This is a genomic window from Serratia sp. H1w (genome assembly GCF_000633355.1).
Taxonomy (GTDB): Bacteria; Pseudomonadota; Gammaproteobacteria; order Enterobacterales; family Enterobacteriaceae; genus Chania.
Map to the genome: position 1 here is coordinate 1 of NZ_AYMQ01000116.1, position 57172 is coordinate 57172.

57 protein-coding genes, 3 tRNA genes and 1 riboswitch (1 of these 61 cut by a window edge) are annotated in these 57172 nt (G+C 56.0%); of the genes, 9 read left to right on the forward strand and 51 right to left on the reverse strand.

The annotated features are described in order from the left end of the window. Window positions 1–639: 639 nt before the first annotated feature. From U869_RS0124520 to uvrY, 6 genes are all read right to left on the reverse strand, one after another. Window positions 640–725 (reverse strand) — tRNA-Leu (locus U869_RS0124520). Window positions 726–735: 10 nt separating this feature from the next. Beyond that, window positions 736–809 (reverse strand) — tRNA-Cys (locus tag U869_RS0124525). A gap of 55 nt (window positions 810–864) precedes the next feature. Beyond that, window positions 865–940, reverse strand: a tRNA-Gly gene (locus tag U869_RS0124530). A gap of 144 nt (window positions 941–1084) precedes the next feature. Then, a complete protein-coding gene (gene pgsA / locus U869_RS0124535; protein ID WP_024528495.1) occupies window positions 1085–1633 on the reverse strand; it encodes a CDP-diacylglycerol--glycerol-3-phosphate 3-phosphatidyltransferase in 549 nt (182 codons plus the stop codon). Window positions 1634–1689: 56 nt separating this feature from the next. Further along, window positions 1690–3522: an excinuclease ABC subunit UvrC gene (uvrC, locus tag U869_RS0124540; RefSeq protein ID WP_025121411.1), complete on the reverse strand. Its 1833-nt coding sequence runs from the start codon at window positions 3520–3522 to the stop codon at window positions 1690–1692. Further along, window positions 3515–4171 (reverse strand): UvrY/SirA/GacA family response regulator transcription factor, encoded by a 657-nt coding sequence (gene uvrY, locus U869_RS0124545; RefSeq protein ID WP_025121412.1) that lies wholly within the window; start codon window positions 4169–4171, stop codon window positions 3515–3517. The genes uvrC and uvrY overlap by 8 nt, the downstream gene beginning before the upstream one ends. Before the next feature lie 787 nt (window positions 4172–4958). Here uvrY and U869_RS0124550 point away from each other — a divergent pair. After that, window positions 4959–5183, forward strand: coding sequence for a DUF2594 family protein (locus tag U869_RS0124550; protein WP_025121413.1), 225 nt, complete (start codon window positions 4959–4961; stop codon window positions 5181–5183). A 370-nt stretch (window positions 5184–5553) separates the two neighbouring features. Here the strand turns inward: U869_RS0124550 and U869_RS0124555 are convergent, their stop codons facing one another. Then, the gene (locus U869_RS0124555; RefSeq protein WP_025121414.1) at window positions 5554–5982 is read right to left on the reverse strand and encodes a universal stress protein; all 429 of its coding nucleotides are present in this window, start codon (window positions 5980–5982) and stop codon (window positions 5554–5556) included. A 618-nt stretch (window positions 5983–6600) separates the two neighbouring features. On the opposite strand from U869_RS0124555, the gene cycA reads away from it, so the two are divergent. Continuing rightward, window positions 6601–8001: a D-serine/D-alanine/glycine transporter gene (cycA, locus tag U869_RS0124560; RefSeq protein WP_025121415.1), complete on the forward strand. Its 1401-nt coding sequence runs from the start codon at window positions 6601–6603 to the stop codon at window positions 7999–8001. Window positions 8002–8042: 41 nt separating this feature from the next. On the opposite strand, the gene U869_RS0124565 is transcribed toward cycA, so the two are convergent. Together U869_RS0124565 and U869_RS32440 are read right to left on the reverse strand one after the other, a co-directional pair. Continuing rightward, window positions 8043–8957 (reverse strand): DMT family transporter, encoded by a 915-nt coding sequence (locus tag U869_RS0124565; RefSeq protein WP_025121416.1) that lies wholly within the window; start codon window positions 8955–8957, stop codon window positions 8043–8045. 146 nt (window positions 8958–9103) lie between these two features. Next, complete coding sequence (locus U869_RS32440) at window positions 9104–9277, reverse strand: hypothetical protein (protein ID WP_198530689.1); 174 nt, start codon at window positions 9275–9277, stop codon at window positions 9104–9106. Window positions 9278–9654: 377 nt separating this feature from the next. On the opposite strand from U869_RS32440, the gene U869_RS0124575 reads away from it, so the two are divergent. Then, window positions 9655–9969, forward strand: a complete 315-nt coding sequence (locus U869_RS0124575) for a hypothetical protein (protein ID WP_025121417.1) — start codon at window positions 9655–9657, stop codon at window positions 9967–9969. 101 nt (window positions 9970–10070) lie between these two features. On the opposite strand, the gene U869_RS0124580 is transcribed toward U869_RS0124575, so the two are convergent. Further along, window positions 10071–10304 (reverse strand): hypothetical protein, encoded by a 234-nt coding sequence (locus tag U869_RS0124580; RefSeq protein ID WP_025121418.1) that lies wholly within the window; start codon window positions 10302–10304, stop codon window positions 10071–10073. Window positions 10305–10803: 499 nt separating this feature from the next. Here U869_RS0124580 and U869_RS0124585 point away from each other — a divergent pair, with 499 nt between their 5' ends. From U869_RS0124585 to U869_RS0124595, 3 genes are read left to right on the forward strand one after another with little or no spacing between them, the layout of a single operon-like run. Next, the gene (locus U869_RS0124585; RefSeq protein WP_025121419.1) at window positions 10804–11214 is read left to right on the forward strand and encodes a GNAT family N-acetyltransferase; all 411 of its coding nucleotides are present in this window, start codon (window positions 10804–10806) and stop codon (window positions 11212–11214) included. 24 nt (window positions 11215–11238) lie between these two features. Continuing rightward, on the forward strand, window positions 11239–11928 hold the full coding sequence (locus tag U869_RS0124590) for a PAS and helix-turn-helix domain-containing protein (protein WP_025121420.1): 690 nt from the start codon (window positions 11239–11241) through the stop codon (window positions 11926–11928). 19 nt (window positions 11929–11947) lie between these two features. Continuing rightward, window positions 11948–13237: a cytosine permease gene (locus tag U869_RS0124595; RefSeq protein ID WP_025121421.1), complete on the forward strand. Its 1290-nt coding sequence runs from the start codon at window positions 11948–11950 to the stop codon at window positions 13235–13237. Window positions 13238–13291: 54 nt separating this feature from the next. On the opposite strand, the gene cobT is transcribed toward U869_RS0124595, so the two are convergent. Genes cobT through U869_RS0124700 form a run of 21 tightly spaced genes read right to left on the reverse strand, consistent with a single transcriptional unit; the run spans window position 13292 to window position 30400 of the window. Further along, entirely contained in the window at window positions 13292–14350 is a 1059-nt protein-coding gene (gene cobT, locus U869_RS0124600) for a nicotinate-nucleotide--dimethylbenzimidazole phosphoribosyltransferase (protein ID WP_025121422.1), read from the reverse strand. A 4-nt stretch (window positions 14351–14354) separates the two neighbouring features. Further along, on the reverse strand, window positions 14355–14972 hold the full coding sequence (locus U869_RS0124605; RefSeq protein WP_025121423.1) for an adenosylcobalamin/alpha-ribazole phosphatase: 618 nt from the start codon (window positions 14970–14972) through the stop codon (window positions 14355–14357). A 9-nt stretch (window positions 14973–14981) separates the two neighbouring features. Next, the gene (gene cobS, locus U869_RS0124610; protein WP_025121424.1) at window positions 14982–15728 is read right to left on the reverse strand and encodes an adenosylcobinamide-GDP ribazoletransferase; all 747 of its coding nucleotides are present in this window, start codon (window positions 15726–15728) and stop codon (window positions 14982–14984) included. Continuing rightward, window positions 15725–16270: a bifunctional adenosylcobinamide kinase/adenosylcobinamide-phosphate guanylyltransferase gene (gene cobU, locus U869_RS0124615; RefSeq protein WP_025121425.1), complete on the reverse strand. Its 546-nt coding sequence runs from the start codon at window positions 16268–16270 to the stop codon at window positions 15725–15727. Before cobU ends, cobS begins: the two co-directional genes overlap by 4 nt. After that, a complete protein-coding gene (locus U869_RS0124620; protein ID WP_025121426.1) occupies window positions 16267–17808 on the reverse strand; it encodes a cobyric acid synthase in 1542 nt (513 codons plus the stop codon). Before U869_RS0124620 ends, cobU begins: the two co-directional genes overlap by 4 nt. Then, on the reverse strand, window positions 17808–18617 hold the full coding sequence (locus U869_RS0124625) for an ATP-binding cassette domain-containing protein (RefSeq protein WP_025121427.1): 810 nt from the start codon (window positions 18615–18617) through the stop codon (window positions 17808–17810). The genes U869_RS0124620 and U869_RS0124625 overlap by 1 nt, the downstream gene beginning before the upstream one ends. Next, on the reverse strand, window positions 18617–19294 hold the full coding sequence (locus U869_RS0124630) for an energy-coupling factor ABC transporter transmembrane protein (protein WP_025121428.1): 678 nt from the start codon (window positions 19292–19294) through the stop codon (window positions 18617–18619). Before U869_RS0124630 ends, U869_RS0124625 begins: the two co-directional genes overlap by 1 nt. Beyond that, window positions 19281–19562, reverse strand: coding sequence for an energy-coupling factor ABC transporter substrate-binding protein (locus tag U869_RS0124635; RefSeq protein WP_025121429.1), 282 nt, complete (start codon window positions 19560–19562; stop codon window positions 19281–19283). The genes U869_RS0124630 and U869_RS0124635 overlap by 14 nt, the downstream gene beginning before the upstream one ends. A gap of 1 nt (window position 19563) precedes the next feature. After that, window positions 19564–20295, reverse strand: coding sequence for a cobalt ECF transporter S component CbiM (cbiM, locus tag U869_RS0124640; protein WP_025121430.1), 732 nt, complete (start codon window positions 20293–20295; stop codon window positions 19564–19566). Window positions 20296–20298: 3 nt separating this feature from the next. Beyond that, window positions 20299–21012, reverse strand: coding sequence for a cobalt-factor II C(20)-methyltransferase (locus U869_RS0124645; RefSeq protein ID WP_025121431.1), 714 nt, complete (start codon window positions 21010–21012; stop codon window positions 20299–20301). Next, complete coding sequence (locus U869_RS0124650) at window positions 21009–21806, reverse strand: sirohydrochlorin cobaltochelatase (RefSeq protein ID WP_025121432.1); 798 nt, start codon at window positions 21804–21806, stop codon at window positions 21009–21011. The genes U869_RS0124645 and U869_RS0124650 overlap by 4 nt, the downstream gene beginning before the upstream one ends. Further along, window positions 21803–22594, reverse strand: a complete 792-nt coding sequence (locus U869_RS0124655) for a cobalt-precorrin-6A reductase (RefSeq protein ID WP_025121433.1) — start codon at window positions 22592–22594, stop codon at window positions 21803–21805. Before U869_RS0124655 ends, U869_RS0124650 begins: the two co-directional genes overlap by 4 nt. Continuing rightward, complete coding sequence (locus U869_RS0124660; RefSeq protein ID WP_025121434.1) at window positions 22591–23316, reverse strand: precorrin-3B C(17)-methyltransferase; 726 nt, start codon at window positions 23314–23316, stop codon at window positions 22591–22593. The genes U869_RS0124655 and U869_RS0124660 overlap by 4 nt, the downstream gene beginning before the upstream one ends. Beyond that, window positions 23316–24371: a cobalt-precorrin 5A hydrolase gene (cbiG, locus tag U869_RS0124665; protein WP_025121435.1), complete on the reverse strand. Its 1056-nt coding sequence runs from the start codon at window positions 24369–24371 to the stop codon at window positions 23316–23318. The genes U869_RS0124660 and cbiG overlap by 1 nt, the downstream gene beginning before the upstream one ends. After that, the gene (locus tag U869_RS0124670; protein ID WP_025121436.1) at window positions 24352–25131 is read right to left on the reverse strand and encodes a cobalt-precorrin-4 methyltransferase; all 780 of its coding nucleotides are present in this window, start codon (window positions 25129–25131) and stop codon (window positions 24352–24354) included. The genes cbiG and U869_RS0124670 overlap by 20 nt, the downstream gene beginning before the upstream one ends. Beyond that, window positions 25124–25693, reverse strand: a complete 570-nt coding sequence (locus tag U869_RS0124675) for a decarboxylating cobalt-precorrin-6B (C(15))-methyltransferase (protein ID WP_025121437.1) — start codon at window positions 25691–25693, stop codon at window positions 25124–25126. The genes U869_RS0124670 and U869_RS0124675 overlap by 8 nt, the downstream gene beginning before the upstream one ends. Beyond that, window positions 25683–26288: a cobalt-precorrin-7 (C(5))-methyltransferase gene (locus U869_RS0124680; RefSeq protein ID WP_025121438.1), complete on the reverse strand. Its 606-nt coding sequence runs from the start codon at window positions 26286–26288 to the stop codon at window positions 25683–25685. Before U869_RS0124680 ends, U869_RS0124675 begins: the two co-directional genes overlap by 11 nt. Continuing rightward, window positions 26285–27424 carry a cobalt-precorrin-5B (C(1))-methyltransferase CbiD gene (cbiD, locus tag U869_RS0124685; protein WP_025121439.1) on the reverse strand — a complete coding sequence of 380 codons (1140 nt, stop codon included), beginning with the start codon at window positions 27422–27424 and terminating at the stop codon, window positions 26285–26287. Before cbiD ends, U869_RS0124680 begins: the two co-directional genes overlap by 4 nt. Beyond that, window positions 27421–28053, reverse strand: a complete 633-nt coding sequence (locus tag U869_RS0124690) for a cobalt-precorrin-8 methylmutase (protein WP_025121440.1) — start codon at window positions 28051–28053, stop codon at window positions 27421–27423. Before U869_RS0124690 ends, cbiD begins: the two co-directional genes overlap by 4 nt. A gap of 11 nt (window positions 28054–28064) precedes the next feature. Beyond that, entirely contained in the window at window positions 28065–29021 is a 957-nt protein-coding gene (cbiB, locus tag U869_RS0124695; protein WP_025121441.1) for an adenosylcobinamide-phosphate synthase CbiB, read from the reverse strand. Continuing rightward, window positions 29018–30400, reverse strand: a complete 1383-nt coding sequence (locus U869_RS0124700) for a cobyrinate a,c-diamide synthase (protein WP_025121442.1) — start codon at window positions 30398–30400, stop codon at window positions 29018–29020. Before U869_RS0124700 ends, cbiB begins: the two co-directional genes overlap by 4 nt. 107 nt (window positions 30401–30507) lie before the next feature. Next, window positions 30508–30702, reverse strand: a riboswitch (cobalamin riboswitch). Between the two features lie 405 nt (window positions 30703–31107). On the opposite strand from U869_RS0124700, the gene cobD reads away from it, so the two are divergent. Further along, entirely contained in the window at window positions 31108–32181 is a 1074-nt protein-coding gene (gene cobD, locus U869_RS0124705) for a threonine-phosphate decarboxylase CobD (RefSeq protein WP_025121443.1), read from the forward strand. Continuing rightward, window positions 32174–33034 carry a GHMP kinase gene (locus tag U869_RS0124710; protein ID WP_025121444.1) on the forward strand — a complete coding sequence of 287 codons (861 nt, stop codon included), beginning with the start codon at window positions 32174–32176 and terminating at the stop codon, window positions 33032–33034. The genes cobD and U869_RS0124710 overlap by 8 nt, the downstream gene beginning before the upstream one ends. 9 nt (window positions 33035–33043) lie before the next feature. Here U869_RS0124710 and U869_RS0124715 read toward each other — a convergent pair whose 3' ends face one another. From U869_RS0124715 to hybO, 17 genes are all read right to left on the reverse strand, one after another. Continuing rightward, window positions 33044–34372 carry a hypothetical protein gene (locus tag U869_RS0124715; protein ID WP_025121445.1) on the reverse strand — a complete coding sequence of 443 codons (1329 nt, stop codon included), beginning with the start codon at window positions 34370–34372 and terminating at the stop codon, window positions 33044–33046. Then, window positions 34372–35631: a hypothetical protein gene (locus U869_RS0124720; protein WP_025121446.1), complete on the reverse strand. Its 1260-nt coding sequence runs from the start codon at window positions 35629–35631 to the stop codon at window positions 34372–34374. Before U869_RS0124720 ends, U869_RS0124715 begins: the two co-directional genes overlap by 1 nt. Before the next feature lie 12 nt (window positions 35632–35643). Beyond that, complete coding sequence (locus U869_RS0124725; RefSeq protein WP_157834763.1) at window positions 35644–36393, reverse strand: hypothetical protein; 750 nt, start codon at window positions 36391–36393, stop codon at window positions 35644–35646. Window positions 36394–36451: 58 nt separating this feature from the next. Beyond that, window positions 36452–37654, reverse strand: a complete 1203-nt coding sequence (locus U869_RS0124730; protein ID WP_157834764.1) for a hypothetical protein — start codon at window positions 37652–37654, stop codon at window positions 36452–36454. A gap of 199 nt (window positions 37655–37853) precedes the next feature. Continuing rightward, entirely contained in the window at window positions 37854–38444 is a 591-nt protein-coding gene (locus U869_RS0124735; RefSeq protein ID WP_025121449.1) for a HupE/UreJ family protein, read from the reverse strand. Window positions 38445–38502: 58 nt separating this feature from the next. Then, on the reverse strand, window positions 38503–40839 hold the full coding sequence (gene hypF / locus U869_RS0124740; RefSeq protein ID WP_025121450.1) for a carbamoyltransferase HypF: 2337 nt from the start codon (window positions 40837–40839) through the stop codon (window positions 38503–38505). A gap of 180 nt (window positions 40840–41019) precedes the next feature. Then, entirely contained in the window at window positions 41020–42048 is a 1029-nt protein-coding gene (hypE, locus tag U869_RS0124745; RefSeq protein WP_025121451.1) for a hydrogenase expression/formation protein HypE, read from the reverse strand. Beyond that, on the reverse strand, window positions 42048–43163 hold the full coding sequence (gene hypD / locus U869_RS0124750; protein ID WP_025121452.1) for a hydrogenase formation protein HypD: 1116 nt from the start codon (window positions 43161–43163) through the stop codon (window positions 42048–42050). The genes hypE and hypD overlap by 1 nt, the downstream gene beginning before the upstream one ends. Continuing rightward, window positions 43150–43425 (reverse strand): hydrogenase maturation factor HybG, encoded by a 276-nt coding sequence (gene hybG / locus U869_RS0124755; RefSeq protein ID WP_025121453.1) that lies wholly within the window; start codon window positions 43423–43425, stop codon window positions 43150–43152. Before hybG ends, hypD begins: the two co-directional genes overlap by 14 nt. Next, window positions 43425–44375 (reverse strand): hydrogenase nickel incorporation protein HypB, encoded by a 951-nt coding sequence (hypB, locus tag U869_RS0124760; RefSeq protein ID WP_029987705.1) that lies wholly within the window; start codon window positions 44373–44375, stop codon window positions 43425–43427. The genes hybG and hypB overlap by 1 nt, the downstream gene beginning before the upstream one ends. Before the next feature lie 19 nt (window positions 44376–44394). Next, window positions 44395–44736, reverse strand: coding sequence for a hydrogenase maturation nickel metallochaperone HypA (gene hypA / locus U869_RS0124765; RefSeq protein WP_025121454.1), 342 nt, complete (start codon window positions 44734–44736; stop codon window positions 44395–44397). Next, window positions 44737–45222 carry a hydrogenase-2 assembly chaperone gene (gene hybE / locus U869_RS0124770; protein ID WP_025121455.1) on the reverse strand — a complete coding sequence of 162 codons (486 nt, stop codon included), beginning with the start codon at window positions 45220–45222 and terminating at the stop codon, window positions 44737–44739. It abuts the gene before it with no gap. Beyond that, a complete protein-coding gene (locus tag U869_RS0124775) occupies window positions 45206–45706 on the reverse strand; it encodes a HyaD/HybD family hydrogenase maturation endopeptidase (protein WP_025121456.1) in 501 nt (166 codons plus the stop codon). The genes hybE and U869_RS0124775 overlap by 17 nt, the downstream gene beginning before the upstream one ends. Beyond that, window positions 45706–47400, reverse strand: coding sequence for a hydrogenase 2 large subunit (gene hybC / locus U869_RS0124780; protein WP_025121457.1), 1695 nt, complete (start codon window positions 47398–47400; stop codon window positions 45706–45708). The genes U869_RS0124775 and hybC overlap by 1 nt, the downstream gene beginning before the upstream one ends. Next, the gene (gene hybB, locus U869_RS0124785; RefSeq protein WP_025121458.1) at window positions 47378–48577 is read right to left on the reverse strand and encodes a Ni/Fe-hydrogenase cytochrome b subunit; all 1200 of its coding nucleotides are present in this window, start codon (window positions 48575–48577) and stop codon (window positions 47378–47380) included. The genes hybC and hybB overlap by 23 nt, the downstream gene beginning before the upstream one ends. Beyond that, window positions 48564–49574, reverse strand: coding sequence for a hydrogenase 2 operon protein HybA (gene hybA, locus U869_RS0124790; RefSeq protein ID WP_025121459.1), 1011 nt, complete (start codon window positions 49572–49574; stop codon window positions 48564–48566). Before hybA ends, hybB begins: the two co-directional genes overlap by 14 nt. Window positions 49575–49577: 3 nt before the next feature. After that, window positions 49578–50711 (reverse strand): hydrogenase 2 small subunit, encoded by a 1134-nt coding sequence (hybO, locus tag U869_RS0124795; protein WP_025121460.1) that lies wholly within the window; start codon window positions 50709–50711, stop codon window positions 49578–49580. Between the two features lie 1304 nt (window positions 50712–52015). Here hybO and ynfF point away from each other — a divergent pair. Beyond that, the gene (ynfF, locus tag U869_RS0124805) at window positions 52016–54454 is read left to right on the forward strand and encodes a selenate/tellurate reductase subunit YnfF (RefSeq protein WP_025121461.1); all 2439 of its coding nucleotides are present in this window, start codon (window positions 52016–52018) and stop codon (window positions 54452–54454) included. 208 nt (window positions 54455–54662) lie between these two features. Here the strand turns inward: ynfF and U869_RS0124810 are convergent, their stop codons facing one another. The 3 genes in view from U869_RS0124810 to U869_RS0124820 are tightly spaced (at most 12 nt apart) and all read right to left on the reverse strand, a layout consistent with a single transcriptional unit that may run on beyond the window. Beyond that, the gene (locus U869_RS0124810) at window positions 54663–55799 is read right to left on the reverse strand and encodes an alginate lyase family protein (RefSeq protein WP_025121462.1); all 1137 of its coding nucleotides are present in this window, start codon (window positions 55797–55799) and stop codon (window positions 54663–54665) included. Window positions 55800–55811: 12 nt separating this feature from the next. Further along, complete coding sequence (locus U869_RS0124815; RefSeq protein ID WP_025121463.1) at window positions 55812–56906, reverse strand: ABC transporter ATP-binding protein; 1095 nt, start codon at window positions 56904–56906, stop codon at window positions 55812–55814. 10 nt (window positions 56907–56916) lie between these two features. Next, window positions 56917–57172 carry the end of a carbohydrate ABC transporter permease gene (locus tag U869_RS0124820; protein WP_025121464.1) on the reverse strand. It continues 584 nt past the right edge of the window, so 256 of the gene's 840 nt are visible here — the last part of the coding sequence; its start codon lies beyond the right edge, outside the window; its stop codon occupies window positions 56917–56919.

Genomic DNA, 57172 nt, shown 5'->3' on the forward strand with positions numbered 1-57172 from the left:
TTGAGGTTTATTGGGTATATAACAATTAAAATTATTAATTTCACATTAAATCATAGTGTTACATTTTCACTCCATAACCAGGCTGGTTTTTCCCCACTTCTTTTTGTGTAAGTGAAAATGACTGCTTAATTCTTTATTCTGTGATCGGACAGGAGATATCATAGAACTTTTTGATTTTGGTCAGACCAAAACCATATAAAGGAGAGAGGATATTATTCACAACACCAAGGCCGAAAATGCCAAAGCCGGTTTTGGAGCCACAGACACCAGTGGCAGCCCATATGCCGGTCGATGGGCTGTCCCCCCTCCCACAGACGGATACAACGCTAGCTACAATCAGTATTGATAATAAGGGCCGTGTATAGCTCAACGATAAGCAGGTCAACGCAAAAAACCGATGGTGTACTGCTGGTATTCAGCAATTACCCTGTCATTTATACCATTGAAGGAGCCCGTATCCTCAGAGGGGAAGATGTGTGGACGAATAATGAAGCAGGCGCCAAAGGAGTGACTAACGTCAAATAAAGGGGAATGGCCGAACTATTTTCAGCCGACAAGCGGATTTCAGGCACAAAAAAACCGCCTCTCGGCGGTACGACATTACTACATATTGCTTTGATTATTCTTAGTTTATTTTCCTGGTACCCGGGGCGGGACTTGAACCCGCACAGCCATAAGCCGAGGGATTTTAAATCCCTTGTGTCTACCGATTTCACCACCCGGGCTCGGGAAAATTGGAGGCGCGTTCCGGAGTCGAACCGGACTAGACGGATTTGCAATCCGCTACATAACCGCTTTGTTAACGCGCCTTAATTTTGTTTGCCTTTGCAGGCTAAAGCTCGCAATCACCAGCTTTACTAAATTTGGAGCGGGAAACGAGACTCGAACTCGCGACCCCGACCTTGGCAAGGTCGTGCTCTACCAACTGAGCTATTCCCGCAGTAATCAGAACTTGCTGATTTTTTTCAATCTTTTTGCAACTCATCGCTGCCGTCCGATGCGATGCATTCTACTTATCTGGCGTGATGAGTCAATAAAATTGTTGTCTCATCGGGTTCGTTTGACGATTTTTACATCGCTTCGATCAAGGTTCCAGCAAATCGCGGCGTGCAGCGTTCAAATATTGGAACATTGACCAGAAAGTCAGCACGGCAGCGATGTACAGCAGACCGAACGACAGATACTCCACCGTACGCTCTGGACGCCACAGCAAGCCAACCAATGACATCATCTGTGCCATGGTTTTCACTTTACCAATCCATGATACGGCCACGCTGCTGCGCTTGCCGATTTCCGCCATCCATTCGCGCAGCGACGAGATGATGATCTCGCGAGCGATCATGGTGGCAGCAGGCAGAGTGATCCACCAGGTGTGATAATGCTCTGCCACCAGCACCAGGGCCACCGCCACCATCACCTTATCGGCAACCGGGTCGAGGAACGCACCAAAGCGGGTAGTCTGCTTCCAACGGCGGGCCAAAAAGCCGTCAAACCAATCGGTTACAGCAGCAAATACAAAAATGACCGCACAGAGCATCGGTGCCCAGACGAACGGCAGATAAAATGCCAGAACGAAGAATGGGATCAGAACTACGCGGAACAGGGTAAGCCAAGTCGGTATATTCAATTGCATAATGCTGGTAACTATCTGGCTGGAGTGGAAATTAAGAGTATGTTGCTACATTGCCCTCAGTGTTTCAATGCATTGTAGATCTTTTCTGCCAATGCTTGTGAAATACCCGGCACTTTTGCAATTTCCTCAACGCTGGCGTTCAATAATGGTTGAAGTCCACCCATATACTTCAACAGCACCTGACGCCGTTTTGGCCCAACGCCGTCGATCAGTTCCAAGGCGCTGGTGTTTTTGACTTTCGCCCGTTTCTGACGATGGCCGGTGATCGCATGGTTGTGGGAGTCATCACGAATATGCTGGATCACGTGTAATGCCGGTGAGTCCGAAGGCAGTGAAATCCCCTCCCCCTCTGGCACGAAGAACAGCGTCTCCAGGCCGGCTTTGCGATCGGTTCCTTTCGCGATGCCAATCAGCAACGGTTTATGCTTGTCCCAGGTGACGTTCAACGCATTGAACACGTCGATCGCCATACCCAGTTGCCCCTTTCCCCCATCAATAAAGATGACGTCCGGGATTTTGCTCTCTTCCAATGCTTTACCATAGCGCCGTTTCAGCACTTGCGCCATGGCGGCGTAGTCATCGCCCGGCGTGATACCGGTAATGTTGTAGCGCCGATACTCCGAACGCAACGGGCCGTTGCTGTCGAATACCACGCAGGAGGCGACGGTCTGCTCCCCCATCGTATGGCTGATATCGAAACACTCCATCCGGTTAATTTCGGTCAGATTCAGCGTTTTGGCCAGTTCTGCCAGCCGCTGATGGATGGTCGATTGCTGAGAAAGCTTAGTGACCAGCGCCGTAGAGGCATTGGTACGCGCCAGTTTTAAATAGCGGGCACGATCGCCACGCGGCTTGCTCTGGATTTGGATCTTGCGGCCAGCCAATTCGCTGAGCGAGCTAGCCAGCAGATCTTTTTCCGGTAGCGTAAAGTCCAGCAAGATCTCAGACGGCAAGGTGCGAGCCTGGCTACCTTGCAAGTAGAACTGACCCACGAAGGTTTGCACCACTTCACTCAGCTCGGTACCGCCCGGCACTTTCGGGAAGTAGCTGCGACTGCCCAATACCTTGCCCTGACGAATAAAGAGCACGTGTACGCAAGCCATGCCAGCATCGAAGGCTACGCCGATCACGTCGAGATCGTCGCTGTCTCCTGAGACAAACTGCTTCTCCGTTACCCGCCGTACCGCCTGGATCTGATCGCGGATACGCGCCGCCTCTTCAAAATTAAGCAGCTTGCTGGCGTTTTCCATCCGCGCAATCAACTGGTGCAGCACCTGCTGATCCTTACCGGATAAAAACAGACGTACATAATCCACTTGCTGGCGGTAATCTTCCTCACTCACCAAACCGGCAACGCATGGCCCCAGACAGCGGCCAATCTGATATTGCAGGCAAGGACGGGAGCGATTGCGGTAAACGCTGTTATCGCACTGACGCACGGGGAACAGCTTTTGCAACAGCGCTAGCGTTTCACGTACGGCGTAAGAATTGGGAAATGGGCCAAAGTATTCACCTTTGGCATGCTTGGCACCACGGTGCACCGTCAGCCGTGGATGGCTATCGGCACTTAAAAATATCAGCGGATAGGATTTATCATCGCGCAGCAGAACATTATATCGCGGCTGATACAGCTTGATATAATTATGCTCCAGTAATAACGCCTCAGTTTCCGTATGTGTAACGGTAACGTCAATTTGTGCAATATTTTTGACTAGCGTTTCCGTCTTGCTGCTACTGACCTGTGTGCGAAAATAGCTCGCGAGACGTTTTTTCAGATCCTTGGCTTTACCGACATAGATCACCGTTCCCGTCAGATCATACATACGGTAAACGCCAGGCTGGCTGGTTACGGTTTTAAGAAATGCTTGAGCATCAAAACGATCATTCACTGCTTAACAATGTCTCCGTGCTGAACAACCCATGTCTGATCGCCAAGTGGGTCAATTCAACATCCCCGCTAATATTCAGCTTGCTGAACATACGATAACGATAACTATTCACCGTTTTAGGGCTGAGATTCAGTTGCTCCGAGATCTCATTCACTTTCTTCCCTTTAGTGATCATCAACATAATTTGTAGCTCGCGCTCAGACAAGGTGCTGAACGGGTTTTCCGCCTGCGGTTCCAACTGGCTTAACGCCATTTGCTGCGCGATGTCCGAAGCGATGTAACGCTGGCCCGCATGCACCGAACGAATAGCGTTAATCACTTCTTGCGGTGCGGCGCCTTTGCTCAGATAGCCAGCCGCACCCGCCTGCATCACCTTGGCAGGCAACGGATTCTCAGTATGAATGGTCAACATGATGACCTTGATGTCGGGCGTATAACGGACAATCTTACGGGTGGCTTCCAGTCCACCGATACCCGGCATATTCATATCCATCAAAACGATATCGGCAGAGTTGCCGCGGCACCATTTGACGGCATCTTCGCCGCATTGTGCTTCGCCAACAACTTTAATGCCTTTGATGTCTTCCAGAATGCGTCGTATCCCTGCGCGCACCAGTTCGTGGTCATCAACAAGAAGAACGCTAATCAAGGAAAATTCTCCAAAATAGGGGAGTAACGCAATCAATCAGCCTCTGTCATCGAAACAGATATTACTTGGTTTTCAGCAAAGAATGAATACAGATTAATACTTACTCTCGGTTAACTCTGGCCAGCTTTGCAGAACCCTGCTCCACCCTGGTTACGATTAATCCACTGGTTGGCGGATAAAAAACCATCAAAACTATTAGACTCAATACAATAACACTATGATACGCCATTTTACGCCATCTGGCGGGAAAATTAATCGCTGTTTTCTCTAAGCCAGATAATAACCGCGCGACCAAATATCACTCGTAACCATATGAATTACAAAAAAATAACAAACTTACGTCATTTTTAATCACGTACAAACCGCTGTAGGGAAACCCATATTCAGAATACATAACCGGTGTTTGCACTGAAAAGGGTGCCATTTCCAACGAAAATAACCGACTTAAATGTCAATAGCTTGCAGATAAAATAGTTATTCATCGCGTCGAATAAAACCAGTAATAGTTTATAAAAGTCGTCATGCCCTGGAGCACATATCTCACCGCTAACTATAAATGAGTATACAAAGGAATTACACCTCTAGTCGCAAAAAATGCCTTCTCTTCCCCTTCTGACAGGCTTAACCCCTCTGCCACGGGGCCTCACGCGATACGAACCGCCAATGCTATGCTATACTCCGCGCCCTAAATGAGGCTCGGGAGTTGGTCTGGATAGGTCGGCAACCGCTAGTTGAGCATCAAACCACATTTCATTTCAGGCTTACGCCTTAAAAATCAGGAGATAAAATGAGCAACGTTGACTTCACTACGTCTGCAAACCCGGAAGCGCTGGCCACCGAAGTTGCCTGCCTTAAAGCAACTTTAACGCTGATCTTAAAGGCAATTGGCCAGGCCGATGCCGGTAAAGTGATCATTAATCTGGAGCGCTTTGCCGCGCAGGTGGATGACCCGGATCAGGCTGAAATTTTCAAAAACAGCATTCAGCAGATCAAACACGCCTACCGCCAATAGTCCGTGTGCTATTAGGCCGCCAGTCTGGGGCCTGATAGCAATTTGGCCGTCCCCCCTAACGGCTAAATGATAAGTTTTGTAAAAGAATATTCCAGTTATTGCCTAAATCAACATTCCTTCTGACTTGCCAAGCCACCAATAAATAAGCAGCAATAGGATTTGTCCCAATTTAACATTAAAAATATTGTGGGATTTTTATTACCCAATATTGTTCGCGTCGCGAATAAATAGCCCAGCAGACTAGGAGTTATCTGGCAAACGGCAGCTAATCGGCCGAGTATCGACGCCAGCATAAGCCACGCAGTGATTTTATTTGGGGTAATCGGCCCGCAGGACGCAGGCCGGGTTTGATGAAAACGCTAGCGAGCCATTATCTGACAACCATCACCGAGATTTTGGCGTGACGGACAATGGCGGCCGCATTCGAGCCAAGCAGGTAGGTTTTGACGCTAGGGCGGCGGGAACCAATCACGATCAGGTCGGCTTCGATTTCCTCGGCAAGTTGCAGCACCTCGTCACGTGGCGAACCGAAGCTGATGGTATAAGAAAGACGCTCCAACGGCAGGTCGATCTCCGCCATGATCTTCTTCAGCCCCTCGATGGCTTTCACTTCCGCCTGATTTTCAAACTCTTTGATGCCAAACGAATAGGCGGTCACAAACGCCGAAGCATCCGGCAGGGCATGGAAGAAATGCACCTTGGCCCCAGACATCTTGGCCAGATACACCACATGCTCGAGCGCATGTTCAGTCAATACGTCTTCGGCGATATCTACCGGTACTAAAATGGTCTTGTACATATTCCATCCCTTCTCTGGTTACCGTGATAAGCATAGCTTACCGCTTGCCACCGGGTGCGAGTACCAGTTTATGGTGCTTTTGTGATCGGCAGATGTTCCCGGCGGTTAACTCGCCATTTGCTCAACCAATGATTTTTACTTTTGTGATTTGAACCGCAAAACTAGCGAAATGTGCGCGACGCCCCCGGTGATCCACCGCCAAGCCACGCCAGCCGCTGCCATAAACTGATTAGAACTCAACTGCTCCACGCGCCCACGCCGATTATCTCTCCCTGACTCCCGTCTTACCGTCAGGATTAGTTAAATCGCCTTTTAGCATTAGTTTTTCTCATGCGAGTTTTATAACGCCCTGTTTAATCAATAAGATAACGACTGGCGGCACTGTTCATTTGCCCCGGTAAAGAGTAATCTTCCGCCCCCTGAACGTCCGATTTGCCTCCCCTGAGTAAAGAATAATCGGCTTTAATCCCACCGAATTATGTTGTAAATATGTTGCACAAAGGTGGTGATATTGAGTTACCTTAACTTTTGTCGGAAAAACCGGCCCATACAGATAAAACAGAGCCACATCAGAGCTCGCCATTCCACTCATGACAGGTAAAAACAGGACAGCATACGATGGTAGATCATTCTAAAATAGCAGTGGACGCCACGCCCGGATCAGAAGATCACCTAAGGCGAAACCTCTCAAACCGACATATCCAACTGATCGCTATCGGCGGTGCCATTGGTACAGGTTTGTTTATGGGTTCCGGTAAGACCATCAGCCTGGCCGGGCCTTCCATCATCTTCGTGTACATGATCATCGGATTTATGCTGTTCTTCGTGATGCGCGCGATGGGCGAGTTGTTGCTCTCAAATTTGCAGTACAAATCTTTCAGCGACTTTGCCGCCGATCTGCTCGGCCCCTGGGCAGGGTTCTTCACCGGTTGGACTTACTGGTTCTGTTGGGTGGTCACCGGCATTGCCGACGTGGTGGCCATTACCGCCTATGCGCAGTTCTGGTTCCCCGATCTGTCCCAATGGATTGCTTCACTGCTGTGCGTGCTGTTGTTACTCAGCCTGAACCTGGCAACGGTGAAAATGTTCGGTGAGATGGAGTTCTGGTTTGCGATGATCAAAATCGTCGCGATTGTCGGCCTGATCATCGCCGGTCTGGTGATGGTGGCGATGCACTTCGAATCCCCAACCGGCAGCGTAGCCTCCTTCTCCCATTTATGGAATGACGGCGGCATGTTCCCGAAAGGCATCAGCGGCTTCTTCGCTGGTTTCCAGATTGCGGTGTTCGCCTTTGTCGGCATCGAGCTGGTGGGAACCACCGCCGCCGAAACCAAAGATCCGGAAAAAGTGCTGCCGCGCGCGATCAACTCCATCCCAATCCGCATCATCATGTTCTATGTGTTTGCGCTGATCGTGATCATGTCGGTAACGCCGTGGAGTTCAGTGGTAGCCGATAAGAGCCCGTTCGTAGAACTGTTCGTGCTGATCGGTCTGCCAGCCGCAGCCAGCGTGATCAACTTCGTGGTACTGACCTCTGCCGCTTCTTCTGCCAACAGCGGCGTGTTCTCCACCAGCCGTATGCTGTTCGGGCTGGCGCAGGAAGGCGATGCGCCTAAATCCTTTGCCAACCTGTCCAAGCGCGCGGTACCGGCGAACGGCCTGACCTTCTCCTGCATCTGCCTGCTGGGCGGCGTGGTGCTGATCTACCTGATCCCGAACGTCATGACGGTATTCACGCTGGTAACCACCGTGTCGGCCATTCTGTTCATGTTCGTCTGGACCATCATTCTGTGCTCGTATCTGGTCTACCGTAAGCAACGCCCGGCGCTGCACCAGAAATCGATCTACAAGATGCCTGCCGGTAAGTTGATGTGCTGGGTATGTATGGCATTCTTCGCGTTCGTGCTGGTGTTATTGACGCTGCGCGAAGATACACGGCAGGCGCTGATCGTCACGCCACTGTGGTTTGTCATTCTGGGGATCGGTTATCAGTTTGTCCGCCGTAAAAAGGCAGCCTAACCAGATTATTGCAACGCCGCGTTTCTACGCGGCGTTTTTTTTCACGTCAATTCTGCTGGCTTTGGTTTACGCCGGATACGTATCTCACTGACAATCACCCCCAGCACAATCAATCCCGCACCAATCAGGGCCAACCCCGGCAGGCGCTCACCGGCAATACGGCCGACAATCCCGGCCCAGACCGGTTCACCGGCATAAATGACCGTTGCACGTGTCGGCGAAACGCTGCGCTGCGCCCAGTTCATCGTCAGTTGGATCACCGCACTGGCTATCCCCAACCCTATCGCGCTGTACAGCAGATAGCTGGAAAATGCCGGCACCGACTCCCCGGTGGGGACCATCATCACAAACGATAACAACGACGCCGTCGCCAGCTGTACGATGGTCACCCGCCGCACGTTGACCTTGCCCGCAAAAGCGCCGATCAAAATCACCTCGATGGCGATCGCCAACGCACTGATCAGGGTCAGGAACTCCCCGCCGCTGAATGCCAGGCTGGAACTGCTCGGCCCGCTCAACAGCATCAGCCCGATAAAGGCCAGCAAAATGCCAATCCAGGACATAATCCCCGGCATACGGCCCAGCACCAGCCACTGCAATAGCGGCACAATCGGCACGTACATGGCGGTAATAAACGCCGACTGGCTGCTGGTGATGGTTTGCAGCCCCATGGTTTGCAGGCCGTAGCCGACCATGATTGAGGTGCCGATAAACACCCCGGCCTTGATTTCGTACCAGGTCATCCCGCGTAGTGAACGCAGGGAAAACAGCACCAGCGCCAACGTTGCGGTACCAAAACGCAGCCCGACAAAAAAGAATGGCCCGCTGACCAGCATCGCCTGATGTACGGCCAGAAAGGTGCCGCCCCAGATCATGGTGATCAGGACCAGCACGGCTTCCTGGGGTTTGATTTTCAAAAACAGCGTGGGAATAGAGTTTTTCTTGACCGTTGACACTGACTTGCCCTTCCTGCTGGGTACAATAAAATGCACAATTTCTACCAGTATGGGGGAAAAGGTCAGCAGTCGGCAACAGTATGCCGAAGCGGCGGTAGGAAACGCCGCCCGATGCCAAGGGGGGCAGCCTACACCCCGGGGCCTTGCTAGTCTTCCTGCGCAGGCACTTCCGGCAGTTTTTCCAACGGTGGCTGGATCCCCTCAGAAATATAATCCCTGGCGGCCAGAGTTCGCTCGTTGCCCATAGCATCTTCCACCACCACATGTTTGATAGCGCCATCAGAAAGTATCACTCGCTTAATGCCACGTTCAGGTTCCATATCTCCTCCCTGTGTTGATATCTGCTCCTCAAGTTTAGCCTGTATGACGCCAGACAGGTTAAGGTCTGAGCGTTTATCTGGATGCCATTCGCATTATTTATCCCCTCCCCGGCCAGCAGAACTCCGTGCCCGTTTAGGTTCCTCACAACTCATCACAGCCAGTTATACATAGAAGCTAAATCATCCATCATCCCTATCTTGTTTGCGGCCCCCCGGCAGGGTTAAAATGCCGCTCAACCTACCGCACATCTGCTGAACGTCCGGTCGATTCATGCTGTGTCCGCCTGGCTGCCAACCAAAGCCAGGCGTTCTGTTTTTTGCGTATTGCAAAGGGAAATAAGTCAGTGTCTAAAGATTTTGATGAACTAATAAGAGACATGGATCTTATTATTGAAAATGTAGACAGTTTCAAGGCTATGGCCCCACGCATGCCGCCACCGGCGGTAGAAGCGGCGCCAGCAGCCCACTCCTACGATTCATTCTGCGAAAATATTGCGCTGAAAGTGGTGTTGAAGGTACTGCTGTCATCGGTAGACAAGATCGTCAAGGTGCAGATCGCAAATCGGGTTGAGCAAGAAATCGCTCAGATCGAGCAACAGGTGGTGTTAGCTGGCGGTGGTCCAGTGGCTCCCGAAGACTTGGCACAAATGACCCACTATGTACGCCGTACCGTTCACGACTTGCTCAACTGAGTGACTGTTCCGCAGCGGGTGCGGGTAGTTTGGCATCGAATGGGAAGGTTTGGTGGGGACGGCGCCAGGCACCGGATAATCAACGAGCAACTCTCCCCCTCTCAGGCGTACTCCAGGCGTTTCGGCAGCATACCCGGCGTTTGGAGTTTCGTCACCTTGACGGCTTTCGCCGGATCGCCCGCCACAAATTCCAGCGTGGGCGAGTAGTAAAAAGGCAACCACGCTTCGAAACTGTCTTCCCACTCCCATTTGACCGGGCAGGGCCACAGAATATCTTCGTGCAGAATGTAATAGATCCACCGTCCATGCGGGCGGCGCGGCTTAAGTGTTTTCATAATGCCATCAATACTTGCTCACCTGTTGCGAACTGGCCGCGAATTCGGTCGTTCAGCCATAATACCCCAGTGGAGCCACTTGAGGCGAGGAACAGCACCAAATGCGGTGATTAGCAGGTAATTATACAATATCGGCGCGGATTGTGCGGCAAAGCAGCGGAATTCAGTCCGCTACTTTGCGCAGGTGATAACTACGAGGTGATGATAAGACTTACTACATATTGATGAGGCATAATGCTGTTGGCAAGTTAGCTTGCTCTAGTCACTATCCTCTGCCCTAAAGGGCGTTCCCTGGTGAAGCACAATATTTTCTATTCGGTATACTGTTGAGAAAGGTCAATTATTCCCGTCTCTAGGCACAACATACCCATTTTTTGCCACCGGGGAAACAGGTGAGAAACACCCTTGTAATCATTATCAATAAATGTTAACTAAATCTAATCAATACCAACACCTTAATGACAGCTTGAATTATTAGCATGAAAAGGAACGATTAGCCATGAAGATTAACGTTACGGACACCCCTAATCCACAGGACGAAGAGTTCGTGATTGACAGCCTCTGGGCGCACAACCACCAGTATGATGCGGTCGATATTCATCCGCTATTTCTGACCGTCACCGATGATGACGGGCAGATTGTCGCCGGATTAGTCGCCAGAACCTGGTGGGGTGGATTAGAAGTGCAGTATCTCTGGGTGGGTGACGAATATCGCAAAAAAGGCTATGGTCGTGACCTGATGCTGCAAGCGGAACAGGAAGCCGTGAAGCGCGGCTGCCATATGGCCTATGTCGATACCTTCAGTTTCCAGGCACAGGCGTTTTACGAAAAACTGGGGTACCAACCCTACGGCAACTTGGCTGGCTATGCGCATCGTCATACCCGTATCTATTTAGCAAAAAACATCTGATAGCGCCGAGGCTAAGAGGTTCACATGGATTCATTTTGGCAGAGTAATGAATTATATTTAAAAGGTCTCATCACCATGATGGGGCATTTAAATGAGCCTTGGGGCATTAAAGATTTATCCTCGCGCCATATTTATATGAACAAGGCGGCCTACCTTTATACCAATACGCCTCTCAATTTCGATATTGCCGGCAAGCTGGATGCCGAGTTCCCCGCCGACTGGGCGGAGTTCTCTCCAGACTTCCAGGAGCACGATCGCAAAACCGAAGGGACGCGGGATCGCGTAGCGGTTATCGAAACCCATTTCTGGTATGGCAGCGACAGTCTGGTCCCTTATGTCAGCGAAAAACTGCCTATTTATAATGACAAGGAAGAACTGGTTGGCACCATGTGGAACGCCCGTCCGCTGGACAGTCTTTCACCGCTTAAATATATCAACCAGCAAAAACCCAGCGTCTTGACCACCGAAGTCAGCATCCAGACCTTTACCCAATCGGAGCTGGATATCATCTTTTTGATGTTGCAACGCTACACCAACAAAGAGATTGCCAGGTTATATAACGTCAGTAATAAAACCATAGAAAACCGCATCTACAACATCTACCAAAAAGCCGATGTGCATACGCTCCAACAGTTCGAAGAGTATTGCAAACTGGTGCATTTGGACAGCTACATTCCAGTACGCCTGATTGAAAAAGGCATCCAATTTATTTAAACGTCAACGAGAGATTATCGTGATTAAAATTGAAGACTACCCATTGAGCCGGGTACCACAGGATAAGCGGGTATCCTTTCTCAGCGTCGCCATTGTGCATATGGGTATGCTAACGGCCCTGGATCAGTTTATGTTGGGGGCCGTCCTGGGCAACTCAATGACCCTGACCGATGCCTTTATCGCCATCTTTATCGGCAGCCTGATCTTTGGGGTCGTCACCTTCGGGCTAGGCCTGGCGGGAATGAGAGAAGGGATTTCCGGCAGCCTGCTGGCTCGCTGGTGTGGTTTTGGCCGCATAGGTTCGGTGCTGATTGGCCTGGTGGTGGCCGTCAGCCTGTTGGGCTGGTTTGGCATTCAGAATGCCATCTTTGCCAAGTCGCTTAACTTTGCCCTCGGCGATCGCCTGGGCTTCCCATTGGCAGCGTCGCTGTCGGGCCTGTTTTTGACGGTGTTGGTCGCGTTCGGATTTAAAGCGCTGCGCATCACCGCACGTATCGCGGTGCCGCTGTTTATCCTGCTGGTGTTCTTTATCTCGTATAACGTTCTTTCCGGGCAGAAACTGCACGAAGCCATTCTGCTGGCCCCAATGGGCGATGCAATGACCATCAGCGCGGGTATTACTATCGTGGTCGGCGGTGCCATCGTTGCCAGCCTGATGACCCCAGACCTGACCCGCTATTCCAAAAACAAGCGTCACGTATTTGGCATTACGCTGCTGACCATCATTGCCGGTGAGTTCGTGGTTAACGGCCTGGCGATTTTTATCGCCAAAACGCTCGGCACCGCAGACGTGGTGACGATCATGGCCCAGAGCGCGGGCGGTATCGGTTTGCTGGTGGTGGTGTTCTCCACCCTGCGCGTTAACGACCTGAACCTCTATTCGTCGTCGTTGGGGGTGGTGAATGCGGTTGAAGGTATTACCGGCAAAAAACTGAAATATACCGCGACTACGGTGGTTATCGGTCTGTTGGGGACTCTGCTTTCGGTATTGGGGATTCTGGATCGGTTCGTGGATTTCCTGACCATTCTGGGTGTGGTCTTCCCGCCAATCCTCGGCGTGATGCTGGTGGATTATTTTGTGCTGCGCAGCCACCGGGATGCGCTGGATGCCAGCCGTCAGCTTGGGCAGCTACCGCAGCAGACGCCGCTGATCGGCTGGGCCGCGATTGTCGCCAGTATCGTCGGCAGCGTGATCGGTCTGGTGACCGAATGGGGCGTGCCGACCATTAACTCACTGCTGGCAGCCAGCGTGATTTACTGGCTGTTCAAACGCCTGTTCAACCGGGCAACCCGTTTGCAAACTGCGTAATTCATAACCTGAACGGGCGCTGCTAATCGGGCGCAGCATGCGGCGCCCGTTCGGTTAGTTCGCGCTGCCAGGAATAACGATATTACTGTCCGCCAACGATCCCATCTGGCTATACATCACGCAGGCCGCATCCACAATATGCATGGCGATGGCGGCACCGCTGCCCTCCCCCAGCCGCATATCCAAATGCAAATAAGGCGCTAATTGCAGATGCTCAAGTGCCGCCGCCGCGCCTTTCTCCGCAGAGAAATGAGATGGCAACAGATAGTCGCGAGCCAGCGGGGCAATGCCGCAGACCGCCAGCGCAGAGGCATAAGACAGGAAACCATCGAGGATCACCGGTAAACCGGCGGCCGCAGCCCCCAACATCACGCCAGCCATTCCCACCAGATCGTAGCCTCCGAGCTTAGCCAACACATCCAACGCATCTTCGGCATCCGGCTGGTTGACCTCAATGGCCCGGCGTACCACGTCCACCTTGTGGTGCAAACGATCGCTGGGGAAATTGGCACCGATGCCCACCACCTCTTGCGGGTCGCGGCCGGTAAACACGCTGACTAACGCTGCGGCCGGGGTGGTATTGGCCATTCCCAATTCCCCAACGCCAAACAGTTTCACCCCAAGCGCTGCCTGCTCCAGCGTCAGCTGAGCCGTGGCTACCAGCAATTCCTCCGCCTGCTGGCGTGTCATTGCCGCCCCGCGAGCAATGTTGCCGCTGCCGCGCGCGACTTTCATGTTGATCAGGCCCGGCAGTGGTTCGCTGTCGATCCCCACATCCACCAGCTTTACCTCGGCACCGGCATTGGCTGCCAATACGCAGACACCGGTATTGCCTTTCACCATATTCAGCGCCTGGATCACCGTCACTTCACGCGGTGACACAGCGACCCCTTCGTCATAAACACCGTGATCGGCCATCATGACGATAATCTGCTTGCGGCTGGCAGTCATGCCACTGAACCCGCGCATCCCGGCTAACTGCGTTGCCAACTGTTCCAGGCGGCCAAGGCTGCCCGGTGGCTTCAGCAAGCCATCGATCCTTGCCGCCGCCTGTTGCATGGCGGCCGCGTCCAACGGCTTGGTCAGGTCGATTAACGATGACAATGTTTGCATAACTTTATTCTCTGGTTGCAGGCTGCCAATGAGCCTGGCTGTTAAATACTTTTAGTGTGACAAAGCCCTGGTCGATATCCAGCACGCTGTAGGCCCCCTGAGTAAAAGGGAAGTGCCACATTCCGGCGGCGGGCAACTTTAGCAATCCGGCCAGCAGCAAGCTTAGGGAGCCTTGGTGCGCCACCAGCAGACGGTCGCCATCGCCCTGTTCACTCAACAGACGTTGGGCCTGTTGGCTAATTCGCTGTGAAAACAGCGGAAAAGACTCGCCCGCTGGCGGACAGGCCTGTTGCCAATCTGCCACCCAGTCTGCCCAGGCTGCCGTATCCTGCTGTTGCAAATCCTGATGATGGCGCATTTCCCAGTCGCCAAAATTCATTTCGTTAAAGCCGCCATCGGGCTGGATCGCCAGTTCCCGCTGCCCAAGCACCAACTCGGCGGTATGCCGGGCGCGCAGTAACTCACTGCTAATCGCCTGGGTAAAAGGCACCTCGGCCAACCAAAGTGCCACCTGCCGTGCCTGCTGCTCACCTTGTTCAGTCAACGGTAAGTCGGTCATGCCGCAAAATACGCCCTGCCGATTCGCCACCGTTTGCCCGTGTCTTACCAAAAATAGCCGCATCACGCTCACTCACAGCAGTGCCAATAAGAAGACCAGTTCAGCAATTTCTATCGCCGCCCCCAGAGTGTCACCGGTTTGCCCACCCAGGCGGCGGCGCAGATAGGTGCGCAGTATCAGTATGGCGATCAGCGCACAGCCAAGCGCAAACAGCCCCTGGCCATGCCCCAACAGGACGACCAACGCCGCCCCCAGCGCCAGGGTGAACAGCGTTTGCCCACCGCTAATTTTGCCGATATACAGATTGCCCAGCCCATTACCTTCACGGGCATAGGGCTGGCGGTACATCATGATAGCCACCAGGCTCCGGCATGCCACGCCAGCTGCCGCCAGCGTGGCCAACATCGGCACTCCGCGCAGCGCCAGTTCGCTGATCACCAACACCTTCGCCACCACGATAAAGATCAGCGCTAGCCCGCCATTGGTGCCAAGGCGGCTGTCGCGCATGATCTCCAGCATTTTTTCCCGGCTGCGGGCCGAGAATACGCCATCACAGGTATCGGCCAAGCCGTCCAGGTGAAAAGCTCCGGTCACCAGCGCCAACGCCAGCACATAACCCAACGCCGCTAGCGGCACCCCACACCAGGGAGCCAGCAGAGTAAACACCACGCCACCGATCGCACCGACAATCAGGCCAATCAAAGGAAAACCGACGATGCCGCGCTGGTAGTTATCCATCGCCAACCCCTGCGTCCAACTGGCGGGCAGCGGGATACGCGTCATCAATTGCAGGGTGGCCCAAAACAGTCGCAAACTCATTTAATCTTGACCTCAATACCCGAAACGACCAAAAACACCGACTCGGCGGCGGCGGCCAGACGCTGGTTGACTCGCCCGGCAATATCACGGAAGTGTCGTGCCAAGCGATTTTCCGGCACGATGCCCATTCCCAATTCGTTGGTGACCAGATAGATCGTTGCCGGGCTACGGGCGCAGGCGGCCAGCAGTTCATCGATTTGCCGTTGGATCGCCGTTTCTACCGTGGCGAAGTCGATGGTTTCCACCGGCGTTTCCCCGGTCAATGCAAACATCAGGTTGGCGATCAGCGTAGTGATACACTCCAGGATGACCGCCTCGCCCGCCACCGCCTGTTGGTCGATCACGCTAGCCAACTGCTGGCTTCCTTCCCAGGTACGCCAGTGCGCAGGCCGGGCCTGACGATGCAGCCTGACCCGCTCAGCCATTTCCTCATCGGTCACCTCCGAGGTGGCCATATACAACACCCGGTCGCTGACGCCAGACGCCAGCCTTTCGGCCAGCGAACTTTTGCCGCTGCGTGCCCCGCCGGTGATCAGGATCATGGGGCCACCGTCTGCTGGTGTTCGGTCATCAAGCGGTAAATTTTTTCCATATCAATATGTTCCCGCATTTTATCGGCCAGGATATCAAACTGTTGCTGCTTGTAATCGGCATAGTCGAAAGCCGGGCCGTCGTAAATCGGCAGCCCTTTACGCTGACGCAGTCCGTTCAGTAGCGCGCGGCAAAAGGGCGCACTATCGAATAAGCCATGAATATAGCTGCCCAGCACGTTACCGGCGGAGTTCACCGCCCCGTCAAAGGCGCTGTCCGGCTGGCCGTTGCGCAGGGAAAGACGGGCAAAAGGCGCGGCATCTGGGCCAAGCTGGGTGGTCCCCATATGGATTTCATAGCCAACCACGCCCTGCTCGCCACAACCAGACCACAGGCCGGGCAGCGTTGGCTGGCATTGCGCGGCCACCTGCGTAGTGACTTTTTGCGGCGCAAACCGGGTGGTGACATCCAGTAATCCCAGGCCCGCCATCTGATCCACGCCAGATTCCACACCATCAACAATGTGCTTGCCCAGCATCTGATAGCCACCGCAGATACCCACAATCGGCACCCCGGCCCGATGCTGATCCTGCAACGCCGCCGCCAGCCCGCTTTGTTGCAGCCATTGCAGATCGCTCAAGGTATTTTTGCTACCCGGCAGGATAATCAGATCGGCACCGGCCAGCGCCGCCGGATGCGTAACATAGCGCAGTCCTACGTCCGGTTGCGCGGCCAGAGCATTAAAATCGGTAAAGTTGGACATATAGGGCAGTTGCAACACCGCAATATCCAGCTCAAGGCGGGTACCTGCCGGGGCATATTTGCCATTTTGCAGCGCCACGCCGTCTTCATCTTCCAGATCGATATTCAGCCAGGGCATCACGCCCAGTATCGGTACGCCGGTCAGGGCTTCGATCTGCTCCAGCCCCGAATAGAGCAAGGCAATATCACCACGGAATTTGTTGATGATCACCCCTTTCACCCGCGCTTTCTCTTCAGGTTCTAACAGTGCCAGCGTGCCATAAATGGCGGCAAACACCCCGCCGCGATCGATATCGGCCACCAGCAATACCGGTGCATCGGCAATCGCTGCCATCCCCATATTGACGATGTCTCGATCGCGCAGGTTGATTTCCGCCGGGCTACCAGCCCCTTCCAGCACCATGATGTCGTAACCGCTAGCCAGGCTGTGGTACACCTCGCTGATCTGTTGCTGCAACTGCGGTTTGTACTCGTGATAGCTGACCGCGTCCATATTGCAGGCCACCTTACCCATCAATACCACCTGCGCCTTGCAGTCGCTGGTGGGTTTCAGCAGGATCGGATTCATCCGCACATCGGGGGCGATGCCTGCGGCCTCGGCCTGAAAAATCTGCGCCCGCCCCATCTCTTCACCACGGGCGGTGATGCCAGAGTTGAGCGCCATATTCTGCGACTTGAACGGCGCACAGCGATAACCATCCTGCATGAAGATCCGGCACAAACCGGCAACCAGCACGCTTTTACCAACATCGGATGCTGTTCCCTGCACCATGACACACCGTTTCATCACATCTTCTCCGCGTCGCGCTTGAGCCGCGCAAACAGCTGTTGTTCCGTCTTGCACAGCGGCAAACCGAGTTCGCCGTGTAATTTCACCAGCCAGGGTTGCACCAACCCGGCGGCCGCTATCTGTTCCTGTTGCATAAACACCTGAGCAGGCTCCCCTGAGCAGACCAGCCGCCCATGGGAAAGCACGTACAGGTGATCGCAGATCGAGTAAATCAAATCGATATCGTGGCTGGAGATAATCACCCGCTTCCCCTCGGCCACGATGCGCTCGATAATGGCGATCATCTGTTGCCTGCCAGACGGATCCAGCCCGGCGGTCGGTTCATCCAGCAGCAGATATTCCGCCTCCATCACCAGCGCACCGGCAATCGCCACCCGTTTTTTCTGGCCGTGGCTTAAATGCTGGATGGATTTATGCCGGAACCCCTGCGCATCCACCAGCGTTAATGCCCGATCGACCCGTTGAGCAATCAATTGCTTATCCAGGCCGAGATTATGCAGACTGAACGCGATATCGCTATCGATATCGGTATAAAATATTTGCTGCTCCGGATCCTGAAACACGGTGGCGACCCGCTGGCGCAGTGCCCGCAGGCTGCCTTTATCGTAGCGCAGCGGCTCCCCTTGCCATAATACCGCCCCCTGCTGCGGGCGCAGTATACCGGTCAGATTCATCAACAGCGTCGATTTACCGCAGCCGTTGGCCCCCAGCAGCCCGGTTACGGCATGCTGGCTAAAATCCAGGGTCAGATCCTGTAGCACCGCTTCATTCTGATAGCTGAAGCTCAATTGTCGGGTCGTCAGCATTACAGGTGGAATTCCCCTTGATAGAGTTTGCTGTCGAGCGCTATCACCATTTGCTGATAGCGGATCATCACGCGGGTAAACAGCATGCTCACCAGCAGCGCCGTAGAGCGGTAGCTGCTCGCCAGCGAAATATAGCCAAATCGCAGCGACTGGGCGCGATGGATCGCTGCCGCCTCTTCGGCAAAGATAAAAATAAACCGCCAGGTCAGCAGGATCTGTTCGGTCAACAGCCGTGGTACATGGCAGCGTTTCAGCAGTTGAATCAGCTGTGGGAACGGCGTGTTCATCATAAACCAGAAAGTGGCAGCCAAGGCGGCCAGGCTGCGCCACAGCGTCTGATTGGCGGTGTGCAGCCCAAGCCTGTCGATACCCAACCACCAGTTTCCCAACTGCACTCCCCACCACAGGCTATCCGGCTGACGGGAGAGCGAAACCATAATGGTCAGTATGCCAATCAGCAGAAACGACAGCGGGATCGCCAGCCAGCGCAGATAGCGCAGCGGGCCGATGCGCAGCAGGTAGCAGGTTGATGCCGCGATCAGTAGCAATAACAACGCCTGATAAAGCGGCGGCAACACCATGGCCAACAGTAACAACAGGCCGTAGAGCCGCAGTTTTACCATCGGATCGCGCTGCCGCCAGCGGCTTTGCTCGCTGAGCCGATCAATCCCCAGCAGGCTCACGGCGTTTGCCCCGGTAGTAACCCAAAATGTAGAAGATCACCGCCGTCCCCAACGAACCTTGCAGGGTGAACAACAGGCTTTCGATCTCACCGCTGGCCGGTTCATACAGCGGAGTAAACCACGGCGTATAGTCCGGGGCGGTTTGTTGGATCAGGGCTTCAGCCTCACCATCGGAGCCGCCATACTCACCACCGTGATTGATAAAGAACGGCAGAATAACCAGAGCGATCACCATCGCCAACAGGATCAGGGTCTTTTTCATCTTAATGCCCCTCAGCCGGAATGATCCGGCGTTTGGTTAACTGGTCATAGATCATGACCGTCAACAAGCCTTCCGCAATGGCGATCGGGATCTGCGTCAGGCAGAACACTCCCATAAATTTCACGCTGGAGCCGAAGACGCCAAACTGCGGGTCAGGGAAAGCCATCCCCAGTTGGATCGAGGTGACAAAGTAGGTCGCCAGATCGGCAACAGCCGCACACAGGAACACGGCCACGTCCCGCCGCACCCCGGATTTACACGCCAACTGCCAGACCAGATAGCCCACCACCGGCCCAATCACCGCCATCGACATGCCGTTAGCCCCCAGCGTGGTCAACCCACCATGGGCCAACAACAGCGCCTGAAACAGCAGCACAATCGCCCCCAGCACCGCCACCACGCCTGGACCGAACAGGATCACCGCCAGCCCGACGCCGGTTGGGTGTGAACAACTGCCGGTGACCGAGGGGATCTTTAGCGCCGAGAGCACAAAAATAAACGCCGCGCACAGCGCCAGTAGCACCTTCTGATTGCTATCGTCGCTGACGATCTGCTTGAGCCGCCGTATGCCGATATACAGGCAAGGCAAAAACAGCAGCCACCAGGCCATCGCCCAGAGCGGCGGTAAAAAACCTTCCATGATATGCATGGCAAACGCGTCTTGTGGCAACGCCATCATCAGCAGCGCACAGGCCAGGCCCAGCAGCGAAAGCTTCCCGGTTGGTGTTTCCATCAGTTACTCCTTGGTGAGCCAGTGTTTGTTCACCACAACGGTTGAGAAATAGGGTAAGATCTGGTCAGCAGGCACCTGATCCAGCCGCCGCCAGCACTGTTCCCCAGGCAAAGAGGCTTCTGCCATCAGCACCGCGTGCTCGAACAGATCCAGCCGAGCCAGCAGCGACTGCACCAGCGGCAGGCGGCCATACACTTTCATCAGCACCACGCTGTCGTGAGTCAGCAGCGCCTGCTCCAGCTCAGCCTCGGGGGCAGTACAGGACATCACGGCCAATGACTGTGATTCCATGGCTAATGGCAGCGCCGCACGGGCCGCAATCGCCGCAAATGAGGTGACGCCCGGCACTATCTCCAACCATTCCGGACGGCCAAGGCGCGCCAACAGAAATACCCAGGTGCTGAACAACATCGTGTCGCCCAGGCTGATAAATCCCACCTGTTTCCCTTGGCCCACCTCTGCTTGAAGCTGCTGGGCAACCTCATCCCATACCGCCAGCTTTTCGCCGTCATTGGCGCTCATCGGGAAATGGCAGGTGCGGATTTCGGTGTGTGGCAGCAGATATTCCCGTACGATCGACAACGCCAAACTGTCGCCCCCTTTCTTGCCTGCTGGCGCATACAACACGTCCAGCGTTCCCAGCAGCCGGGCGGCACGTACCGTGATCAGATCGCTGGCCCCTGGGCCGACACCCATGGCATACAGTTTTCCGCTCATGCCACCCCCTCCAACTCACTCTGGTTCAGCGCGGCGGCAAGATGATCGACAAACATCTGGCGGATCAGCGGGTTCTCCCCCAGTCCTTGCAGCCAACTTTGTGTCTCAATTCCGGCCGCCGTGATTTGTGAGCTCCAGGAGTCCGGTTCCTCCGAGGCCATATCATTAATCGCATGATCGCCAGCCACCAGCATCAGCGGCATCAGGTGAACCTTACGCACCCGCTGCTGCTGCAAACGTGCAATCACCCCGTCCACTTCCGGGTAGCTTTCAACTGCCCCCACCAGGGCCGGGAAGTTCTGTGACGTCATCAGGTGGTCAAGGCAGGCATAGGCGGCAAACGAGTGATGGCTGGCTCCGTGCCCCATAAATACCACGCGCTCATCGGCGGCCAACGGCGGCATCTGTCCGCGTAATGCCTGCAACAATTGCTGATAGTCTTCATAGCCGGTAAGCAACGGCTTACCCAGCACCAGGCGATGGAAAAGGTGGCCACAAGCCCGCACCTGGCTCGCCACTTTTTCATACTCATCGCCGTTAATGATGTGCAGCGACTGGACGGCAACGTCCTGATAGCCCGCCGCCGCCAGACGATGCAGCGCCTGTTGCGGGTTGTCGATCGACAAACCATCACGCTGGCGTAGCTTGCGAATAATCATTTCGGAGGTGAAGGCACGAAACAGCTGGCGATCGCCGTGGTCGGCGGCCAACTGCTGCTCACAGGCTTCGATGTTTTTTTGCCGGGTACCCGGATAACTGGTGCCAAAACTGATCACCAACAGCGCTTTGTTCATTCGGTTTCTCCTTGTGATAGTTGCCAGCCAGACAGCAACTGGGCAAAGGCTGGCAGTGAGTCCACCTGCTCATCCCAGGCTTCACTGGCTAACGGCTGCGGGCGGCGCACGACAATGCAGGGAATATTCAAGGCCAGGCTCGGCTCGACCTTCTGCAGATACCCCCCTTGATTGCCGGACTCTTTGGTGATCACCACGTCCGGTTGGCAAAACTCATACAGCGCACGATTAAATTCGGCGCTAAATGGGCCGCGCAGGGCAATAATGTTGTCTACCCCCAGACCCAATGCTTCGCATTGCGCCAATACCTCTGCGGTGGGCAACACCCGCACCAGCAACACTTTTTCTGGCAGCCCATGCCGATACTCTGCCAGCTGTTTGCTACCGGTGGTCAACAGCACCCGTGGCCCTAACGTCTGGGCCAAACGGCAGGCCTGGGCGACATCATCAACCTTGTGCAGCAGCGGATGGGATAGACGATCGATATCGCTGGGCCGCTGATAGCGGGTTAACCGCACACCTTGCCGTTGGCAGGCCGCCAGCACGTTGTCGCTCAGCGCCGTGGCGTAAGGGTGGGAGGCATCAATCACCCAACGGATAGCGTGCTGTTGCAGGTAGGTGGCGATCTCGTCGCAATCCATCCGCCCGACCACCACCTCGCCAAGAATGCTGCCCGCCAATTGCCGCCCCGCGTCGCTAGCTACCGACAGGCTGTAGCGTTCCCCTGCCTCATCGAGCAACTGGCAGATGACGCGCGCATCGCTGGTGCCGCCAAAAATATGGATCACAGGACATAGCCTCTGGGGGTGATCATCAGCCCGTTACGGCAATAGGTGGTATGGTTACCCACGATCACCAGGCTGGTCATATCCACCGGGGTGAAGTCCATCTCGCCCAACGTCGTTAGCCATTTCTCCTGCTTTTTGCGCCCCGCCGCCTTGACCACGCCAACCGGCGTCTCCAGGGATTTATGCGGCTTCATCAGTTCGAACGCGCGGGCCAGATGCCCTTCCCGGCCACGGCTGCGCGGGTTATAGAAGCAGATCACAAAGTCGGCCTGTGCCGCGGCAATGATGCGCTTTTCGATCACCGGCCACGGGGTCAGCAGATCGCTCAGGCTGATATGGCAGAAATCATGCATCAGCGGTGCGCCCAGCAAAGAGGCCGCAGCGATGCTCGCCGTGATCCCTGCCACCAGCTTGACCTCCAGATCCAGTTGCTGCTGACCGACCAGTTCCAGCACCAGCCCGGCCATGCCGTAGATACCGGCATCACCGCTGCTGATCAGGGCGACTTTATGGCCCGCCATGGCCAGATCGATCGCCGTCTGGCAGCGCTCAATCTCCTTGCACATGCCGGTTTTGATCACCTGTTTATCCCCGGTCAGGGACTTCACCAGATGGGTGTAGGTTTTGTAGCCAACGACAATTTCCGCTGCACGGATCGCCTCAATGGCGTCCTGAGTCATCATCGTTTCACTGCCCGGCCCAATCCCGATTACGCTTAACATCACTCTGACACTCCCAATGTCATGGTGATCCCTTGCTCACGCAGGGTGTCACCTACCAGTTTTCCTGCGCTCATCAGCCAGGCGACCGGCTGTGAAACGCTACCGACGCCAACCGTGGCACGCACAAACTCGGAGGCCGGAAAGCGCTGTTCGTGCTGGCGTAGCTCATCGCTACTGAACAGCTCGAACGGTACCCGCCACGCTTGCGCCAACTGCTGCAAGGCGGGTTCATCTTGTTTGAACGTGACGCTGCCGATGGCCCGCAGCGCCAAAGGATCGAAATGGTTGGCTGTCAGCTGCTGTTCTAGCAGCTGATTCAGCAGCGCAAATGACGTCCCCCGGCGGCAACCGATACCCACGACGATCCGACGCGGCACCAGCTTGTAGACCGGCAACGGCAGTTCAGGCAAGCAATTGCGCAGACTGACGCAGACCAACGCATCCAGCTCAGGCAACGTCCCAAGATCGGTAACGTCAACAAAACCCCGGGTATCGCAATGCGCCTGCTCATGGCGCAAAGGTTCGTCCCACCACAGCCCAACCCGTTGCCCACTGACCAACTGCTGATTAATGGTTTTCACCGCCAGGCGAAAATCCCGCATCCCGGCGTCCAACTGCGCCGCCAGCGTATCCAGCGCCGCCAGCTGATTCACATCGGTAGCGGTGGTGATCACTGGGTCGGCACCCAACAACCCGGCCAGCCGTAGCGTTAAGGCATTTGCCCCGCCTACGTGACCAGACAGCAGGCTGATCGCATGCTGCCCACGCTCGTCGATCACCACGACCGCCGGATCGGTCAGCTTGTCCTGGATCAGCGGCGCAATGACCCGCACCGTCAGGCCGGTCGAACCAATCACCACCAGCGCCGAATAGCGCTTGAACGCCTCACACAGCGTCTGTGCAAAGCTGCCGTTGAACGGGATAAAACCGGGGGCCAGCAGTTTTTCACTGGTAAAGCAACTGAGTTGCAGTTGCGCCTGTAAGCGTTGCGCCAAGCGCACGCCGTTCGGCGTCAAGCAAAACAGTGCAATGGATTCAGGCTTGGCGGTATTCATGGCTGAACCCTGCGTCGTAGAGGCGGGAATAGTGATATTCCTCCCCCAGAAAAGCCCCCACCAGGATCAACGCCGTTTTGCGGATGGCGGCATCCCGTACCTGCTGTGCAATATCCGTCAGCGTACCGCGCACCGTCTGGCTCTCTTGCCAGGTGGCCTTATAGACCACCGCAACCGGCGTCTGCGGGGGATAACCGCCCGCGAGCAGCTGTTCCACCACCCGATCCATTTCCTGCACGGAAAGGAAAATCGCCATCGAGGTCTGGTGCGCGGCAAAGGACGCCAACTGCTCAAGCGGCGGCATCGGCGTACGCCCCTCGATACGGGTGATGATCAGACTTTGCGCCACCTCGGGAACGGTATACTCCACCCCCAATTGGGCCGCCGCGCCCAGGAAGGCGCTCACACCAGGCACCGAGACAAAGCCGATGCCGTGCTCACCCAGCTTCTCGCCCTGCTCACGGATCGAGCCATATAGCGAAAGGTCACCGGTTTGCAGCCGCACCACCAGTTTGCCCGCACGCACGCCATCCACCATCAGCGTGATGATTTGCTCCAGCGTCAGCCCCGCGCTGTCGTGCAGTTCGCCCTGAGGCGGGCAATACTCCAACAGTTCGGGATTAATCAGCGATCCGGCGTAGATCACCACCTGGGCCTGTTGCAGCAGCCGGTAACCTTTGAGGGTGATCAATTCGCGATCCCCCGGCCCTGCGCCGACAAACCAGACTTTCCGCGTGTCCCACAGAGGTTGCTCAGACATCGTTATCTTCCTTGTAGCAAGAGATGAGATAAGTCGGATTGTTGGGCTTGAAGAAGTGACCGCTGCCCAACGGCGTCAGGGCCGAATATTGGATCTGCTCCCCGGCAAGCGCGGTCACACCACGCGTTTGCAGGCAGGCCAACGCTTCACTGAGGTTGTTGAGCAAGATGAACGTCAGCACCAGACGGCCGCCCGGATGTAACCGCGCCAACGCCCAATCGATCAGCTCCGTCAATTGCCCACCGCTGCCCCCGATAAACACGGCGTCGGCCTTGGCCTCCAAAGGCATCGGCGCCGTACCGGCCACCACGGTGACGTTTTCAACGCCCAGCCGCTGGCAGTTTTCTGCAATCAGTTCCAACGCAGCCGGATTGCGTTCAATCGCGGTGACCTGCAAGCCGGGGAAACGCAGCGCCGCCTCCAAAGCGACACTGCCAGTACCGGCACCAACGTCGATCAAGTGCTGCGCCGTGCTCAGTTCCAACCGTTCTAATGCCAGGATCCGTACCGCCTCTTTGGTCATCGGCACCCGCTGGCCACGTAAAAAAACGTCATCTTTCATTGAGGATCACCACTACGTTGATGTCATAGCGCTGCGCTACTGCTTCCGGTGGCAGGCGATAAATGCGTTCGGCAGGCAACGAGAGGTTTTCACCGATAATCAGTTGGCGTAGCAAGCCGCGCTGCAAGATGGCATCGGCGATAGCTCGTGGCCCGGTGATGGCATCGGTCACCATCGCCACCTTGTCGTGCTGCAACAACCAGTCAAAATCCGGCGTGCGGCCGTGGCTGCTGGTGAGATAGATATCGTTCATGTCCAAAGGGATTTGCGCGCACAGATACTGGATGGCGCTGATGCCGGGAATAATGCGCAGCTCGGCAGGAGGGAAATGCGCCGCCAACCACTTGCCAATGCCGTACAGCAGCGGATCGCCCGAAGCCAGCACAACAACGCGCCGCTGTGCCATTGAGTGGCGGAGCCAAACTGACAAACCATCCAGGTCAGCATCCAGGCGCCGGGTGCTGTGCTGTGCAGTCGCAAAGGTGTCCAGATGACGAGCGCCCCCGACCAGCACTTCGGCGGCAGCAATAGCCGTCTGCGCCTCTAAGGTCAGGAAGTGGCTCTCGCCGGGGCCAACGCCCACTACGGTGATCATCGCATCGCCTCCACGATGTCCTGCAATGGCCGGTTGCAACCCAGGATCTGTTGGTCAAACGAGAACAGGATGGCGTCGCTGCCGGGAGGGGTGGTGCTAAAACGCAACATCTCCTGCACCCGCTGGCAGATACGTTGGGCAATACGCGGGAACACGTCCTGCCACCCCTGTTCACAAATCAATTCCAGAGCCGCCTCGGTGGTTGTGCATTGTTCCACCTGCCGCAGCAGTTCAACCGGCGCACCCATTAACGCCAAATGAGCGATCAGGGTTTCCATCCGCCCATCGGCAATATGGCTGTGAGTGTGAAAGATCCCTGCCGCGACCTTAATCAGCTTGCCTGGGTGGCCAACCAGCAATACCTGGCGGAATCCCAGCCGCACCGTTTCCTGCAACATGTAGCCGACAAAATTACTCATGGTCACCACCAGTTGCCCGTCCAACCCCAGTTGCTCACGCACGAAGCGTTCACCGTGGTTGCCTGGCACCAGGATCACCCGGTCTTGCCCCGCCGCCCGTTTCATCTCCAGTTCAAGCGCCAGCGAACGCTTCCAGCTCTCTTCCGACATCGGGGTGACTATCCCGGTAGTGCCGATGATTGAAATGCCCCCCAGAATACCTAAGCGCCCGTTATAGGTTTTAGCTGCGCGCTCGACACCCTCCGGAGCAAATATTTCAACCACTGCGCCCCGCTGCGGGCCGATGGCTTCCCGCACGGCTGCCTCAATGGTTTGGCGCGGAGTGCGGTTGATGGCCGCGCTGCCTATCGGCAGGCCAATGCCTTTACGGGTGACAGTGCCAACGCCTTCCCCTCCCTGTAGCAGGATCTGTTGATGCTCTTCAGTCAGGCTGACGCGGGCGCAGATCAACATGCCGTGCGTCGCATCCACGTCGTCACCGCCGTCTTTGCGGATCGCCGCCGTGGCTTGCTGCCCTTCAATCAATGGCTGCTCCACGTTCAGATTGAGCGTCACGCCGGAGGGCGTCACGATCGACACCTGGTGGATAACCTGTTGGCGTAGCACCATCAGCGCCGCAACCTTCGCTGCCGCCGTGGCGCAAGAGCCGGTGGTATAACCTTTGCGATAGCGCTTGCCGTGATGCCAAACGCTGTCTTGCAGACCTACCTCGCTCATATCCCCCCCCGCAGGTGATACAGCGTGGCATTGATAATCGCAGCGGCCACGTTACTGCCGCCCTTGCGCCCACAGGCCACAATGCTGGGCAGGCCGCTACTTTTCAGCGCCGCTTTGGATTCTGCCGCGCCAACAAACCCCACCGGCACGCCGATCACCGCCGTCGGATTGGCCTGTTGTTCCAGTAGCTGGAACAGCGCGGTTGGCGCATTGCCAAACACAAACAGTTTCTCGCCGCTTTCCGCCAGCGCGATATCCACGGCAGCCATGGAACGCGTAATGCCCTGAGCTTTGGCCGCCGCAACCACTCGCGGATCGCTGATATAGCAACGGCACTCGCATCCCAACTGTTGCAGCAGAGTTTTATTGATGCCGGATAGCGCCATCGTGGTGTCGGTATAGAGCGTGCAGCCACGGCGCAGCCCATCGATCAGCGCGCGCATCACCCCTGGCGAAAACCAGAGAATATCCAGCCAGTCAAAATCGGCGGTGGTGTGGATCACCCGCTTGATCACCGCTTCCTGCCAGGCGTCGCTAAAGCGGTAGTCTGGCCGTTCGTTGGCAATGATCTCAGCGATGATCTGGAAACTTTGTTGCTCGATACGTTGGGGTTGTTTGAGGTAGTCCATGATTATCCCTTTCAAGCGCCAAGCCACAGCAGGCGCAACGCTGCAAACAGCAGCAGTGCCAACAGCGAAGCCGTCATCATCAGGTGCGTGCTGCGGGGAATATCAGCCAAAGCGATCTCCCGGCGCGCCTCACCGATCCACGGTTTTTCGACCCGCTGCCCAAAGTAGTCGTTGGGCCCGCCCAGCCGCACTCCCAACGCTCCGGCCACCGTGGCTTCTGACCACGCACAGTTGGGGCTGGTATGCTGATAGCGATCGCGCCAGCCAATGCGCAACGCCTGGCGATAGTCCAGCCCATGCAGCCACGCCGCACAACTCAGCAGTAGCCAACTGAGCCTGGCCGGTATCCAGTTGGCGAAGTCATCCATCCGCGCCGAGACATAGCCGATAGCGCGGTACTTCGGCGTTTTGTAGCCCACCATCGAGTCGAGGGTATTGACCGCCTTATACGCCATTGCTAACGGTGCACCGCCAATCAGCAAAAAGAACAGCGGTGCAATCACGCCATCCACGCTGTTTTCCGCCACCGTTTCCACCACTGCCCGGGTAATTTGCGGCTCGGTCAGTTGCGAGGTATCTCGCCCGACAATCCACGACAGTTTGCGGCGGCTCTCCGCCAAATCGGCACTTTGCAACGCTCGATGCACCTCCATCGCCGCCTGTTGCAAACAGCGTCCGGCGAGCAAGGTGTAAATCAGCCAGACTTCCGCCAGCCAACCCAACCACGGATGGATATGTCCCATCAGCGTTAACAAGCCCCAACTGGCCAACCAGACCAGCCCCACCACGGCCAGCCACAGCACTCCGCCGCCAAGCTTGAGCGCTCCCTCGCTATGGCATACCCGGCGGATAGCCCGTTGCAACACCGTGATCAGGTTGCCGATCCAGCGCACCGGATGGGGCCAATGCGGCGGATCGCCGAGCAGTTTGTCGAGCAGAAAAGCGATGAACCAGGCCAGCAGCGTCATAGCACACGCCTCGCGGCTGCCAACCAGCCATCGAGCAGGCCGGGGCGCTGGGCGAAGTGAACGTGTAAATAGCTGGCCTGAGTCTGCTCAAGCTGGTATCCCCCTTGCCAACGCTGAACGGCCACCCCATCGCGCCATTTGGCACAGTCGAACGCCGGAGTCAGTGCGGTGGTAAAGCCGGAATAGTGAAACTCATGGCCGAGCAGCATTTCGCCACGGGCCGCCAGCAGGGTGTCGGTGCGCGCTTGCCATTGGCAATAGCCGAAACGGGTCAGGCGAGTGCCCATATGGCTTTCCCCTGGCAGGACACCGCTCATCCGGTGGCGTACTCCGGCGCGGTCGGTCAAGCCGTTGCCGAGGTACATCAGGCCGCCGCACTCGGCATACAGTGGGATTTTCTGACGGTGGGCACGTTGCAACGCGCTGTGCATGGCAACGTTCGCCGCCAGCCGGGCCGCATGGACTTCGGGATAGCCGCCGCCCAGATAAATCATCTGGCAATCTGGCAAACGCTGGTCGTGCAGAGGACTGAAACGTTGGATGCGCACGCCCGCCTGCTCCAGCAGGTCGAGATTATCCGGGTAGTAGAAATTGAAGGCTTCATCTTCGGCCAGTGCCAGGGTGAGTCCCTGCGCTAATGCGGGATCGGGTAACTGCGGTGGCTCGCCGACCGGTGGCGATGCACAGGCGCTCAGCGCCAACAGGCGATCGATATCGATAAACGCCTCAACCTGCTGTGCCAACCGTTGCCAACGCAGATCGTCCAGCCGATTTTCCTGGGCAGGTACCAATCCCAGATGCCGGGATGGCAAGACGACCTCGTCCAGCACCGGCAAGCGGCCCAATACCGGCACCCCGCAATAGCGCTCAATGGCTTGGCGGATCAGTTGATAATGCGTCTCTGAGTTGACCCGGTTGACGACAACGCCAGCCAGTTTCAAGGCGGGATCAAATTGACGGAAACCTAGCACGGTAGCGGCCAGTGAGGTCGAGACGGCCTTGCCATCCACCAGCAGGATCACCGGGCAATCCAGCTGCTTGGCCATCGCCGCACTACTGCAGTAGTTCGGATCGCTGCCGTAGCCGTCGTACAGCCCCATCACGCCCTCAATGACCGCCACATCGGCGTGACGCCGATGCTGGTTATACAGACCGTTGAGCGTAGCGGTCGGCAGCATAAAGGCATCCAGATTGCGGGAGGTCACGCCGCAAACCGCGCTATGCCAGCCAGTATCCAGATAATCGGGGCCGACCTTGAAGGGTTGCACCCGCAGGCCACGTTGCTGTAACGCACGCAGCAGGCCCAGCGTCAGCGTGGTCTTGCCACAGCCGCTACCGGTGCCCGCGATAAGAAATGCCTTGTTGCCCGTCGGTTGCATAAAAAAATCCCGGCCTGTCGGTCGGGATTTTGGGCGTCAAAAAGATACGGCCGTGCAGCGCCAATGGCCGCACGTATCCTATGACAACCTCTTCCCACCGAAGGAGTTGAATGTTCCAACCAACTGGCCGGTCTTCTGGCTTAGCGTCATCCTCATTCACGCCTTCCCAATCCGTAGATCAGTGGTCACAGTGAACTCGTCGGCATCACAGCAGCGGGGGCTGCGGGGGAGTTACACCCCCTTCCCAACCACAACCCGAAACTGTTCGGGTGATGGTGTTATCCAGTTGGCAATAATCGTTTTAATGAGGCTGCTGACAAACCTGCGCCGGTCTCACCGCGTAGGGGCGCTGCATGCTGCGCCCGTCTGAATAGACCGAACATGTTCGGCCCCTACGAATTCAGCAACAGTGCCACTTTGTCATCAATCTGAATGCTTTTAGCAATATGCCGAATATACGCCAGTTGATTGATAAAAAAAGGCCCAGTTTATTCATCCCCGGGAAAAGCGTGCCATTCCAGAGAGTTCATTGATCTCAGACAATTAGCCTGGCCTTTATTACACGGTTCGCTTGCGTAGGTTCATATTTCTGACAAAAAAGGGTTCTCAGAATCCGGCCGGAAAATTGACACGAATAGACTGGGTAACCGCCATTCCCTCGGCAATGTTATCCTGTGCGCAGACTTGTCAGGGGGAAGAGTAAAAGCGTGAGTGAACATGGTGGTAACGTACTGGAAATGGCGTTGAAAACCGGCTTGGATCCGGCCGAGATTATTGATTTCAGCGCCAATATCAATCCATTGGGCATGCCCGCCAGCCTGAAGGCGGCAATTATTGAGCAACTGACCAGCGCCGAATGCTATCCCGATGTCGAATACCGGCGTCTGCATGCGGCGTTGGCACGGGCTCATCATTGCCCAGCGGAAAATATCATGGCGGGTAACGGGGCCACCGAACTGATTTACGCTATCGTCCATCGGCTACACCCCCGCACGGCGTTGCTGCTGACACCGGGGTTCGCCGAGTATCGCCGGGCCTTGCAGCGAATTGACTGCCAGATTGATGACTATCCGTTGGATGAAGCCGATGGCTTTCAACCCGATGAGCGGCTGTTGCAGGTGTTGGCCGAACGCCAGCCAGACTGCCTGTTCCTGGCCACCCCCAACAATCCCACCGGGCTGATGCCAGACCCTGCGCTGTTGCAGGCCATTTTAACCTGCTGCCGCCAGCACGATATTGCGTTGATTATTGATGAGGCCTTTATCGATTTTCTGCCGGATACGCCGGGGCTGATCCCGCAAATGGCGGAGTATTCCCGGCTGTATATCCTGCGTTCATTGACCAAGTTCTTCGCCATTCCCGGACTACGGCTCGGCTATCTGGTCAGCAGCGACCGCGAGTCTTTACAGCAGATGAAACAGCTGCGCGAACCCTGGACCATCAATGCCTACGCAGCACTGGCGGGTGAAGTGATCCTCGAGGACCACGGTTACATCCAGCAGACCCATCAATGGTTGGCGGCACAGCGCTCATGGCTGTTTGACGCACTGAACGCTCTGCCGCATTTACGCGTCTGGCCCGGGGCAGCGAACTATATTTTGCTACGCTGCCTGCGGCCCGGCGTCGATCTGCAACAGGCGTTATTGCAGCACCGCATCCTGATCCGCCACTGTGCCAACTACCCAGGCCTTTCCGCCGACTACTACCGGGTGGCGATCAAGAGCGAAGAAGCCAACCGCAAACTGATCGCCGCGCTGCAACAGGTGTTGGTGGATGGCTGAGGCGAAATGCCCCGCGTCCTGCGGTGAATTGATCCAGGGGTGGATCCTGGGTGGCGAAAAGCTGGTGTCCTGCCCGGTCAACTGGTTTAGCCACGTCAGCGTGGGCGACGGAGTGCCGGGCAAGCATGAGCGTCCGCTGATGCGCCAGATGCTGATCAATGTGCTGCAACAGCTTGGCATTGCCGCCGAGGCAGCCAAGGGGCTGCGCATCGATTTTGACTCCAGCATTCCGCTGGCGAAAGGCATGGCCAGCAGCACCGCCGATATTGCTGCCACCGCCCAGGCCACGGCGCGCCATTTCGGCCGCAATCTGGACGAAAGCACGTTAGCCACGCTCTGCGTAAAGCTGGAACCCACCGACAGCACGCTGTTTCGCCAATTGACGTTATTCGATCATCAGACGGCGGCCACCCAAGTCCCTAATGAATGGTTACCCAACATGGATATCCTGCTGTTGGAAAGCCCGCAACGTCTGAATACCGCCGATTACCACCGCCGCGATCGCCGTCATAGCCTGTTAGAGCAGGCTGCCACCCTGTCCCAATCCTGGGCGCTATTTTCTCAGGCAATGCAGGAACACGACCATCACCAGTTGGGCGCAGCCACCACGCTCAGCGCCTGCGCCAGCCAGCAGTTGCTGCCTAAACCCAGGTTCGACGAGCTACTGACGATCGTCAAACACAGCGGGATTTATGGCCTTAACGTGGCGCACAGCGGCAGCGTGGTCGGGCTGCTGTTTGACGCCGCTCGGCACGATGTCGAGCAACTTTGCTGGCTGCTGCAACAGCGGCGTATAGCCGACGATTACCCGCAACAGCATCGCCTGCGGTTGATCCACGGCGGCGTACGCTAAAACTGGCGATTATGGCGGCGTGGCTGTTTCATACACCAGACCGTCGCCATTACCCAATTTCGGGTAATTATAATCGTGGGTGGGGAAGCGGAACAGGCGGTTACGCCAGCGGTCAAACTGCACGCGATAGTCATAGCTATCAGGCAGTTTTTTCATTCTGAACCAATGCTGGCCGTCATCGGTAGACACGGTCATATGCAGCGGGTCGTTGAACTCTTTATTCATCATCAGCAGATGATTGCCCGCATAGAGCGTACCCAAGGTTTTTTTGCCGGTTTCCAACAGCGGTTGCAGCGTACCGTTTTCCTGCCAGCGATTCAGGCTATACAACTGCCGTGGGAGCTGGCGCAAAATTAAGTCAACCTCCCCCTGCGGGCTGATGTCGGCCGCAATAATCTCACCGTTGACCCACTGGCTGGCCTGAACTCGCGCAGACCTCAGATTGAAATCGAGCAGTAGTGAACCGGTTAACGATTCCTCTCCCCCAGTATTTTGGGGTTGGTTACTGACAATCACCCGATCGCCGCCGTTATAATACCAATTGGCCGCATAGAGGGCAGGATCGATCCCGCGCTCTGTTAACAACCTTGGCAGATCGAATAGCGGTTGCCAATGCTGGCCGAGATCGTCTGATCGGTAGAGTTTTCCCTGTTGCACCAACAGCACGCTCTGCGCCCCAACAAGGCCCAGGAGTTGAGATGTTTGATAATCCTCGGGTTCTCGCCATTGTGATAACCAGCGCCAGTGGCGTCCACCATCGGCCGAATAAAATACGGCATCTTTGCTATATGAGCGGGTGCCGAACACAATCAGGCAATGCCCTTGCGCATCACACTGCTGCTCTGCCACGTACCCCAAAAAACGGGCGCTAACGCGCAGTTGGCCATTCTCTTCGATAATGACCTGGCTGACTGGGATCGTGGCACGCTCATCATAGCTCCGATTGCGGATGGTTCCACGGCCAACCTTGGCCTCCAGTATCAAGCGAAGCAGGGTGGTATCAGGAGAGATCTGCAGGTTTAACAAGGGAGGCCCATGCTCAGCCAGCAAATCGATCTGCACCGTATTGTCGTAGTGATAGATCAACGCATTCTGATCGCGCTCAATTTTGGTGTACTCGGTATGGATCGCATCGCTAGCGCCCGTGATAAGCACTCCCTGCTGAAAACTGCTCAGGCGCTGATTGTTCACCACCACCGCCGGAACCTCCGCCTGATAGGCTTGCCGCCACTGCCAATCGGGGGCAAGCCCGGCGAAGCCGTCGAAATAAAACAGCATCCAGGAAGCAATGACTCCCAAGGTCAGCAGAGTAATGCGCGTTTGGCTTTTACTGAACATTAGGGCACTTCCTGAATATAGGGCTTTACACCGGTGCGTTGTTTAAACAGCACCAGCAACTGGCGGGCAAAGACAAACCGTGCCGCGCCAAGCGAGTTCCTGCGCGTAACCCAACAGCTGATTTCCATCACCAGCATCAGCACACAGAAGATCATGATGCTCATCAAACCAAAGTCATAGAACATACCTGCGACATACTGCCAATCCCAGCGATCCGGCATGTCGCCCTGCTCCCACCAGTCATGGAGAGTGATAAACACCATCATCACCATGGGCAACGAGCAGCAGCCAAGGATCACTTTATACATCAGCTTGAGCTGGTGAAAAGAGACGGCCAGGCCGCCAAGTTTCAGATAGGCGCTACCATCCCTTTCGTTACACATACCCAGCACCGCATTATCTTGCTGATTGACCACCAGCATCACCGGGTCTTCGGCCGCCAGGAAAAAAGGATGCTGCCGATAGAACAACGGATCCAGACCTTCGGTCATCGAGTTAAACCCGCTGCGAAACAGGTATTTCACACCGTTACAGCTAAACTGGTATTCAACAAAATCCCGGCGGCTTTTGCCGCTGCCGGTAAAATCGCGGTGTGCACTGACATTGGCCGCCTCTCCGCTCACACTGGTCAGAGTCACCTTATCGGCCAGCAGAAAATCGCTCGGCTGGAGCGTATCGAGATCGTTATCCCGCTCATTGCTGGCTTGTAGTGAAGGTGCACCGCTCCCCGGCCCGGTTAACAACGCTGTGGCGGTGCGGCACATTGAGGTATCGCCTTGTTTGACGCTCTCCAGCCCTTGCAACAGCCTGCGCGTGTTACAGCTGATGCCAACCAGTAACCGATGAAACGACGCCACGAACCACCAGCAGCCGAAGGTGAACACCAAGAACATCAACAGCATGAACCAGATATTCGGCAACTGAAAATAGCCCAACGCCGAGAGCACCAACACCAAGGTTGCGCCGGTCAGTTTCATCAGCGCGGCCGGTTTATCGATGTCGGCCAATGTCGGTTGCAGGTTGCCCTTTTCCGGTGACACCAGCCAGTGCAGCCAGTAACTGCCGTCGACCAGTTGATGGGCGCCGATAAATACCCGGTCCCCCGCTACCAGGCGGTTTAATACCTTGGCATCGGTAAACTGTTTACTGTAGGTATAGAACACCTTGTCCCCGGCCAAAATACGCCGCAACGTGCCTTCACTCGGCGCATTTTGATCGTGGCGAACAAAGGGCAGATCGTAGAAGCAGATTTTTTTCATGACGGCTACGGATTAAAAACGGTGATCGAGCAGCTTATCCTGTGCCACCGGATAAGCCTTACCATCGAACTTGAGCTCGACGCGGGTTTTGGCAACGACTTTGCTGTTTTCCACGCAGTCCGCCCCTTTTTTGCTCGCTCCCTTGTGCGTCGCCAGGGTCTGTATCTGCAGATCCTGGAAACCATTATGCACCTGCTTACCAAGCGCCAATGCGCGATTGGTCAAGACAAAATCCCCCGCACACTGGCCATCCCACTCACCGCTATATTCATTCATGGTGAGATTATTGAGCACCAGCGATAATTGCTGCTCTTGCAGGGTATAGAGGTTAAGCCGTTCGATGTTGATGGGATTGACCGATGAAGATCCCCGGTGGTTAAAGCGCACCCCAAAAGCACGTAATTCTGGAGACAACTGGTAGCGCGCAGTGTCGATACTCACGCTACTGGTATAGATGGCATCATCCATAATCGCTCTGGAATGATATTTGCTGGCCAGCACCTTGCCGCTCTGGCTATCGACCACGTAGACGGCAACGTCATAGTCGGTAAAATCGGGCTCGGCCTGTTCTTTAGCTTCCAGCATCAGTACCGCAATGGTTTTTTCCGGGGCGTAAGGCCACACCTTGCAGGTGGACAGCTCGGTATTCAAGGTAGTTTTGGCGGCGAAAGGCTTGGCCAATTCGCTCAGCAGCGGCTGACAATCTGCCAGCGCAGTGCAAGAAACCAAACCTAACCCCAATACAGCTATTACTCTTTTCATCACTCGATTCCCTGTCTGCAATTGCATTAATTTTTTTGTGTGTCCTGTGGATGAGGGCTCAGGTCACATCCTGTAAATAGGCCTGCTTGCCACCGCGGCGTTTGAACAGCGCCAGTTTTTGCCGCGCCAAGACAAAACCCGCCGCGTCCAATGAGTCTCGGCGGGCTAACCACCCCGCCACCTCCAATAACAGCATCAGGCCGCAACAAAACATCACGCCCAGCACACCAAGGGTTCCCAGCGTATCGGCAGCAGCGAGCCAGTCCCATTTATCCGGCACACCACCCTGATGCCACCAATCATTCAAGGTGAAACAGATCAGCAGCAGCATGAATAACAGCCAGCAAACGGCCAAGGTTTTATACAGCCATTCCAGGCGTTGCAGCGACACGGCCAAACCACTCGGCCGGTTGAGATAGGTACTGCCGTCGCGTCGATTGTAAATGCCGATCACGGCGTTGCTCGGGCGGGCAATCAACAGCGTCAACGGATCGTTGGCTGCCAGGAAAAAAGGGTGCTCCCGCAGCAGCAGCGGGTTAAGGTTTTCCTGCATGGGGTTCACGGCGGTGCGAAACGTTAACCTCCCGGCGCGACAGCTAAATTGATAGTCGATCACCTCACGCTGGTATTCACCTCTGCCAATAATCTCGCGTCTGGCACTCACGCGAGTCGCCATACTTGATACGTAAGCAAGGAGGGGGTCATCAGGCATCGGTTCATCATCGAACCGATCGGGAGGCGGTGTGCCAGAGGTTTGACAGAGGGTTACATCGCCATGCATGACTTGCTCAAACCCTTGTAGCGACTGGCGCGTCCTACGGGTAGCGTTCGTCGTCAATTGGCAGAATGCGCTAAAACAGCCCCATCCACCAAAGCATAACAGTAACGCCAGAATAGCCGCCATCCAGAGGCTGGAGAACCAGGAAAAACCATAGAGAGCCAGCGCAGACAACACAACGGAACCCACCATCTGCAAGATCAGCATGGAAGGATGACGTTCATCAGCCGCTTGCGGTTGCAGAGTGCCTTTTTGCTCACTCACCAGCCAGTGCAGCCAGTAGCTGTCGTCGTTCAACTGATGCGCACCAATATAGACACGATCCCCCGATACCAATTTTTCCAGCACGCTGGCATCGGCAAACTGATCGCTGTAGGTGTAGAACACCTTATCCCCGGCCAGAATGCGCCGTAGCAGGCTTTCGCCAGTGGCGTTTTTATCGTGGTGAAGAAACAACAGATCGTGGCAGCCCATTCTTTTCATGGCTGATCATCGGGAGGACGCGAAGAGAAACAAACAAAACCACTGGTTACTTTTTTCATTGCCACAATCCCTGTTAGCACCTGCATTAACCGCCAATGGAATTTAACCAAAAAGCGCGCGTCAATCCAGCCGTTAACAGGAATTATGCTGACATTGCCAACCTCTTGGTCAGCAATTTGCCGTCGTTAGCACCAGGCTATCAAAGGATACCGCTGAGCAGGCCGATACCCAGCAGCGATGAGCCACCGCCAATCACTCGCGCCCAACCGCTGTGCGTGGATGAAGACGCCAGCAGATAACCGATACCCAAACCAATCAGGTGCAGCATCGCCGTAGCGATCACCATACCGGAAAGCGCCGCCACCGAATGGGAAAGCTCCGCACCGTGGGCCAAACCGTGGAAAATGGCGAAAGCGCCAATAATCAACGCCCCCATCACCGCCGACAATTTCAACTGTAAGGCCACCATCACCCCAATGCCCAGCAGTGAGGCAGCAACGATGATCTCAGTACCAGGCACGGTCACACCAGCCATGCCAACCAGCGCGCCGGTCAGCAGCAAACCGGCAAATGCCAGCGGCGCCAGCCACCATTGCCTGGTGTTCATGGCGCTCCAGATCCCCACCAGGACCATGGCGACCAGGTGGTCCATCCCGGTCAGCGGGTGGATAAAACCTTCGGTAAAGCTTATTACGTGATGCGCGCCACCGTCATTGCCCACATGAGCAAAGGCCAACATGGGGAACAGCGCCAGCAGGGATACAGCCACAATTTTGACATTAATACGCATAATGAATACCTAAATTTTCTAGTGAATGAAGGTGTTTTTTACTCTTTAAAACAGTGAATTACGTTATAAACTCATCCTTGTGTATACCTTGATTAAATCGGTTGGCGGCGATCAACGCCTGCCCCAACGCCAGACCGCCATCGCCTGCCGGTAGGCTTGATGGCAACAGCACCCGTGATCCTTCGAGCTGCTGCAACAGCAATTGCCGCAACAGCGCGTTATGCAATACCCCGCCAGACAAGGCGACGGTATTGATAGCGTATTGCTGCATAGCTTTGCGGGCCAATGCAGCAAATCCCTGGGCTAATGCCACATGAAACGCATAGGCCCGCTGCGCTGGGGTAGCCTGATAGGCCAGCCATTGCCGCCAGAAGGTGGCCAGATCCAACTGGTTACCGAGCAGCGGCAGTGAAACCGGAGGCTGATGAGCTGCACTTTGCCACGCCAGTGCTTCCAGTTGGCAGGCAGCCTCACCCTCCCAGGAAAGTTGTGGCGGCACGATCTGCAACGCTGCGGCCACCGCATCAAACAAGCGCCCGGTGGAAGAGGCCAACGGCGAGTTGATTTGCCGTTCCATCGCCCGCAGTAAGATCGTCGCCTGTGGTTGTGGGATCGCGGCAGCCTCAGGCAAAGATGGCCAATCAGGGACAAAACGCTGCAACTGTGCCAACAGATTGCGCCATGGCTGGCGAGAGGCAACATCGCCCCCCGGCAATGCCACTGCTGGCAACCCGCCAAAATGCTGGCAATGCTGATAATCCACCAGCAAACATTCTCCGCCCCACAGCTGCCCGCCAAGGCCATACCCCAGACCGTCCAGCGCCAATCCAATCACCTTGCCCCCGTTACGTGGCCAGGCATGCTCTGCTAGGCAGGCGACCAGATGGGCATGATGATGCAGCGTGGTGACACAGGGGATCGCCAGTTCATGAGCCAAGGCTTGACCCTGTTGGTGGCTGAGATAGCCAGGGTGGGCGTCAATGGCAATCGCCTGCGGCGTCACGCCATAGATTTCGCCAAACAACGACATCAATTGCTGCTGTTGCTGCCGGGTGGTCTCATCCTCCAGCGAGCCAAGATGCTGGCTGACGACCGCTTTGTCCCCCCACAGCAGGCAGAAGGTATTCTTGCTGTCAGCCCCCAGCGCCAGAATGGCCGGTTGAGCAGTAAAATCAGGGGGGAGAGCCATAGCATCCGGAACATAGCCACGCGCCCGGCGCAGCATCTCGCTGCCCTGCCCGGTCAAACGCACTAGCGAGTCATCGGCCCGCTGGACGATCTCGCGGTTATGCAGCAGCCAAACGTCGGCCACGCCAGCCAATTCGGCCAGTGCCTGTTGATTGCTCAATGCGGGAGGTTTACCTGACGGATTGCCGGAAGTCATCACCAGAGGCCGCGCGACCTGTTGCAACAACAGATGTTGCAGCGGATTCGCTGGTAACATCACCCCAATCTCATTGAGCCCCGGCGCAATCGCGTTGCACAACGGGCTTGGCGAACGAGCAGGCACCAATACTATCGGTGCCGCCGGGCTACGTAGCAGGCTTAACAGTGCCGTCGGTTCCGCGTCTTGAATGCACTTTTGCAGCCAGTGGATATCCGGCATCATCACCGCCAGAGGCTTGGACGGGCGATGTTTGCGCGCACGCAGGCGCTGTACCGCAGCCAGATTGGTGGCGTCACAGGCCAAATGAAAACCGCCGATCCCCTTCACCGCCACGATCTGCCCGGCGAGCAGCGCCTGAGCGGCCTGTTGCAATGCATCATCGCCGCTGGCGGTGGTTTGGCCTGCAGCATCGCTGAGCCACAGGTACGGGCCACACTCTGGGCAGGCGGTAGGCTGTGCATGGAAACGACGGTCGGCGGGATCCTGATACTCCGCCAGGCACTGTGGACACAGCGGGAAAGGCTGCATTGAGGTATTGGGCCGATCGTAAGGCATCCGGCGGATAATGGTAAAACGCGGGCCGCAATGGGTGCAGTTGATAAATGGATAGTGATAGCGCCGGTTATGCGATGAGTTCAGCTCTGCCAGACAGGCATCGCAGGTGGCCGCATCCGCCACGATATGGGTATCCACTTGCCCCGCGCCGCTGCTGGCAATGGTGAAACTCGCTGGACGTTGCGGCCAGTGAAAAGGTGCAGAGGTGACGCTGTCGATCCGTGCCAAGGGTGGGCACTCTTGCGGCAGTATCCGCAAGAAATCCGTTATGGCGGGCGATTGCCACAGTTGGACGGTCACCCCGGCACCGTCATTGCTGACCTCACCGCACAGGTTAAAACGCCGCGCCAGCAGCCAGACATAAGGGCGAAACCCCACCCCTTGCACTTTGCCCTTGATCCGCAGGCGAAGGCCGTTGCTGCTGGCAATGTTCTCCGGCTCAAATTCTGCCATCTTGTCTCGATCCTTCTGTTGCCCTCACCCCAACCCTCTCCCACAGGGAGAGGGAGCTGATTTGGTGTCGTTGGCTAGTACTGTTATCCCTCACCATCGACCGTGTTCAGGTGATTATCTGTTACTAATCACGAACTCGATCGGTCCCCTCTCCCTATGGGAGAGGGTTAGGGTGAGGGGCTAGCAGATGCGCGGCAAAGGCTCATCCAGCGGCAGATCCAGGCGGCGGGAAACCCCGAACAGCCCAGTGAGGCTCACCTGCTGTCGCTCGGTAGTATGGCCAATCACCGCCGCATCGCGCCCCAGCGGATGCTGATGCAACGCCGCCAGCACCTCCGCCTCAGCCTCGGGTGCCACTACCAGCACCAGCTTGCCTTCGTTGGCAAAGTTGAGCGCATCCAGCCCCAGCAGTTCACAAATTCCCCGCACCGCAGGTTTCAGCGGCAACGCCGCCTCGGAAATCGCCATGCCACAGCCGCTGGTCGCCGCAAACTCATGCAGCACCGCGGTCACGCCACCGCGAGTGGCATCGCGCAAGGCGCGAACCCCAGCAATCGCCAGTAACGGAGCGATTAGCGGAGCCAACAACGCACAATCGCTGCTCAATTCACTTTCCAGTCCCAGCCCTTCACGCAGGTTCAAAATGGTCGCGCCATGATCGCCCAAGGTCCCGCTGACGATAATGCAGTCCCCTTGACGGATGTTAGCCGCTCCCCAGTGAACACCTGCCGGGATGGTTCCTAAGCCGGTGGTATTGATAAATATTTTGTCTGCCGCACCACGGGGCACCACTTTGGTATCACCGGTGACAATCTGAATACCGGCCTGCTGTGCCGTACCGGCCATCGATTGGACGATGCGTTCCAGCGTGGCATACGGCAGCCCTTCCTCCAGGATCATGGCGCAGCTCAGATAACGCGGCTGTGCGCCACTGACGGCAACGTCGTTAGCGGTACCACACACCGCCAGTTTGCCAATGTCGCCGCCGGGGAAGAAAATGGGGTCAATGACATAACTGTCGGTCGACACCGCTAGGCGATCGCCCGAAGTGACAAGCTCATCCAATCCAATACGTGCCTGATCTTCGCGCGCATTTAACGCTGGATTGGTAAAGGCGGGCAGAATAAGTTCTTCAATCAGGGACTGCATGGCGCGGCCACCGCTGCCATGGGCCAGGGTAATTTCCCGCCCGTTGTTCTGTTCACGCATTATGCAGTCTCCCTGCGATACTGATAGTAAGCCGAGCAGGCCCCTTCCGAGGACACCATCAGGGCTCCAAAAGCATTCTCTGGCGTACATTGCTTGCCAAACAGCGGGCAGGCATCCGGCTTGCAACGCCCGGTCAACACCTCGCCACAGCGCGAACGCGGATCGTCCGCCACCCGCTGCGCCTGCGGCTTGAAGCGCAGTTCGGCGTCAAAATCCGCATACTCGGGTTTGAGCTGCACGCCGGAGTGGGCGATCTCACCCAAACCACGCCATTCGCTACTCTCTTTCAGGCAAAACACCGCTTCCATCGCCCGCTGGGCCAGCAGATTGCCCTGTTCCGGCACGATACGTCGGTATTGGTTTTCTACTGCACGGCGTCCATCACGCAATTGTTCCAACAGCATCACCAGGCCTTGCAAAATGTCCAACGGCTCAAAGCCAGTCACCACCAGCGGTTTGTGATAATCCGCAGCGATAAATTGATAAGGCGCGTTGCCGATCACCATGCTGACGTGGCCCGGTGCCAGGAAGCCGTCGATGCGGACATCGGGCTGCTGCAACAGGCTGCGTAAGGTGGGGATCAGGGTGATATGCTGGCAAAACAGAGTGAAATTACGTAGCTGGCGCAGACGAGCCTGCTGCAAGGTCAAAGCACTGGCGGGCATGGTGGTTTCAAAGCCCAGACCAAAGAACACCACTTCGCGCTGTGGGTTATCGGCGGCCAGCTGTAGCGCATCCAGCGGCGAATATACCACCCGGATATCGGCACCACGGCGGCGGGCATCCAGCAACGACCCATTGCGGCCGGGAACACGCATCGCATCACCGTAGGTGCAGAAAATCACCTCTGGGTGAGCGGCAATCTCCAGGCAGCTATCGATGCGCCCCATCGGCAATACGCAAACCGGGCAGCCGGGGCCGTGGACAAACTCCAGGCTGTCCGGCAGCAGTTGATCAATACCGAATTTGAAAATGGCGTGGGTGTGTCCACCACAGACCTCCATCACCTGTAGCGGCATGCGCTGCGACTGGGGGATAGCCAACATCAGCGCTTCAATGCGCCTTAACAGCGCTTGGCACAGCACCGGATCGCGGAATTCATCAACGTAGCGCATCAAAATCCTCTTCATCCCGAGCCAGCCCGACGGCACGCATATGCTGCAATGCCGCCAGCGTTACCAGCGCTTCCTGTTCGTCGAGCAGGCTCATGGCAAACCCGACGTGCACCAACACCCACTGGCCTATCAACTCCTGCGGCGAGCCTTCACAGACCAGCGCAATATTGATCCTGACCGCTACACCGCACACGTCTGCCCAGGCCAGTTGATGGATATCTTCCCCAACCTCAGTCACTTTACCGGGAACGCCAAGGCACATTATTGCGCCTCCAGCCAGTTCAGCCAGAGATCCATTCCCTCACCGCTGGTGGCCGACAGCGCGATCACCTGGATTGACGGATTAACCTGACGGGCATACTCAATGCATTTTTCCACCGAGAAGTTCACGTACGGCAGCAGGTCGATCTTGTTGATAATCATCAGGGTGGCGGCGGCAAACATGTGAGGATACTTCAGCGGCTTGTCTTCTCCTTCCGTCACCGACAAGACAGCCACCTTGTGTCGTTCCCCAAGATCAAAGCTGGCTGGGCAGACCAGATTACCCACGTTCTCGATGAACAGCAGGCTGTGATCCTGCAATTCCAGGCGGTGTGCCGCGTCATGCACCATCTGCGCATCCAGATGACAGCCCTTGCCGGTATTAACCTGAATGGCCGGTACGCCGGTAGCACGAATACGTTCCGCATCGTTGCTGGTTTGCTGATCGCCTTCAATGACCGCGCAGGGCATTTTGCCTGCCAACCGTTGCAGCGTGGCCGTCAGCAAGGTGGTTTTGCCCGAACCGGGGCTGGAAACCAGATTCAGCACCAGGATCTGCTGCGCGGAAAAATGTTCGCGGTTGTGGCCTGCCAGATGGTTGTTCTTGCTCAGCACGTCCTGTTCAATCTGCACCAAGCGGCGTTGCCCGATCCCCGGCGCATGGCTCCCCGCTTCGCCGTGTCCATAGTGCAGGTCCTGCGAGTGAGGTTGCACGTCTGGCGTAAAGCGTTCCGCCTGCGCGATACCCGCATAATGATGATGCACATCGCCTTGGTGGTAATAGTGATGATGGTGATGGATCACTACGGCCGATTGTTCGCCGTGGTGGTGATGATCAGGATGATGATGGTGAGCATCATGATGGTCGTGGTGATGGTGGTCGTCGTGATGATGATGATCGTCACCCTCGATGGTTTTTTCGCCGCTAGCGCAGCCGCAAGTCGTACACATCGTTATTCACTCCTCAAAATTATTCCACTTCCAACTGCTTTAGCCGCAGGCTGTCACCGCTCTCGACACGCAGCTGGTGGCCGCCGCACTGTGGACAGCCTTCATCATGTTTTTCAATCAGCACGCTCATGCTGCAGGTCCAGCACCAGGCGCGGGCCGGTAGGTATTCAATTTCCAATTGGCAGCCTTCCGCCAACGTATGGTGAGCGGCCGAGGCAAAGCTGAAACGCAGCGCATGCTCCTCAATGCAGGAGAGCGCCCCAATTTCCAGCCACACCGCCGTCACCCGTTTGGCACCGTGCTGCCGAGCCTGCTGCTCAATCAATTCCATCGCACTCAGGCACAGGCTGATTTCATGCATCTACGCCGTTCCCTGCGGCAGGCGGAATAGCGCCCTGCGCCCCGGGTTGCTGGGGATGTTGCCATCCACCACCGGTAACGAAAGTGCCATCCGCGCGCTCTGTTGTGCCAACGCCAGCGCCTGTTCGGCTCCCAGATGTCGATCCAATGGTGACATCAGTGAACAGGCCAGATATTGCCCGCAGCCCTCAACCTCACCGACGATAAACCGTACGCTGCCGCAAGGCAGGCTCAACGCCAGTTTGTCCCCCACGGCGCGAGGTTCCCATTGCTGTTCAGGGCCGGGTAACACCAGCAGGCTGAGCATCCACGGCGTGAGCAAAGTGCCAACCCACTGCTGTTCAAACAGTTGAAAGCCGCAGGCGCGCACTGGGATTTGCGGTTGGGAAAACGGCAAGTCCTGCATCCCTCCGTCGGCGACCGCCTGAAAGGCGGCTTCCAACAATGCGCAGGGATTGAGCGCAAAACCGTTAGCCACAGTCTGCATTGGCCACCTCTTTTCGCTCCGCCACCACACCGCTCTCTTGCAGCGCTAGCAAGATCTGAGCCAATGCGGGCTCAATCGCTTGACTGACCACTGTTGTCAAACCAATGCCGGGCTCCAACGACTCTGGCACCACGCCCACCAGGGTGAGCCGACGAGGAAACTCGTCCGTCAGCCGCAGCGCCATCAGCACATCGGAAAGCCCCAGTTGATGGGGCGACACCTTACGGGTGAACAGCGCCGGGATTTCCTCGTCGTACAACACGGCAATGCTGCCTGGTGCAGCACCGGTCAGCACCGCGTCCGCAACTATCAAGTGATCGCGATCGGCCATGATTTCCATCAGCTCCATCCCCGAGGTACCACCGTCCAGCACCTCGACATGGGCTGGCAAGCGATAGCGCTGTTCGAGGGCTTCGACGATGCGCACACCCACCGCCTCATCGCCCAACAACAGATTACCTATGCCTAATATCAAAATTCGCATTACAACACCTTGACCCTGGTCACTTCATTGCCAGTGGTATCCACAATATGTACCGCACAGGACATGCACGGGTCGAACGAGTGGATGGTGCGCACCACTTCAAGCGGCTTGCTGGGATCGGCCACCGGTGTGCCAACCAGCGAACGCTCGTATGGGCCGGGTTCATCGTTAAAGTTGCGTGGCCCGGCGTTCCAGGTTGAAGGCACTACCGCCTGATAGTTGGCGATCTTGCCGTCTTTGATCACGATCCAGTGCGACAATGCGCCGCGCGGAGCTTCGATAAAGCCCACACCGCGGATCTCACCGGTCAGCGGGATATTCGGTGGAATAAAGGTTTCATGGTCGCCGCTGCCGATGTTGCTCACCAGCGCCTGCCACTGTTGGCCCAGGGTTTCATGCAGCACACAGGCATGCACCGTACGCCCGACAATACGGCCTAAGGTAGATGGCAGTTGATCGGCGGTTAATGCTTTGCCGGTCAGGGCCTGGTAGTAACTGTTGGCCTTGGCAAAATATTTCTGGGTAGGTGGATGCTCGGCTTGCAGGGTACACATCAGCCAGGCCAACGGCCCCATTTCTACCGCCTTGCCGTAAAAGGTAGGTGCCTTCACCCAGGAGTATTTGCCATCTTCCTGCCAGCCGGTGTATTTGGGCCGGGTCAGCCCTTCCCACGGTGCCAGTGGTTCATCGTCCTGATACCAGGCGTGCTTGCCGCTCTCCTGAATGCCCTTGATCAGATATTCATCGCGCTGGTTGGCAATCGGTCTGAACTTGCCGTTTTCTAGGTAACCCCCCGGCATCAGGAACTGGTCACCTTTACGGTCGATGGGTAACTCCGGCACGCAGAGATAGCAGTCCGCACCTTTACCGATGGTTAGCCACTCCGGGTAATGCGCTGCGATCACCGCGCTGTCCACCAGATAAACCTGTTCAATAAAGTCACCCAGGCGATCGATAAAGGTTTTCAGATACATCAGCCGTTCGAGGTTCAATACGCTAGGCGCATCGAGGTTGATCGGGTTAGCTACCCCGCCCACCGCCAGGTTCTGGATATGCGGCGTTTTGCCACCCAGTATCGCCACCACCCGGTTGGCATCACGCTGGCATTCCAGCGCCTGCAAATAGTGGGCGACGGCGATCAGGTTAATCTCCGGCGGTAACGCCATTGCCGGATGCCCCCAGTAGCCATTGGCGAAGATCCCCAGTTGGCCGCTGGCGACCAGATCCTTGATTTTCTGCTGAACTCGGCTGAACTCGGCAGCGCTATTTAGCGGCCAACTGGACAGGCCACTCAGCAAATCGGCAGCCTTCTGCGGATCCGCTTTCAGGGCCGAGGTGACGTCCACCCAGTCCAGTGCTGAGAGCTGATAAAAATGCACGATATGGTCGTGGATGCTGTGAGCGGCGGCAATGATATTGCGGATGTACTGGGCATTGACCGGTATCTCCATCCCCAATGCATTTTCCACCGTCCGCACCGAAGCCAGTGCGTGAATGGTGGTGCACACGCCGCAGATCCGCTGGACGATCATCCACGCATCCCGCGGGTCGTTACCTTGCAAAATCTCTTCCATACCGCGCCACATGGTGCCGGATGACCAGGCTTTCACCACCTTGCCGTCTTCGATTTCACAGTCGATACGCAGGTGGCCCTCAATACGGGTGACGGGATCAATGGTGATGCGTTGGCTCATGCTCTACCTCTAACTGGTTGTTTTCATTCTTATGTTGATGCGCAGGCAGCACCGGTAACAACCGGATCAACAGGATGTACGCACAAACTTCAATTGCCACAAAACCGATGGAGATCAGCAGTTCGCTGGCCGTCGGGAAATAGTGGTAGCCATTGCCTGGGTCGTAGGCCAGCAACGCGTAATTCAACCGCCAGAACGACGCTCCGCACACCATGCTCAGCGCGCCGAGGAACAGCAGGCGTGAGTTGCGGCGGTTACGCTTCCAGCGGAACATCAGCAGCGGTACCAGCATCAGCAATATTTCCACCCAGAACGAGATGGCAAAGCGATCGAGATGCCACAGATAGGCCGTTTTGCCGCGCCAGATCAGTTCCCCGAAGCGCAACACGATAAACAGCAGCAAAAACACGTCGATGATGTAGGTCATGCGGGCAAACAGCGGCGTTTCTTCCGGCCCTTTGCCCCGTAACCCGGCCTGCACCAGCGAACCTTCGAAAATCACAATCGAGAAGCCCAGAATGCCCGCGGTCAACAGGGAGAACAGCGGTAGCATTTCGTAACTTTGCCACAGCGGATGGATTTTGATCCCCGCAGCAATCATCAGCGACCCCATGGAGGACTGGTGCATCGTTGGCAGTAATGCACCCAGTGCGATCACCAGGAACATCACTTTATTGAGCCGTTTGAGCGATACCTTCCAGCCCAGCCGCTCCAGCAGCGCCGGGGCGAACTCCAGCGCCACTATGCCAACGTAGATCGTCATACAGACCGCGGTTTCAAACAGCACCGAGGAGGTGTTGAAATGGCCGGGAATATAGAAGTAAGGCAGGTTCCAGTAACGACCGACGTCGATGGTGATCGACAGCCCACCCAGCGAATAGCCGAACAGGCTGGCTAACAGCGCTGGCCGCACCAGCGGATGGTACTCCCCCCGGTTGAACACGTACACCGCCCAGGCTAACGCCCAGCCACCGCAGGCCAAACCGGTGCCCACCAGCAGATCGAAAGCGATCCAGATCCCCCAGGGATAGCCGCCGTTCAGATCGGAAACATCGCCTAACCCCATCACCAAGCGTTTGAGGATCAGCAACAGGCACAGCACCACAAAAGGTGCCAACAGCATGACCGGCCAGCTCACCAACCGCCCGCCGAGTGGCTGCGTTTTATGCGTCGTCATGTTCATCTTCCTTCTTGTCCTGACGCTCGTTACGCTGATTGCGCTGCACCAGGAAAGTGATCCCGGCCAACGCGGCAAACGGTAACACCATGCCTTTATACAGCGTGTGCTGGATATGCTCGGAGCGCGCACCGGTAGACAACTCCTCCAGCGCTGGCAAGTCGAGATTTTCGAAAGGCACGCCGGTCAGCACCAGCACTTGCGTTCCGCCGCCCTCATGCTCGCCATACAGGTGCGGTTGGTAATGTGGCACCGGGTGTTCGTAACGGTCGTTTCCTTGCAGGGTTTGGCGTGGGTAACGGTAATTTTCACCTGGCTTGCTTGCCAGACGCTGTTTGGCCTCGGCCATTAACTGCTCGCGGGTGCCAAAGATCACCGCTCCGGTTGGGCAGACCTCAACACAGCCTGGCAACCCCCCCTGATCCAGTCGAGCAACCCCTTTTTGATTACAGAGTTCGCATTTGTGGATCTTGCCGAACGGGTTGTCGTAGTCGTATTTCGGTACGTTGAACGGGCAACCCACCATGCAATAGCGGCAACCGGTACAGACATCCGGGTTGTAATGCACGATGCCGGTTTTGGCATCTTTATGCAGCGCCTGCACCGGGCAGACGGAAACGCAGTTGGGATCGACACAGTGCATGCACTGCTTTTTAATATAGGCGTAGCCGTTGTCCACCTGATCTTTGTGTTTGCCGTCTCCGCTGGTCCACACCTGGATAATATTGTTGGTGTAGGGGCTGAGCTTGTCGTTGTTCGACCAGGTCGCTTCGGTACCCGCATAGGCATAGGTTTCCCCATGCGGTTCATCGGTATGGTTGATACGCTGGCACTGGCTGACGCAGGCCTGACAACCTACACATAACGTCGAGTCATACAGCATGCCTAGCGAATTGGGGATTGGCGGCTTGTTCTCCGCCCCGGCCTGCGCCGCAGGAGCAACCCCTGCCAGCATCGCGCCGCCGCAAGTCAGTTTGATAAAGTTACGTCGATTCACGGCTCACTCCTTGCTTGGCGGCTGCTCGTCATCTTTACGCTGCGTTTTCTGCTGCCGCCCCAGCTCTTTCACCGCCATCAGGCTGACACCGGCGACCAGGCCGACCACGCCGCCAAGCAATCCCATCGCCGTTGGGCTGACGTGCCCACCTTCAGCGCTAAGCACCTCGGGTTTGGCGTTGCGCGGGGTAGGATTTTCGACGCTGGCCAACTGGGCGATCCCTTTGCTAAAGCCGACGCCCTGCTCGTTGCAGCCGTAGCAAGGGTGGCCGATCCCGACCGGCCAGATGCCACCGCCCACGTCACAGAACTCCAGCGTTGAGCAGTTACCGTAGGTTTCCGGCCCTTTGCAGCCAAGGTGATACAGGCACCACCCCTGCCGATGGCCGTCATCACCAAACTGTTTGGCGAAGCGCCCGGCGTCAAAATGCGGGCGACGCTCGCAGTTTTCATGGATCAGGCGGGCGTAGGCAAAGTCAGGTCGATTTTTGGCATCCAGCTTCGGTGGCCGTTGATAGGTGATGATGTGGGCCACCGTCGCCAGGAAGTTGTGCGGGTTTGGCGGGCAGCCGGGGATATTGATCACGGTTTTGCCTGGCAAAATCTCTTGCAGGCTGACCGCACCGGTCGGATTTGGACCGCTGGCGGCAACACCGCCCCAGGCGGCGCAAGAACCGATGGCGATCACCGCAGCGGCGTGTTCCGCCGCATTACGGATATGCTCAACGATCGGCTTACCGGCCACCATGCAGTAAACGCCGCCATCCTTCATCGGAATGGACCCGTCGACCACCAGCACGTATTTGCCCTTGTACTGCTCAATCGCACGGTGCTTGTTCTCTTCTGCCTGTTCCCCGAACGCGGCAGAGAGGACTTCGTGGTATTCCATCGAAACCACATCCAGCAACAGATTCTCGATCGTGGGATGAGTGGCCCGCAACAAGGACTCCGTGCAACCGGTACATTCCTGAGCACCGATCCAGATAACCGGTGGCCGCTGTGGCGAGCCTACCGAGTGGGCTATTTCGGCGGCGGCCTTGGTGCTAAGCCCCATCGTGGCGGCCAGTGCCGCACATAGCTTCATAAAATCGCGGCGGTTCACGCCTTCCCGGAAAAATGTTTGATTTTCCCTTATCATTATTATGTTTCCCCTGTTGATAACCGACATGCAAGCCCGTAAACACAGTGTGCGGGTGGTTAATATATTGTTATTTTTAGGCTACCCGGAGTTGATCTTCATCAACCTTTAGTGAGGTAAGGATTAATATTTCCGTAACATGAGAAAAATCGCTTCAGCAAAAAATATTTTTCTTGCATATTTTCCTGGCAAGCCTTATTTACGCCCGTATTTAAATAACAATAAATCTCATTATCCTTTAAATATTAAAATACCAATCTTCCTACCAATGATTAATATCTTTTAATCATTACCTAGCGAAAGAGGATCAGTGTTTTACCTATTCCTGCCAAGCGATTTAAGTTGATGAGTGCATTGGTGATCAACACTCCAGCTATAACTCCCTGCCATCAATCGCAACATTATCTATCAAGCTGTCTGCCGGATGGCGTGTTTTTATGTAACCAAACACCAAACCTTGACCTTAAACAAATTTCACCCGCTATAGAGCAAAATACACTCACTGATATTAAAGCTTCATTTAGCGGCTAAAAAAAACAAGACAAACAGCAAGCTTAATAAGATGATAGTCCTCGCTATTTTGTAACCATTAATGATTACCCTCCAGGACTCCTGCATGCAGGCCTTGCCTGGGCTGGACCTCGGCAACAAGTATAGGAAAGGCTGGGGTAGGAAAACACGTAATATACCGTTTTAGTTTATAATTTTGTTGCTGAATAATAGGCTGGGGCCGTTGCTGATACAGTGGTTGTAACATGTCGCTCTTTTGCCACATTGTTGGCCCACCTTTCACTGCTGGCGGGGTTTCGGTAGCAGGTAATCCCGCGGGAGTTAATCAATAAAATACTTTGCTAATACCTGTGTCGCTGGCTAAACAGGGGGTTTATTTTGCATGAGGACATAACAATATTGTATCAAAGCTGGATTTAATTCACCGGCATACCCTAATCTTGCCAACCAAATATGCTATAGATCGCTACCTCTGTCCGATCACCTCGCTTCCTGCCGCTGATAAAGGGAAACAAGCCGCTTTATTATCTGCCGCCAAGCTAAAACTTGACCTCAAGCAAACTCTCTCGGTCCTGCGCACGCGTATACTCATTAAGGGTTAATCAAAAAATCAGGCTGCGAGCTGAACAAATTACCCGCAGCTAAAGCCGGATGGCTTATATCAACGCCAAATTGATTAAGGCAGCCGTTTTTATTCGCTACAGGTTAGCGCTATTAATACATCATTGCTTACTGGCCAATTAACCACCCAACGTATCAGGCAGTATCGGTTGGCCAGCACAGGGAGCATTATCATGAACGATAACAACAACCCGGATTTGCTTCATTACCCATTCAGCCGTCGTAAGCTCATCAAGACCGGCTCGGCTACCGGCTGTTTATTAGCTGCCACCTCAGGGCTGGTTTTGCCCTTCCGTAAAACCGCTGCCGCCGAGACGCAGGCCAACACCCAACAGCAGGCAGACAAAGTGGTCTGGAGTTCCTGCACCGTTAACTGCGGTAGCCGCTGCGCGCTGCGCCTGCACGTGCGGGATGACGAAGTTTACTGGGTTGAAACCGACAATACCGGCAGCGACCAATATGGCAATCATCAGGTGCGGGCCTGCCTGCGCGGCCGCTCGATCCGCCGCCGCATGAACCACCCGGATCGCCTGAAATACCCGATGAAACGCGTCGGCAAACGTGGCGAAGGCAAATTCAAACGCATCAGTTGGGAAGAAGCGCTGGACACTATCAGCGGTCAACTGAAGAACACTCTGGCGGAATACGGTAATGAAGCGGTACACGTGCTGTACGGCACCGGAGTCGACGGCGGCAACATCACCAACTCCAACGTCCCTTACCGCCTGATGAACTCCTGCGGCGGCTTCCTCAGCCGTTATGGCAGTTACAGCACCGCGCAGATCACCGCCGCTATGCCTTATCTGTACGGCGCACAACAGGGCAACAGCCCGGATGATATCGCCAACAGCAAGCTGGTCGTCCTGTTCGGCAATAACCCGGCAGAAACCCGTATGAGCGGTGGTGGCGTCACCTATTATCTGGAACAGGCTCGGGCCATCTCCAACGCCCGAATGATTGTCATCGATCCGCGCTATACCGATACCGCCGGTGGCCGGGAAGATCAGTGGGTGCCAATCCGCCCAGGCACCGATGCAGCTTTGGTGGCAGGTATCGCCCACGTGTTGATCAGCGAAAACCTGGTGGATCAGCCGTTCCTGGATAAATACTGCGTGGGCTATGATGAAACCACTCTGCCCAGCAGCGCACCGAAAAACGGCCATTACAAAGCCTATATCCTTGGCCAGGGTGATGATGGCATCGCAAAAACGCCTGAATGGGCGGCACGCATCACCGGCATTCCGGTCAACACCATTATCCAACTGGCCCGCGAAATCGGTATGACCAAACCGGCCTATATCTGCCAGGGCTGGGGGCCGCAGCGTCACGCCAACGGTGAACAAACGACCAGAGCCATCGCCATGTTACCGATCCTGACCGGCAACGTCGGCATCAACGGCGGTAACACCGGCTGCCGCGAAGGCAGTTTCGATCTGGGCGTAGAATGGTTCGACATGCTGACCAACCCGGTACAGGCCAAGATTTCGGTGTTTACCTGGACCGATGCCATCATACGTGGCCCAGAGATGACCGCCAAGCGTGACGGCATTCGTGGCAAGGACAAGCTGGACGTGCCGATCAAGTTTATCTGGTGCTACGCCAGTAATACCCTGATCAACCAGCATGGCGATATCAGCCGCACCCATCAGATCCTGCAAGATGACAGCAAGTGTGAAATGATCGTTGGCATCGAGCACTTTATGACTTCGTCGGCCAAATACTGCGATATTCTGCTGCCCGATCTAATGCCGACCGAGCAGGAAGACCTGATCTCCCATGAGTCCGCTGGCAATATGGGTTATGTGATCCTGGGCCAGCCCGCTACCACTCGCAAGTTTGAACGCCGCCCGATTTACGAAATCCTTTCCGAGGTCGCCAAACGGGTTGGGCCACAGGCCGAAGCGACCTTCACCGAGGGCCGCAACCAGCAGCAGTGGATCGAATATCTGTGCGAGAAAACCCGTGAACGCAACCCGGAGATGCCAAGCTATCAAGAAATGAAAAGCGCCGGCATCTATAAGCGCAAATGCCCGGAAGAACACGTGGTGGCCTTCAAGGAGTTCAGAGAAGATCCGCAGGCTAATCCGTTAAAAACGCCATCGGGCAAGATTGAGATTTACTCCGAGCGGCTGGCAGAGATCGCGGCTAGCTGGGAGTTGGCTAAAGAAGACGTCATCCACCCGTTGCCGGTGTATGCCGCGGGGTTTGAAGGTTGGGAAGATCCGCTGAGCAGCCAATACCCGCTGCAACTGTTTGGCTATCACTACAAGGCCAGAACCCATTCCAGCTACGGCAATATCGATGTGTTGCAGCAGGCCTGCCCGCAGGAGGTGTGGATCAACACGCTGGATGCCCAGGCGCGCGGCATCATGAACGGCGATCGGGTTAAAGTATTTAACGGCAGGGGCGAAACGCAGCTTCAGGCGAAAGTCACCCCACGCATCATGCCGGGCGTCACGGCGATGGGCCAAGGTGCCTGGCTGGCGGCGGATATGTTTGGCGATAAGGTCGATCACGGCGGCAGCGTAAATATTCTGACCAACCACCGCCCTTCCCCGTTGGCCAAGGGTAATCCGCAACATACCAATCTGGTGCAGATTGTGAAGCTGTAGGGCGTTTGGGGCGGTCAGGAGCAGTGATCGCCCCTCACCCCAACCCTCTCCCACAGGGCGAGGGAGCAGATACGGTGCTATGTTCAGACTCAGAGATAGATCTGCCAGAGGGTGAATGCTGCAATCAAATTGTGGCACGTTCGGTCCCCTCTCCTTTTGGGAGAGGGCTAGGGTGAGGGAAACAGACGACTCCAACCCCAAAAAACATCTAACAACACCACATCAGCCGTTCACGTAAACCGAGCGTCTCTTCCGCTAAACCCGCCAGCACCGCTTTATAGCGCGGAGCATCCTGCGGATAACCGCGAATCGATTGCAGCAACAGCCGCAGCGCGCTATCCCAGACAATGCCCTGCAAATCGCTATACGGCCAAAGTTCCGGATCGGCAATAAACGGCACCAGATAATCGATCCCCAGCTTGACACTCCTGCCGTCCCGCACCTCGTTCCAACGGTCAAATTCCACGTGTTCGGCATAGCGGTTAAGCAACAGGTGGGCCTCCAGGTTGAACAGTGAATAATGGAACGGCACCGGCCGTTCCAGCTCCATGGTCTGTTTGCCGTCCTGGTCGATCTGCGCCGCCATCCGCTGGGTGATACCCTGCTGGATAATCCGCGCCACCAGCCCCTTATCACCATAAAATAGCGCATTCACCGTGCGCTGCGCGTCATACCAGGTACCATGGTTGTTGTGCCACACGTACTCGGAATGGCCGACCTCGCTGTGATACATCCAGTGGTTAAAATCCCGGAACCACTGATGCAACCCGATGATATCGTCAGTATCCAGCACGCCCGCCGGGCTGATCAAACCAATGGTGTCGATCACCATCCACATCAACCGCGTGTCGATAAGGCCAGTACCCCGCCCGGAAACAATCCCCGGTATCGCCTGGCCGTAGTTCAGATGCGGGTTCATCAGGGTTTCGCCATTGAGGAACCAGCAGCGGATCTGCTCTGCAGCGGCCAACGCATAATTGCGCTGACCGGTAAAGAACCAAGCCAAGCCCAACGTCAGGCAACGCTCACACATACGGATAATCCGCGTGGTGTCGGTATCGTTGTTCTGACACTGTGGATTGGTATGCCCGTCACGCCGAATATAGGGTAATCCGTTGGGTCGCCGTGGGTTCGGCCACCAATAAGTACCCAGGCTGTAATAGTCATGGGGATCGCCACTGACCGGGCGCAGCTTTTTATTGACCACCGTCTCCAACGGTTGCCTGCGCAGTTTGTCGGCATCGCTCACCAGTTGGCTCAGCGCAGACTGTAGCGGCGAAAAAGGCTGCTGTAGCCGCCGTTGAGATCGCTCCAGGCTGGCAATGTCCAGGGTATACAGCTTCATCTTTCCCTCTCTTTATCCGGCACGATAAGGCACGCGCAGTCCACTTGCGGCATCAAAAATATGGATCCCGGCCAGCTTCGGCTGTAGCCACACCGTTTCCCCTTCCTGCACATCAAGGCGCTGCTTGAATACCGAAGTGAACGCCCCGCCGCCGGTATTACAGAACAACTGCATATCTGAACCGGTATTTTCGATAGCGGTAATCGTGGCTTGCAGCGCCCCATGCTGTTCATTTTCACCCACCACGTTGACCTGTTCCGGACGAATGGCATACACCACTTTTTGCCCCGCCTGCACCTGCAACCCCGCAGGCAGACGCAGCTGCGAATCATCCGCCAGACGCAGCAGAGTTTCATCGCCCGCGATCACAATTTCACCCTTTAACTGATTGATTTCCGGCGAGCCGATAAAACCGGCTACGAACAGGTTGGCCGGGCGATCGTATAGCTCCAACGGCGTGCCAACCTGTTCAATACGCCCATCCCGCAGCACTACAATCATCTGCCCCATAGTCATGGCTTCGATCTGATCGTGGGTAACGTAGACCGAGGTGGTTTTCAGGCGGCGGTGCAACTCGCGGATCTCACCACGTACCTGGGTACGCAGTTTGGCATCCAGGTTGGAGAGTGGTTCGTCGAACAGGAACACCTGCGGATTACGCACTATCGCCCGCCCCATAGCCACCCGCTGGCGCTGACCGCCGGAGAGATCTTTCGGCAGCCGATCCAGCAGCACGCCTAACCCCAGCAGATCCGCCGCATCTTCCACCTTGCGCTTAATCTCCGCCTTCGGCAACTTGGCCATTTTCAGCGCAAAGCCCATGTTTTCCCGCACCGACATTTGCGGATAGAGCGCGTAGCTCTGGAACACCATCGCGATATCTCGCAGCTTGGGTTCTACGTCGGTGACGTCTTTTTCGTTAATCGCTACCTTACCGCCGGTGATTTCCTCCAGCCCGGCAATCATCCGTAGCAGCGTCGATTTTCCGCAGCCGCTGGGGCCAACCAACACGCAAAACTCACCCTCCGGAATAGTCAGAGAGACATCTTTGATGACGTGCACATCGCCATAAGACTTACAGACATTATTCAGTACCACGGAACCCATAGGTCACTCCTTATCCTTTGACCGCGCCGGACATAATCCCGCGGTTGAAATGTTTTTGCAGGCCGAGATAAACGATGATGCTAGGCAGCATCGCCAGTAAGGTGATGGCAATAAAGATGTTCGGGGTGATGCTTTCGTCGGTACGCAGCGTGCCGAGGATCACCGGGATGGTGTTCAGGCTGTCGCGGTTAATCACGATCAGCGGCAATAGGTACTGGTCCCAGATCATGATGAAGCCGAAGGTCACCACCGTGCCCAGCGCCGGT

Coding starts and splice junctions, on each gene's coding strand:
- U869_RS0124690 (WP_025121440.1), bottom strand. CDS start 28,053: ATGGACTACCTCAAACAACCCCAACGTATCGAGCAACAAAGTTTCCAG.
- U869_RS0124660 (WP_025121434.1), bottom strand. CDS start 23,316: ATGTTAAGCGTAATCGGGATTGGGCCGGGCAGTGAAACGATGATGACT.
- hypF (WP_025121450.1), bottom strand. CDS start 40,839: ATGGCAGAATTTGAGCCGGAGAACATTGCCAGCAGCAACGGCCTTCGC.
- U869_RS0124735 (WP_025121449.1), bottom strand. CDS start 38,444: ATGCGTATTAATGTCAAAATTGTGGCTGTATCCCTGCTGGCGCTGTTC.
- U869_RS0124550 (WP_025121413.1), top strand. CDS start 4,959: ATGAGCAACGTTGACTTCACTACGTCTGCAAACCCGGAAGCGCTGGCC.
- U869_RS32440 (WP_198530689.1), bottom strand. CDS start 9,277: ATGGAACCTGAACGTGGCATTAAGCGAGTGATACTTTCTGATGGCGCT.
- U869_RS0124715 (WP_025121445.1), bottom strand. CDS start 34,372: ATGTTCAGTAAAAGCCAAACGCGCATTACTCTGCTGACCTTGGGAGTC.
- hybG (WP_025121453.1), bottom strand. CDS start 43,425: ATGTGCCTTGGCGTTCCCGGTAAAGTGACTGAGGTTGGGGAAGATATC.
- U869_RS0124710 (WP_025121444.1), top strand. CDS start 32,174: ATGGCTGAGGCGAAATGCCCCGCGTCCTGCGGTGAATTGATCCAGGGG.
- U869_RS0124635 (WP_025121429.1), bottom strand. CDS start 19,562: ATGAAAAAGACCCTGATCCTGTTGGCGATGGTGATCGCTCTGGTTATT.
- U869_RS0124810 (WP_025121462.1), bottom strand. CDS start 55,799: ATGAAGCTGTATACCCTGGACATTGCCAGCCTGGAGCGATCTCAACGG.
- cbiM (WP_025121430.1), bottom strand. CDS start 20,295: ATGGAAACACCAACCGGGAAGCTTTCGCTGCTGGGCCTGGCCTGTGCG.
- hypE (WP_025121451.1), bottom strand. CDS start 42,048: ATGCGTGAACAGAACAACGGGCGGGAAATTACCCTGGCCCATGGCAGC.
- hybC (WP_025121457.1), bottom strand. CDS start 47,400: ATGAGCCAACGCATCACCATTGATCCCGTCACCCGTATTGAGGGCCAC.
- U869_RS0124575 (WP_025121417.1), top strand. CDS start 9,655: ATGGATCTTATTATTGAAAATGTAGACAGTTTCAAGGCTATGGCCCCA.
- U869_RS0124625 (WP_025121427.1), bottom strand. CDS start 18,617: ATGCTGACGACCCGACAATTGAGCTTCAGCTATCAGAATGAAGCGGTG.
- hypD (WP_025121452.1), bottom strand. CDS start 43,163: ATGCGCTACGTTGATGAATTCCGCGATCCGGTGCTGTGCCAAGCGCTG.
- cobU (WP_025121425.1), bottom strand. CDS start 16,270: ATGATCCTGATCACCGGCGGGGCACGCAGCGGCAAAAGTTCGCTGGCC.
- U869_RS0124815 (WP_025121463.1), bottom strand. CDS start 56,906: ATGGGTTCCGTGGTACTGAATAATGTCTGTAAGTCTTATGGCGATGTG.
- hypB (WP_029987705.1), bottom strand. CDS start 44,375: ATGTGTACGACTTGCGGCTGCGCTAGCGGCGAAAAAACCATCGAGGGT.
- hypA (WP_025121454.1), bottom strand. CDS start 44,736: ATGCATGAAATCAGCCTGTGCCTGAGTGCGATGGAATTGATTGAGCAG.
- pgsA (WP_024528495.1), bottom strand. CDS start 1,633: ATGCAATTGAATATACCGACTTGGCTTACCCTGTTCCGCGTAGTTCTG.
- hybB (WP_025121458.1), bottom strand. CDS start 48,577: ATGACGACGCATAAAACGCAGCCACTCGGCGGGCGGTTGGTGAGCTGG.
- U869_RS0124700 (WP_025121442.1), bottom strand. CDS start 30,400: ATGCAACCGACGGGCAACAAGGCATTTCTTATCGCGGGCACCGGTAGC.
- U869_RS0124645 (WP_025121431.1), bottom strand. CDS start 21,012: ATGAGCGGAAAACTGTATGCCATGGGTGTCGGCCCAGGGGCCAGCGAT.
- U869_RS0124555 (WP_025121414.1), bottom strand. CDS start 5,982: ATGTACAAGACCATTTTAGTACCGGTAGATATCGCCGAAGACGTATTG.
- U869_RS0124730 (WP_157834764.1), bottom strand. CDS start 37,654: ATGAAAAGAATGGGCTGCCACGATCTGTTGTTTCTTCACCACGATAAA.
- hybE (WP_025121455.1), bottom strand. CDS start 45,222: ATGCAGACTGTGGCTAACGGTTTTGCGCTCAATCCCTGCGCATTGTTG.
- U869_RS0124775 (WP_025121456.1), bottom strand. CDS start 45,706: ATGCGAATTTTGATATTAGGCATAGGTAATCTGTTGTTGGGCGATGAG.
- U869_RS0124680 (WP_025121438.1), bottom strand. CDS start 26,288: ATGATCACCGTAGTGGGCGTTGGCCCCGGCGAGAGCCACTTCCTGACC.
- U869_RS0124650 (WP_025121432.1), bottom strand. CDS start 21,806: ATGAACAAAGCGCTGTTGGTGATCAGTTTTGGCACCAGTTATCCGGGT.
- U869_RS0124725 (WP_157834763.1), bottom strand. CDS start 36,393: ATGAAAAGAGTAATAGCTGTATTGGGGTTAGGTTTGGTTTCTTGCACT.
- U869_RS0124670 (WP_025121436.1), bottom strand. CDS start 25,131: ATGTCTGAGCAACCTCTGTGGGACACGCGGAAAGTCTGGTTTGTCGGC.
- U869_RS0124585 (WP_025121419.1), top strand. CDS start 10,804: ATGAAGATTAACGTTACGGACACCCCTAATCCACAGGACGAAGAGTTC.
- hybO (WP_025121460.1), bottom strand. CDS start 50,711: ATGATAAGGGAAAATCAAACATTTTTCCGGGAAGGCGTGAACCGCCGC.
- cobS (WP_025121424.1), bottom strand. CDS start 15,728: ATGAGTTTGCGACTGTTTTGGGCCACCCTGCAATTGATGACGCGTATC.
- U869_RS0124620 (WP_025121426.1), bottom strand. CDS start 17,808: ATGAAACGGTGTGTCATGGTGCAGGGAACAGCATCCGATGTTGGTAAA.
- U869_RS0124720 (WP_025121446.1), bottom strand. CDS start 35,631: ATGAAAAAAATCTGCTTCTACGATCTGCCCTTTGTTCGCCACGATCAA.
- cbiB (WP_025121441.1), bottom strand. CDS start 29,021: ATGACGCTGCTGGCCTGGTTCATCGCTTTTCTGCTCGACAAACTGCTC.
- U869_RS0124675 (WP_025121437.1), bottom strand. CDS start 25,693: ATGAAAGATGACGTTTTTTTACGTGGCCAGCGGGTGCCGATGACCAAA.
- U869_RS0124580 (WP_025121418.1), bottom strand. CDS start 10,304: ATGAAAACACTTAAGCCGCGCCGCCCGCATGGACGGTGGATCTATTAC.
- cbiD (WP_025121439.1), bottom strand. CDS start 27,424: ATGAGCGAGGTAGGTCTGCAAGACAGCGTTTGGCATCACGGCAAGCGC.
- U869_RS0124605 (WP_025121423.1), bottom strand. CDS start 14,972: ATGCGGCTATTTTTGGTAAGACACGGGCAAACGGTGGCGAATCGGCAG.
- cbiG (WP_025121435.1), bottom strand. CDS start 24,371: ATGAATACCGCCAAGCCTGAATCCATTGCACTGTTTTGCTTGACGCCG.
- U869_RS0124590 (WP_025121420.1), top strand. CDS start 11,239: ATGGATTCATTTTGGCAGAGTAATGAATTATATTTAAAAGGTCTCATC.
- cobT (WP_025121422.1), bottom strand. CDS start 14,350: ATGCAAACATTGTCATCGTTAATCGACCTGACCAAGCCGTTGGACGCG.
- cycA (WP_025121415.1), top strand. CDS start 6,601: ATGGTAGATCATTCTAAAATAGCAGTGGACGCCACGCCCGGATCAGAA.
- ynfF (WP_025121461.1), top strand. CDS start 52,016: ATGAACGATAACAACAACCCGGATTTGCTTCATTACCCATTCAGCCGT.